The following is a 57,671-nucleotide window of genomic DNA, read 5'->3' on the forward strand; positions in this document are numbered from 1 at the left end:
GGTGGGGCGGGAGTTGTTCGCTGTGTGTTCGCTGTTACGCGGCTGTGGTGTGCGGGGGTTTTGTCCGGGTTCCGGGTTCACCTGGACGTCGGCCGCACGCTGCCCCGCATTGCCCTACGACGACGAAAGGCGCCCAGCGGTCGATCCGCGGGGCGCCCCTCATCGTCGTAGCGAAAACGACTACAGCTTCTCGATGACGTAGTCGATGCACTTCGTCAGCGCCTCGACGTCCGCCGGGTCGATCGCCGGGAACATCGCCACGCGGAGCTGGTTGCGGCCGAGCTTGCGGTAGGGCTCGGTGTCGACGATGCCGTTGGCGCGCAGGACCTTGGCCACGGCCGCCGCGTCGATCTCGTCGGCGAAGTCGATCGTGCCGATGACCTGCGAGCGCTTGGTGGGGTCGGACACGAACGGGGTCGCGTACTTCGACTCCTCCGCCCAGCTGTACAGGCGGCTCGACGAGTCCTTCGTGCGGGCCGTCGACCAGGCCAGGCCGCCCTGGCCGTTGATCCACTCAAGCTGCTCGTTGAGGAGGAACAGGGTGGACAGGGCAGGGGTGTTGTACGTCTGGTTCTTGCGGGAGTTGTCGATCGCCGTGGGGAGCGAGAAGAACTCCGGCACGTGGCGGCCGGACGCGTGGATACGCTCCGCGCGCTCGATCGCGGCCGGGGAGAAGACGCCGATCCACAGGCCGCCGTCGGAGGCGAAGGACTTCTGCGGGGCGAAGTAGTAGACGTCCGTCTCGGCGATGTCGACCGGGATGCCGCCCGCGCCCGACGTCGCGTCGACGAGGACCAGCGCGCCCTCGTCGGCGCCCGCCACGCGCTTGATGGGAGCGGCCACACCCGTCGACGTCTCGTTGTGCGTGTACGCGTACACGTCCACGCCCGCCTCGGCGGCCGGCTCCGGGTGCGTGCCGGGGTCGGAGGAGATGACCGTCGGCTCGGCCAGCCACGGCGCCAGCTTGGCGGCCTTCGCGAACTTCGAGCTGAACTCGCCGAAGGTCAGGTGCTGGGACTTGTTGTCGATCAGGCCGTGGGTCGCGACGTCCCAGAAGGCCGTCGAACCGCCGTTGCCGAGGACGACCTCGTAGCCCTCGGGCAGCGAGAACAGCGCGGAGACGCCCTCACGCACCTTGCCGACCAGGTTCTTGACCGGGGCCTGGCGGTGGGACGTACCGAGCAGAGACGTACCGGTGGCGGCCAGCGCGTCCAGCGCCTCCGTCCGCACCTTGGAGGGGCCAGCGCCGAAACGTCCGTCGGCGGGCTTGATGTCAGCGGGAATCTGGATATCAGCCACGAGCCGGAGCGTATCTCCTCGGTGAAACCGGACGGAAACGCGTCCGTTCGATGAGACGACCGCTCCGGCCTGTGGACAGACGGTGATCGACGGCGATCACAGACGGCGGTCTACGGCGTCAGCCGCACCGGCAGCTCGAAGATGTCGTTCTGCGTCACCACCGGCTTGTTGCGGAGCTCGCTCGCCGGGACCGCCAGGTCCAGGTGCGGGAAGCGCTCGTAGAGGGCTGGGAGCGCCACTCCCGCCTCCAGGCGGGACAGCGCCGCGCCGGGGCAGACGTGCGGGCCGTGGCCGAAGGAGATGTGGCGGTTCTCGCTGGTGCGGGTGATGTCGAACTCGCCCGCCGTCGGGCCGTGGGCCTGCTCGTCGCGGCCGAGCGCGGCGTACGACACGATCAGCGCGTCCCCGGCCGGGAGGACCTTGTCGCCGACCTGGACGTCCTCCGTGGCGAAGCGGATCAGGACGTGCGAGGTGGGCGTCGAGTGGCGCAGCGTCTCCTCGATCACCGAGGACCAGTCGGCCTCGCCGGCCAGGACCAGGGCGCGCTGGACGGGGTGCGTCGAGAGGTTGACGACCGCGTTGACGATCAGCGAGATGGTCGTCTCATGGCCGGCCGCGACCATCAGCTGGAGCGTGGAGACGATCTCCTCGTCCGTGAGGTGGTCGCCGTCCTCGGAGGCCAGGATCAGCGCCGAGGTCAGGTCGTCGCCGGGCTCCGCGCGCTTGGCCGCGACCGTCTCCGCCATGATCCCCGCGAGTTCCATGAGCGTCGCGATGACCTCCGCCGGCGGCGTCTGCGTCGAGAAGAACTTCTCGAACAGCTCCTTCAGGCGCGGGAGTTGGTCCTCCGCTATGCCCATGAGGTCGGCGATGACGTACATGGGGAGCGGGTACGCGAACGCCGCCTTCAGGTCTACGACTTCACCCCCGCCGGACTCGCCTGACGTGCCGGACTCAACTCCGTTGAGCAGGTCCTCCGTTCGCTTCGCGATCCGCTCCCGCATCTGCTCCACCCGGCGCGGGGTGAGCGCCTGCGCGACCAGCGTGCGCATCCGGCGGTGGTCCGCGCCGTCCACGGTCAGCATCGAACGGCCCGGGTTCGCCAGCCCGATCAGCGGCCAGTCCGCGAGGATCTCGCCGCGCTGCCAGGCGCCCCAGACGTTGATGTCCTTCACCAGCCGCGGGTCCGTGAGCAGCTGTTTCGCCTCGGCGTGATGCGTCACCGCCCACACGGGCACACCACCGGGCAGTTCTACGGCGGCCAGCGGACCGGCCGCGCGAAGCCTGGCGCTCTCGCCGTCCAGGTCGCCGACGAAGGGGTCGAGGACGATACGGGTCTCTTCGGTACCGGTGCTCATGCGGGAGTGCCTCCAAAGGCAGGGGCTGGGCTCAAAGGAAGGGCAGGGGCAGGGCTCAAGGGACGGAACTCGGATCTCGGAACTCAGAGCGCGGCGACGGGTGTGAACCGCACCGGCAGTTCGGTCAGGCCTCTGAGCCACGGCGAGGGCCGCCGTGTGAGGGACTCGGCCGGTACCGCCAGGTCGATGTCCGGGAGGCGGTCCAGCACGACCTCGATGCCCGTCCGCGCGATCACCTCAGCCACCTCCTGCGCCGGGAACGGACACCGGTGCTCCCCGTGCCCGAAGGAGAAGTGCGCGTTGTTGCCGCCGGTGAGGGCGGAGCCGTCGGTGCGGACCTGGGGGTCGGAGTTGGCGCCCTGGAGGCCGAGGAGGAGCAGGTCGCCGGCGCGGATGCGGCGCCCGCCGAGCTGGGTGTCGCGGGAGGCCCAGCGGCCGGCCACGTTCTGCGTCGGGGTGTCCTCCCAGAGGACCTCGTTCATCGCCTCGGCGACACTGTTGCGGCCGCCGAAGAGGGAGGCCGCGAAACGGTCGTCGGTCAGCATCAGGCGCAGCGAGTTGCCGATCCAGTCGGCGGTCGGCTGGTGGCCCGCCGCCATCATCACCATCAGGTCCTGGGCGATCTCCACGTCGTTGAAGCCGGAGGTGTGCGTGAGCATCCTCGACACGACGTCGTCGGCCGGCGCCGCCTTCCGGGCGGCCAGCAACTCCCCCATGGACGTGGCCAGATGGGTCTGCCCGGCGATCGCGCGGTCACGTCCGTCGATCATGTCGTTGAGCGCGGTCACCAGCCCCGGACCCTGCTCGTCCCGGAAGCCGTAGAGCCGGGCAAGGACCCGTACCGGCAGCAGCATCGCGTAGTCGCCGACGATGTCCGTCTCGCCCTTGGCGCAGATGCCGTCGATCAGCTCGTCGGCGAACTTCTCGGTGTACGACCGGAGTTCGGACGGGTCGACGGCCTCCAGCGCGTCGCTGATCATGCCGACGCGCTCGCGGTGCCGTTCGCCGACCGTGTAGAGGATCGACGGCTGCTTGCGGCCGATCATCGGCAGCAGCGGCCAGTCGTCGGGGATGCCGTCCCACTGGTTCCACAGGTCGGAGTCCCGGCTGAACAGCACGGGATCGCCGGTGACTTGGTGCAGCTCGCGGTAGCCGAGCACCAGCCAGGCCGGGATGTCGCCGTCGAGCACCACGGGGGTCACGGAGCCGTGCTCGCGCCGCATCTCCCGGTACAGCTGCGCCGGTTCGGTCTGGAACCTGGGTCCACTCAGCGGTACGGGCGCGGTCACAGGGCCAACTCCTGGTGGGTGGCGGGGACTTGGGGGCGGGCGGGGCCCTGGCCGTCGTAACGGCCCTTGCTGTGTTGGTCCTTGACGTGCTCGACCAGGGTGATCAGGACCTGTTTCGCGGACGCGCGGGATCGGGCGTCGCAGTCCAGGAGGGGGACGTGCGGGTCGAGGTCGAGGGCCTCGCGGATCTGCTGCGGGGCGTAGGTGGGGCCGCCGAAGTCGTTGCAGGCCACGATGAAGGGGGTGCCGTGGTGTTCGAGGCGGTCGATGGCGTACCAGGAGTCGCCGATCCGGCGGGTGTCGACGAGGACGACCGCGCCGAGCGTCCCGGAGAACAGGCGGTCCCAGAGGAACCAGAACCTCTCCTGGCCGGGGGCGCCGAACAGGTACAGCACGTTGCGGGCGTCGAGCGTGATGCGGCCGAAGTCGAAGGCGACGGTGGTCGCGGACTTGCCGCGCACCTCGCTGATGTCGTCGACGGCCTCGCCGGCCTTCGTCATCGTCTCCTCGGTGTTGAGGGGACGTATCTCGCTGACCGAGCGGACCAGCGTGGTCTTGCCGACGCCGAAGCCGCCGACGACCACGATCTTCAGGCCGTTGTCGGCGGAGGCACCCAAGGGGGTGCGCGCGTCAGAGGTTGCGGAGTCCAACGAGCACCTGTTCCAGGACGTCGGGATCGAGATCGGCCTTGCGCGGATGGCGGGCGCTGACCCGGCCGGCCGCGAGAAGGTCGGAGAGGAGGATCTTGGTGATGGACACCGGGAGTTTCAGTTCGGCCGCCAACTCGACGACGGCCGTGGGGTGTTCGGTGATCCGCAGGATCGCCGCGTGCTCCGACTGCATCCCGGTCACCGGATCGCACTCGGCGACCACGAGGGTCACCAGGTCGAACGGGCTGTCCGGTCCGGAACGGGCGCGGCCTCCGGTGAGCGTGTAGAGGCGGTCGGGTGAGTCGTCCCTGCCGGGGCGGCTCATCACGTACGCGGTTCCGCGCGCAGGTGCTCGCCGAGCTGTTCGACCAGCTCGCTCATGTTGTGCCCGATCAGACCCGCGTCCGCGTCCTCGGTGGTGACGAGGGCCAGGTGGGCGCCCTCGCCCGCCTCGACGATGAACAGCACCCCGCCGTAGAACTCCGTCATCGCGGAGCGCACACCCCCGGTGCCGTCCCCGAACTCCACCGACGCGCCGTGCGACAGCGACTGGATCCCGGCGGCGATCGCGGCGAGCTGGTCGGCCTGGTCGACGGAGAGTTCGGGCGTCCGGCACAGCTTCAGGCCGTCCCGGGACAGCACGAGCGCGTGCCGCGCGCCCGGGGTGCGCTCCAGAAGGCCCTCGATGAGCCAGGTGAGCTTCTCGTCGGCGGTCGTCGTGCCGGTCATGAGGTGGGGTTGCCTTCCGGGTGCGGGTGGGAGGGGGTGGCGATGAGGGGCTCCAGTGATACGGCCGATTCATCGGGTGACGCGGCCGGTTCAGGTGTCGCGGGGCGCTCCGTGTACGCGTACGGGTCCGTGTACGCGTCGATCCCGGTGTCCGTGTCGGGGTCCGGCACGGGCGTGCCCTGGGTGACGGGCTCCCGGTCGGTCGCCGCTTCGCGTACGGCCTGGCGGAAGCTGTTGAAGCGGACGGTCCGCGCGAGGGTGTCGTCGGCCGAGGGCGCGGGGCGCGGCTCGGGGGCGGGGGACTCCGCACGCGCGCGTGCGCGCTCGGCCTCCGCGAGGGCCTGCCCCCGGCGCCGCTTGGGCAGCCCTTCGGGCAGGGCGTTCGCTACGTCCGTCACCGCGTCGGCCAGGGCGCCGCGGTCCGGCGACTCGTGCGTGGGCACCGGGTCCGGGTCCAGGTCGGCGAGGGTGCGCCCGGCGGAGTAGGACACCCACGGCGGATCCACGACGACCGGTTCCGGCACGGTTTCCGGCTCGGGCTTCGGCAGCGCGGCCGGGGGCTCGGGCAGGGCGAGGGACTCCTGGGGCGCCGGCGCGTCCTGGGGCACCAGGATGTCCTGCGGTACGAGCATCAGGACGCCCGTGCCACCCCGCGCGGAGGGCCGGTACGACACCTTCAGGCCGTACTTGCGGGCCAGCCGGCCGACGACCGCGAGGCCGAGCCGGGTGCCGGTGAGGCCGCCCAGTTCGGTGGAGTCGCCGGAGACGGCGCGCTCGGCGCGGCGCAGTTGGATGTCGCCCATGACCAGGCCGCTGTCCTCCACCGAGAGGATGACCCCGGCGGGCACTTCTTCTACGTAGACGTGCACTTCGGCGCTCGGCGGCGAGAAGTTCGCGGCGTTGTCGAGGAGTTCGGCGAGCGCGTGCATCACGCCCTCGGCCGCGTGCCCGGCGACGGCGGTGTCGCTCGCGGAGTGCACGCGCACGCGTTGATAGCCGCTGATGCGGCCCATCGCGCCGCGCAGGATCGACTCCATGGCGATGGGACGGGCCCAGCGGCGGCCCGAGCGGGCGCCCGTGAGGACGGCGACGGAGTCGGCGAGACGGCCCGCCTGCGCGGTGCGGTGGTCGAGGTGGAGCAGGTCGGCGAGGACGTCCTCGTCCGAGTGCCGCTCCTCCATGGCGCGCAGGTCGGCGAGCATGCCGGTGGCCAACGCCTGCATACGGCCCGCCGCGTTGGCGGTCGCGGAGAGCGCGGCGGCCCGCTCGTGGGAGTCCCGGCGGGCCCGCTCGGACAGCTGCTTGTTCTCGGCGGTGAGGCGGGCGCGCTCCAGCTCGCTCTCCTGTGTGAGGCGGCCGCGCTCCTCCGCGAAGGAGGTGGTGAGCCGCATCCGCTCCTGGGAGAAGTCGGAGGTCAACCGGGCGCGTTCCTGCGAGAGTTCCGCGGTCAGCCGGGCCCGCTCGTGGGTCAGCTCCTCGGTCAGCTGCACGCGCTCCCGGTCGAAGTCCGTGCTCAGCCGGGCCCGTTCCTGCAGCAGCCGCCCCGCGTCCAGGGTGACGGCCTCCAGGCGGCGGCGGGTGATCCGGGCCGTCTGGTACGCGTGCGCGGCGAGCGCGACGGCCGCGCACAGCAGCAGCGCGGCGGCACCGGCACCGCAGGCGACCGCGAGGCGCTTCGCGTCGGGCGTCACATAGACCGCGCCGGCGACCGCGAGCCCGGCCAGCACGGCGGTGAACACAGGGGCGGGGGCGATGGTGCGGAAGGTGGGTCGTTCGCCGGGAAGTATGGGGGCGGTCATGAAGGGGGTCCTCGGTCGGGTCCTCGGGCGTCTTTGGTCGTGGTCCTCAGTCGTCCTCGGTCGTGTCCTCGGGGGGTGCTCGTCGGGTTCCTGGGCGAGAAGCGACTCCGGGTGCTCAACTGGCGGACACTATATGAGAGTTAGTGATCGAACTGGGGAGGTTCTGGATGCGTTTACGGAATCGGTGCTCTGTGGGCGCGAAGTTTCCCGGAACGTTTCGCCAGATGCCGGACGGTCACTGTCAGTGGTCGGGTGCATGCTGGGGGCATGGCGGATCTTGAGGCGGAGCTGCGCAGGACCGTCCGGGGCGAGGTGGGTTTCGACGTCACGTCCCGGGCGCTGATGACGATGGACGCGTCCAACTACCGACGCGTCCCCCTCGGTGTCGTCGCGCCCCGTGACGCCGACGACGTGGCGGCGACGCTGGCGGCCTGCCGGGCGCACGGGGTGCCGGTGGTGGCGCGCGGCGGCGGCACGTCGATCGCCGGCCAGGCGACGGGCACGGGCGTGGTCCTCGACTTCACCCGCCACATGACCGGCCTGGTGTCCCTGGACCCCGCCTCCCGTACGGCGGTCGTCCAGCCCGGCCTGGTCCTCGACCACCTCCAACAGGCCGCCGCCCCCCACGGGTTGCGCTTCGGCCCCGACCCCTCGACCCACAGCCGCTGCACCCTCGGCGGCATGATCGGCAACAACTCCTGCGGCTCCCACTCGGTCGCCTGGGGCACCACGGCGGACAGCGTGAGCGAGCTGACCGTGCTCACCGCGAGGGGGGATCTTCTGCGCCTCGGCCGCGACTGGGCGGGCGCCCCGGAGGGCCTGCGCCCGCTGGTGGAGGCCGAGTTGGCCCGCCTGCGCACCGGCTTCCCGGACCTCCCCCGCCGTATCTCGGGCTACGCCCTGGACGCCCTCCTCCCCGAGAAGGGCGCGGACGTCGCCCGCTCGTTCTGCGGCAGCGAGGGCACGCTGGGCATCCTCACGGAGGCCGTCGTACGACTCGTCGAGGCACCCCGCGCGCGTGCCCTCGCGGTGCTGGCCTACGCCGACGAGAGCGCGGCGGCGGAGGCGGCGGCGGGCCTGCTGGTCCACGGGCCGCTGACCGTCGAGGGCATGGCGGCCGACCTGGTCCGCTCCACGGCCGACCTCCCCCGGGGCGGCGCCTGGCTGTTCGTCGAGACCGGCGGCGACACGGAGGCGGAGGCACGCGCGCGTGCCGAGACCATCGTCCGCGCGGCCGACGTCCTCGACTCCCTGGTGGTGACCGACCCTTCGGGCCAACGAGCGCTGTGGCGCATCCGCGAGGACGCGAGCGGCACGGCGACGCGGATGCCGGACGGCTCGGAGGCATGGCCGGGCTGGGAGGACTGCGCGGTACCTCCGGCTCGACTGGGCCCATATCTGCGGGACTTCAGGAGCCTGCTCGGAACACACGACCTACGGGGCACGCCGTACGGCCACTTCGGGGACGGCTGCATCCACGTCCGCATCGACTTCGACCTGCTGACGGAGGCGGGGGTGGCCCGCTTCCGCCGATTCTCCGAGGAACTGGCCGAGTTGGTGACCGCGCACGGCGGCTCGCTCTCCGGCGAACACGGGGACGGCCAGGCCCGCGCGGAACTCCTCCCGAAGATGTACGGCGCCGAGATGGTGACGTTGTTCGAGCAGGTGAAGGGAGTCTGGGACCCGGACGACCTCCTCAACCCCGGGATGCTGGTGAGGCCCGCCCCGCTCGACTCGAACCTCCGCTTCTCGGTCCTGCCCCGCGAACCGGTGGACGTGGTGTTCGGCTACCCGTCAGACGGCGGCGACTTCTCGGCGGCGGTACGGCGGTGCGTGGGAGTGGCCAAGTGCCGTACGACGGAGGTGAACGGGCCTTCGGTGATGTGCCCGTCGTTCCGCGCGACGGGCGAGGAGGCGCACTCCACACGCGGGCGTGCCCGACTCCTCCACGAGATGCTCGCGGGCGAACTGGTCACCGACGGCTGGCAGTCGACCGAGGTTCGTGACGCGCTGGACCTGTGCCTTTCCTGCAAGGGCTGCCGCACGGACTGCCCGGTCGGGGTCGACATGGCCACGTACAAGGCGGAGTTCCTGCACCACCACTACAAGGGCCGACGCAGGCCCGCGGCCCACTACGCGATGGGCCGGCTGCCGCGCTGGCTACGGCTGGTGGAGCGCACCCGGACGGCGTGGCTGGTCAACTCCCTCGCTTCCGTACGGCCGTTGGCGGCGGTGGCGAAGCGGCTGGGCGGGATCGCGGGGGAGCGGGGGATTCCGCGGGTGGCGGGGGTGACGTTCACGAGGGCGTGGCGGCGGGAGGCGAGGGCGGCGACGCGGCGGAGCATGCGTGCGGGGGTCGCATACGAGGAGACGCCCACGCGGGGGCATGTCTTCCTGTGGCCGGACACCTTCACGGAACACCTCTCGCCGGCGGTCGGGCAGGCGGCGGTGCGGGTGTTGGAGGCGGCGGGGCTGGGAGTCGTTCCGGTGACCATGAGCAGGCCGGTCTGCTGCGGACTGACCTATGTGTCGACGGGGCAACTCGACCGAGCCCGCGAGGTGATGGGCCGCACGCTGGACGCGATGAGCACGCTGCTGGACCTGGGCTTCGGGCGCGGCGCGGGCACTCCGCACATCGTCGTCCTGGAACCGAGCTGCGCGGCGGCCCTCCGCACGGACCTCCCCGAGCTGCTGCCCGACGACCCCCGCGCGGCCCGCCTGGCCGCCTCGGTCCTCACCTTCGCCGAGGCACTGGAACGCCTCGCCCCCGACTGGACCCCGCCCCGCATCGACCGCCCGACGGTCGGCCAGACCCACTGCCACCAGCACGCGGTACTGGGCGACGCCTCCGACCGCCGCCTGCGCACGGCAGCGGGCCTGACCGGCGAACTGGCGGGCGGCTGCTGCGGGTTGGCGGGCAACTTCGGCTTCGAGAAGGGGCACTACGAGGTCTCGGCGGCCTGCGCGGAGGAACAACTGCTCCCGGCGGTACGACAGGCACCGGAGGGCACGGTGGTCCTGGCGGACGGCTTCTCGTGCCGTACGCAGCTGGAACAGTTGGCCGGGGTGAGGGGCCGGCACCTCGCGGAGGTGCTGGCGGACGCGCTGGAAGGAGAGGAGAAGTGACCGACGAACTGCGCCAAGTCGCCGTCCTCTCCGACATCCACGGAGTGCTCCCCGCCCTGGAAGCGGTCCTCGCCGAACCGGAGGTGGCCGCCGCCGACCGCATCGTCCTCACCGGCGACATCACGGCGGGCCCCCAACCCGCGGAAGTGGTGGACCTGTTGCGCGAACAGTCCGACCGGGTGCTGTGGATCGCGGGCAACGCGGACCGCGAACTGGTCGAGTACCGCAGAGGCGAACGCGACGAGATCCCCGACCCGATCGGCCCCTACGCGGCGACCGCCCTCCGCGCCGACCAGATCGACTTCCTGGCGGCCCTCCCCAAGACCCTGACACTCCCGGTCCGCGGCCTGGGCAAGGTCCTCTTCTGCCACGCGACTCCCCGGGACGACGAGGAGATCGTCCTGGTCGACTCCCGCCCCGCCCGCTGGACAGAGGTCCTCACCGGCCTCGACGACGACATCCGCACGATCGTCTGCGGCCACACCCACATGCCGTACATCCGCCTCGCCCACGGCCGCCTGATCGTCAACCCGGGCAGCATCGGCATGCCCTACGGCCGCCCCGGCGCCCACTGGTGCCTGCTCGGCCCGGGCACGGACCTGCGCGTGACGCCGTACGACATCCCGGCGGCGATCACCCGCCTCACCCGCGAATGCGACTACCCGGAGATCGCCGAGTGGGCGGACTACTTCCTCAACGCGCGGGCGTCGGACACGGAGGCACTGGAGACCTTCGGACCCCGGGACGGGCGCGGGTGACTGCCTAGGCTGGCCGTTCGACCACGGTCTCGATCAGCCAGGGAGCCCCGCGTATGACCGACCTCCTTCTCCGCCCCATCACCCCCGCCGAACACCTCGCGTTCATCGCCGCCCGCCCCTCCGCCAGCCATATGCAGGTGCCGTCCTGGGGTGCGGTGAAGCCCGACTGGCGGGCGGAGAGCCTCGGATGGTTCGAGGGAAGCGGGGAGTTGGTCGGGGTCGGACTCGTGCTGTACCGGCCCGTGCCCAAACTGAAGAAGTACCTCGCCTACCTGCCCGAGGGCCCGGTCATCGACTGGCACGCCGCCGATCTCGACCGCTGGCTCGACCCGATGCTCACGCACCTCAGGTCGCAGGGCGCGTTCACGGTGAAGATGGGGCCGCCCGTCGTCGTACGGCGCTGGAGCGCGGACGCGGTGAAGGCGGCGATCGCCGACCCCGACGCGCGGCGGCTGCGGGACGCGGAGCCCACGTCGTACGAACCGCGTGGCTACGAGGTCGCCGAACGCCTCCGCCGCGCGGGCTGGCAGCAGACCGAAGCCGGGGGAGAGGAGGGCTTCGCGGCCGGACAACCGCGATACGTCTTCCAAGTGCCGTTCGCCGGACGCTCGTTGGACGACATCCAGCGCGGCCTCAACCAGCAGTGGCGGCGCAACATCAAGAAGGCCGAGAAGGCCGGCGTGAAGGTGGTCCAGGGCGGCTACGACGAACTCCCCGCCTTCTACGAGCTGTACGCCGAGACCGCCGAGCGCGACCGCTTCATCCCGCGCCCCCTGCCCTACTTCCAGCGCATGTGGACCGCCCTCACCGCCGAACACCCCGACCGCATGCGCCTCTACCTCGCCCACCACGACGGCGAGATCCTCGCCGCCGCCACGATGCTGACGGTCGGCCAGCACGTCTGGTACTCCTACGGCGCCTCCACCAGCCGGCGGCGCGAGGTGCAGCCCAACAACGCCATGCAGTGGCGCATGATGACCGACGCCCACCAACTCGGCGCCGCCGTATACGACTTCAGGGGCATCACCGACACCCTGGAGGAGTCCAACCACCTGTTGGGGCTGCTGCGTTTCAAGGCCGGTGCGGGTGGAGAGGCCGTCGAGTACATCGGGGAGTGGGACTTCCCCCTCAACCGGCTGCTGCACAAGGCGCTGGACCTCTACATGGCGCGCCGCTGAGGGCCTCGCCTGAGGGCGGAAGCACAGGTTCATTAAGGCTGCTCTCAGCTTTATCAGAGAACTCTCAGGTTCACCGCCGTAACTCAGGATTCACAAAGGTATTCACAGCACCTGCTTGCCGTTCGCTTGCCTAATTTGCCGCTCCTTGGCGCCGGGCGCGTGTAAGTTCATCCGTGTCGGGAATTCCCCGGGCGGTAAAACGCCCGACTTTGACGCACAATCCACTGCACAACCCAAGGAGTACGGAATGAGCCTCAAGAAGCTCGCCCCGCTTTCGCCGAAGCCCCAGTCGAAGCAGCTCCCGCCGCCGCCCCCGAAGCCGCGCAAGAAGCACCAGCCCAAGCCGCTGCCGAAGCCGCTGCCCGGCCAGGACAGCTGATCCGGCAGTAGAAGAGGGCCGACCCACGCAGTCGGCCCTCTTTTCTTTCCCGAATTCGAAAATCCAAAGAATTCTAATGACGGAAAGCGAAGGGGATCGTGGACATGGATATGGACGAGGAAGGCCTCGAATATGACGAGGACTACGGAACTCCCACCATTCCCGCCCGCACCGCTTTCCGTCGCTTCTGGCCGCTGACCCGCGGTCTCAGACGCTGGCTGGTCCTCGTCTGGGGGTGCACGATCATCGGCGCGCTCGCCGAGACCGAGGCCATCCTCCTCTTCGCCGACCTCACCGACCGCGCCCTCGCGAAGGGCTCGCTGAGCGCGTTCTGGAGCCCGGCCGCGAAGTGGCTGGGCGTGGCGATCGTCGGCGCGCTCGTCTCGTACGCCGGCAACTCCCTTGCCGCCTGGGCCACCGAACGCTTCGTGATGAGACTGCGCGAGCATGTCTTCGACCACGTACAGCAGTTGCCCCCGCACTTCTTCCAACGGCACCGCCAGGGCGACCTGTTGTCCCGCCTCACCGGCGACGTCGAGGCGATCGAGACCCTGGTCGTCTCCGGTGTCATCGGCACCGCCTCCGCGCTCTTCTCGGCCCTCTTCTACGCCGCCGCCGCGTTCTGGCTGCGCTGGGACCTGGCCGCCGCCACCTTCGTCCTCGCCCCCCTCTTCTGGCTGGCGGCCCGCCGCTTCTCCGGCTCCATCAAGGACGTCTCCCGCGAGGGCCGGGTCGCCGACGGCGCGATCACCTCCGTCGTCGAGGAGTCCCTCGGCAACATCGTCCTCACCCAGGCCTACGGCCGCCGCGACGCCGAACGCCGGCGCCTGAACGAGGAGGCCGGCGCCTGGTTCCGGGCCTCCGTCCGCTCGACGCGGCTCAACGAGGCGTACGAGCAACTCGTCGCCGTCATCGAGACCGTGTGCGTGCTCGCCGTCATCGGCATCGGCGCCTGGGAGATCTCCACCGGCCGCATGACCCTCGGCCAACTCCTCGCGTTCTCCGCCTTCTTGGGCTACCTCTACCCGCCCGTCCGCGGCCTGGCCCAACTCGGCCTGACCATCACCGCCGCCACCGCGGGCGCGGAACGCCTCATCGAGATCCTCGACGTACGGCCGTCCGTCGCCGACCCCGCCCGCGACTCCGAGACCGGCCGCCCCGACGGCACGGTCGAACTCCGCGACGTCACCTTCAGCTACCCCGGCGCCGACCGAGTCGCCCTGGAAGGCCTCTCCTTCACCGTCAATCCCGGCGAGCTGGTGATCGTCACCGGCCCCAGCGGCGCCGGCAAGTCCACCGTCTCCAAAATGCTGCTCCGCTTCTACGACCCCGACGCGGGCGACGTCCTCCTCGACGGCGTCCCCCTGCGGGACCTCCCCCTCGCCCGCCTGCGCGAGTACGTGACCCTGCTCCCCCAGGAGACCCTGGTCCTGCACGACACCGTCCGCGCGAACATCGCCTGCGGCCGGCCCGGCGCGAGCGAGCAGGCGATCGTCGACGCGGCGGTCGCGGCCGACGCCCACGAGTTCATCCTCCGCCTCCCCGAGGGCTACGACACGAAGGTCGACCCCAACTCGGCCCGCCTGTCCGGCGGTCAGCTCCAGCGCCTGGCGATCGCCCGCGCCATCCTGCGCGACGCCCCGGTCCTGGTCCTCGACGAACCGACGACCGGGTTGGACTCGATGGCCGCCCGCCGGGTCGTGAAGCCCCTACGACGACTGATGGCGGGCCGTACGACCATCATGATCACGCATGACCTCAACCTCGCGCCCGACGCCGATCGCATCCTGGTCGTGGACCGGGGCCGGATCGTGGAGACGGGGCGGCATGCGGAGCTGATGGCGCTGGGTGGGGCGTACTCGCGGTTGCACCGGTCGCAGAACAACGCGGCGATGGATACAGGGGAGTTGAGGCTGCCGTCGTTCGCGGAGGCGGGGGTACCGGTCGGGGTTCCGGTGGCAGTGGCGGAGGGTGCGACGGCGGGCGTGGGTTACGGGTACTCCGCGGCGCCGGTCTTCGTCGAGAGCTGGGCGCCGCAGACGTACGCGCCGACGTACGAGCCGACGTATCAACCGACCTACCCGCAGACCGAGTACCCGGAGTACTCCGATCCCCTCTTCGGGCCCATGCCCACCACCCTCCCCGACGGGCGGCCCCTGTTCCGGGACTAGGTTCAGTGACAGTTGCATAAAGGGTTCACACACCTGTCGAAGTCCATTACCATGGACCGAGCAGTGCATCGTGATGGACGAATGCGCGCTGAACCGAGCCCTGGAAGCCCCCGTGAGCATCCCCAGCACGTCGACCACCGCCCCCGCGGGCAACCTGGCCGTCGCCCCGACCGCCGACCTGACCGTCACCCCAGGCCGCACGGGCTCGCTCGGACCGGTGGGGCTGGTGCTCGCCGGGGGGATCTCGGTGCAGTTCGGCGGTGCGCTGGCGGTGACGCTGATGCCCAGGGTGGGGGCGCTGGGCGTGGTGACGCTACGGCTGCTGGTGGCCGCGGTGGTTCTCCTCGTGATCTGTCGCCCGAGCCTGCGGGGTCACTCGCGGGCGGACTGGGGCACGGTCGTCGTCTTCGGCGTCACCATGGCCGCGATGAACGGCCTCTTCTATCAGTCGCTGGCCCGCATCCCCCTGGGACCGGCGGTGACGCTGGAAGTACTGGGCCCGCTCGCCCTCTCGGTCCTCACGTCCCGGCGTGCGCTGAACGCGGTCTGGGCGGGGCTCGCTCTGGCGGGCGTCTTCCTCCTCGGCGGCGGAGGCTTCAGCAGCCTGGACCCCGTAGGAGTGGCCTTTGCCCTGGGGGCCGGCGCCATGTGGGCCACGTACATCGTTTTCAGTGCTCGTACGGGGCGCCGGTTTCCGCAGGCCGATGGGTTGGCGCTGGCGATGGTCGTGGCGGCGGTGGTGTTCCTGCCGCTAGGTGTCGCGGAGTCGGGCACGAAGCTCCTGAACCCCACGACGATCGCCCTCGGCTCTGTGGTGGCGGTTCTCTCCTCGGTTCTCCCCTACACACTCGAACTCCTGGCCCTGCGCCGCCTCCCCTCCTCCACCTTCGCCATCCTCATGAGCCTGGAACCAGCCGTGGCCGCGACAGCGGGCTTCCTGATCCTTCACCAGGCACTGTCCGTCCCTGAAGCCATGGCTATCGCGCTGGTCATCGCGGCGAGTATGGGGGCGGTGCGGACGCAGGTGGGGCGGGGCAAGGCGAAACTGGACGCGGCTTGACGCGTGAACGTTGGGCCACTCGCTTCTCGGCCAGTGTCGTGCTTCCACGGCCCGAGTAAAGGGCGCTCCCTGCGGTCGCGTCGGCTACGCCGATTCCGCTGCGCTCCACCCTTGACTCGGTCCGCTCCAGCCCGTTCCAGAAGCGAGCGAGCGGCCCGGAGGAACGGGTGGCCGACCTGCGAACACCCTTGGGTGGGCTGTGTTCCGGGCCGGGGTGAGGGGGCGCGCTCACGTCTCGCCTGCACGCCGGGTCGGCTTAGCGGCCAACCCCGGGTGGGGGGTGCTAGAAGCTGGGGGTGATCCTAACCGCTCTCATGGGCTTTGACTGGTTAGGGAAGACTCTGGCTTTCAGAGGTCACAGGGCTTGGGTGGGCTCAGGCGGGCTCAGGCTCACAGCATCAGGCATAAATAATGCAAGCACGCTTGATTGTTTCTGGCGCCCCTGCCATGCTCCCCCCATGTCCGATCCGACGCGCGTGTTCGACGACCTGCGTGAGGAGAGCGAGGAACTCGACCGGCTCGTGGCCGAGTTGAGGCCGGAGGGCTGGGCCGTCGAGACCCCCGCTGCCCGCTGGACCGTCGCCCACCAGATCGCCCACCTGGCCTGGACCGACCACTCCGCCCTGCTCGCCGTGACGGACGAGGAAGCGTTCCGTGCGCTGGTCGAGAAGGCGCTCGCCACTCCCGAGACGTTCGTGGACGAGGGTGCGCAGGAGGGGGCCGCGAAGACGCCCGCCCGGCTCCTCGCCGACTGGCGGGCCGGGCGGACGGCCCTGTTGGCCGCCCTGTACGCCGCCCCCACAGGAGTCCGTTTCCCCTGGTACGGGCCACCTATGTCGGCCGCCTCCATGGCCACCGGTCGGCTTATGGAGACCTGGGCCCATGGGCAGGATGTCGCCGACGCGGTTGGTGTGGTGCGGCCACCTACGGATCGGCTCCGGCATGTGGTGCGCATTGGTGTGCGTGCGCGTGACTTCGCCTTTGGTGTGCATGGGCTCACCCCGCCGAGTGAGGAGTTCCGTGTTGAACTCCGCGCTCCCTCGGGTGAGTTGTTGGCCTACGGACCCGAAGACGCCCCGCAACGCGTCACCGGCCCCGCCCTCGACTTCTGCCTCCTCGTCACCCAGCGCGCCCACCGCACCGACCTCGCGGTGGAAGCGGTCGGCCCCGACGCCGGTCAGTGGCTCGACATCGCCCAGGCCTTCGCGGGACCCCCCGGCGCCGGGCGCCCGCCGAAGTCGAAGGGGGCCGGACAGTGACTTCCACCGTCCCCCTCCGCATAGGCAACGCCTCCGGCTTCTACGGCGACCGGTTCGACGCCCTGCGCGAGATGCTCACCGGCGGCCAACTGGACTTCCTCACCGGTGACTACCTCGCCGAGTTGACCATGCTCATCCTGGGACGGGACCGGCTCAAGGATCCCGGCACCGGGTATGCCCGTACCTTCCTCAAGCAGTTGGAGGAGTGTCTCGGGCTCGCCCAGGAGCGTGGGGTGCGGATCGTCACCAACGCCGGAGGGCTCAACCCCGCTGGACTCGCCGACGCCGTACGGAAGTTGGCCGATCGGCTCGGGATAGCCGTACGGGTAGCGCATGTCGAAGGGGACGATCTCGCCGGGCGGTATCCGGATGCCCTTGCCGCGCATGCCTATCTCGGTGGCTTCGGGATCGCCGCTTGCCTTGATGCGGGGGCCGAGGTCGTGGTCACCGGGCGGGTCACCGATGCCGCCCTGGTCACCGGGCCCGCCGTCGCTCACTTCGGGTGGGTGGCCGACGACTACGACCGGCTCGCGGGGGCTGTGGTCGCCGGACATGTGCTGGAGTGCGGGACCCAGGCGACCGGCGGCAACTACGCCTTCTTCACCGAGCACTCGCCGGAGAAGCTTCGCCGGCCCGGGTTTCCGCTCGCCGAGATTCATGAGGACGGCTCCTGCGTCATCACCAAGCACCCCGGCACGGGGGGAGTCGTGGACCTCGGTACCGTCACCGCGCAGCTCCTCTACGAGACGCACGGCGCGCGGTACGCCGGTCCCGATGTCACCGCCCGCCTCGACACCGTCCGGCTCAGTGAAGACGGGACCGGGGGTGGGGACGGGACCGAGGACGGGGGCGATCGGGTGCGGATCGAGGGCGTTCGGGGGGAGGCTCCGCCGCCGACTCTCAAGGTCGGGCTCAATCGCCTGGGGGGCTTCCGCAACGAGGTCACCTTCGTGCTCACCGGGCTCGACATCGAGCGCAAGGCCACTCTTGTCCGGGAGCAGATGGAGGCCGCGTTCGGCGAGGGGAACGCCAAGTCCCGGCCCGGTGAACTCCGTTGGGATCTCGCCCGTACCGACCACGCGGACGCCTCGACCGAGGAGACCGCCAGCGCACTGCTGCGGCTCGTCGTGCGGGATGCCGATCCGGAGGTCGTCGGGCGGGCGCTGAGCGCCGCCGCCGTCGAACTCGCATTGGCCAGTTACCCCGGCTTCCATGTGCTGACCCCACCTGGAAAGGGAGCGCCCTATGGCGTCTTCGATGATGTGTATGTCCCCCATGGTGACGTCGACCATGTGGCCGTCCTCCACAACGGGCGCCGGATTGCTGTGGCCCCGGCCCACGACACCCGCGTACTGGAGGACCTTCCGCAGCCGGCCCTCCCCGAACCTCCGCCGGACGGGCCCACGGCGTGGGCGCCCCTTGGTCTGGTCGCCGGGGCCCGTAGCGGTGACAAGGGAGGGAACGCCAACGTGGGGGTGTGGGCGCGTACGGATGAGGCGTGGCGCTGGCTCGCCCATGCGCTGACCGCCGAACGGTTCCGTGAACTTCTGCCGGAGACCGCCGAGTTGGGTGTGACGCGGCACGTGCTGCCCAACCTCCGTGCCCTCAACTTCGTCGTCGAGGGGATTCTCGGCGAGGGCGTCGCCGCCCAGCATCGTTTCGATCCGCAGGCCAAGGCCCTGGGCGAATGGCTGCGTTCCCGTCGTCTGGACATACCGGAGGTCCTCCTGTGACCGTCCTCCCGACCGCCCTGGACACCAACGGTCCCGACTACGTGGCCAACCGCGAGGCCATGCTCGCCAAACTCGGCGAACTGGACACCGAGCATGCGAAGGCTCTCGCCGGTGGCGGGCCGAAATACGTCGAACGGCACCGCAAACGCGGCAAGTTGCTCGCCCGCGAGCGCATCGAACTGCTCCTCGACCCCGACACGCCCTTCCTCGAACTGTCCCCCCTCGCCGCCTGGGGCAGCGACTACGCGGTCGGCGCCTCCCTCGTCACCGGCATCGGGGTGGTGGAAGGCGTGGAGTGTCTGATCACCGCCAACGACCCGACCGTGCGCGGCGGTGCGAGCAACCCCTGGTCGCTGAAGAAGGCCCTAAGGGCGAACGACATCGCCCTCGCCAACCGGCTGCCCTGCATCAGCCTCGTCGAGTCCGGTGGTGCAGATCTCCCGTCCCAGAAAGAGATCTTCATCCCCGGCGGCGCCATCTTCCGTGATCTGACCCGGCTTTCGGCCGCCGGCATCCCGACGATCGCCGTCGTCTTCGGCAACTCGACCGCCGGCGGCGCGTACATCCCCGGCATGTCCGACCACGTGATCATGGTCAAGGAGCGCGCGAAGGTGTTCCTCGGCGGGCCGCCGCTCGTGAAGATGGCGACCGGCGAGGAGAGCGACGACGAGTCGCTCGGCGGCGCCGAGATGCACGCGCGCGTGTCGGGCCTCGCGGACCACTTCGCCGTCGACGAGCAGGACGCGCTGCGGCAGGCGCGCCGCGTCGTCGCCCGCCTCAACCACCGCAAGGCGTACGGCGATCCGGGCCCGGCCGCACTCCCCAAGTACGACGAGGACGAACTCCTCGGCATCGTCCCCGGGGATCTCAAAACCCCCTTCGACCCGCGCGAGGTCGTCGCCCGGCTCGTCGACGCCTCCGACTTCGACGAGTTCAAGCCGCTCTACGGCACGAGCCTGGTGACGGGCTGGGCCGCCTTGCACGGCTATCCCGTCGGCATCCTGGCGAACGCCCAAGGGGTCCTCTTCGGCCAGGAGTCCCAAAAGGCCGCCCAGTTCATCCAGTTGGCCAACCAGCGCGACATCCCGCTCCTCTTCCTGCACAACACCACCGGCTACATGGTCGGCAAGGAGTACGAACAGGGCGGCATCATCAAACACGGCGCGATGATGATCAACGCCGTCAGCAACAGCCGCGTACCGCATCTCTCCGTGCTCATGGGCGCCTCGTACGGCGCCGGCCACTACGGCATGTGCGGGCGCGCCTACGACCCCCGCTTCCTGTTCGCCTGGCCCAGCGCCAAGTCCGCCGTCATGGGCCCCCAACAGCTCGCCGGCGTCCTGTCGATCGTCGCCCGCCAGTCGGCCGTAGCGAAGGGGCAGCCCTACGACGAGGACGCGGACGCGGCGCTGCGCGCCATGGTGGAGCAGCAGATCGAGTCCGAGTCCCTGCCGATGTTCCTGTCGGGGCGGCTGTACGACGACGGTGTCATCGACCCGCGCGACACCCGCACCGTCCTCGGCCTGTGCCTGTCCGCCATCCACACGGCGCCCTTCGAGGGCGCGCGCGGTGGCTTCGGCGTCTTCCGGATGTGAGGGCCATGACCGATGTGAGGGACCACTTGATTTCGACCGTCCTCGTCGCCAACCGGGGCGAGATCGCCTGCCGGGTCTTCCGTACGTGCCGCGAGTTGGGCATCCGGACGGTCGCCGTGCACTCGGACGCCGACGAGTACGCGCTCCACGCACGCGTGGCCGACGCGACGGTACGGCTCCCGGGGGCGACACCCCAGGAGACCTATCTGCGCGGGGAGTTGATCGTGAAGGCGGCCGTCGCGGCGGGCGCGGACGCGGTGCACCCCGGCTACGGCTTCCTCTCCGAGAACGCCGACTTCGCCCGCGCCGTCCTGGCCGCCGGCCTGGTCTGGATCGGCCCCCCGCCCGAGGCGATCGAGGCCATGGCCTCCAAGACCCGCGCCAAGCAACTGATGGGCATCGCCCCCCTGGAGCACGTCACCGAGACCGACCTCCCGGTCCTGGTGAAGGCCGCGGCGGGCGGTGGCGGACGCGGTATGCGGGTCGTACGACAACTTGCCGACCTCGACGCCGAGTTGACCGCCGCCCGAGCCGAGGCGACCAGCGCCTTCGGCGACGGCGAGGTCTTCGTCGAGCCCTACGTGGAGGGCGGCCGACACGTCGAGGTCCAGATCCTCGCCGACACCCACGGCACGGTCTGGGCCCTCGGCACCCGCGACTGCTCCCTCCAACGCCGCCACCAGAAGGTGATCGAGGAGTCCCCGGCCCCGGGCCTGTCAGATCAACTGGCTCAGGAACTGAGCGAGTTGGCCGTACGCGCCGCCCGCGCGGTCAACTACGAGGGCGCCGGCACCGTCGAGTTCCTCGTCTCCGCCGACAACAAGGCCCACTTCCTGGAGATGAACACCCGCCTCCAGGTCGAACACCCGGTGACAGAGGCCGTGTTCGGCATCGACCTGGTGGCCCTGCAACTGCGCGTCGCGGAGGGCGAGCCCCTCGATAGCGACCCCCCGAGCGCGCGAGGCCACGCGATAGAGGCCCGCCTCTACGCAGAGGACCCGTCCCGCGACTGGACCCCCCAGACCGGCACCCTGCACCGCCTGGCCGTACCGGAAGGCGTCCGCCTCGACACCGGTTACACCGACGGCGACGACATCGGCGTCCACTACGACCCGATGCTCGCCAAGGTCGTCGCCCACGCCCCCACCCGCGCCGAAGCCCTCCGCAAACTCGCCGGCGCCCTGGAACGGGCGACCATCCACGGCCCGATCACCAACCGCGCCCTCCTCGTCAACTCCCTTCGCCACAAGGAGTTCACGACGGCCCACATGGACACGGGTTTCTACGACCGCCACCTCCCGGACCTCACACAGCAGGCCCCCGACCCGCACGCCCCCCTCGCCGCCGCCCTGGCGGACGCCCACGGCCGCTCCCGGTTCGGAGGAGGCGGCTGGCGCAACGTCCCGTCCCAGCCCCAGACCAAGCGTTACGCGATGGCGAGCGAGGAGCATGAGGTCCAGTACCGGCACACGAGGGCGGGCCTGACGGCGGACGGGGTGCGCGTCATCCACACGGACGCCGGTCGAGTCGTACTCGAAGTGGACGGCGTGCGGCGGAAGTTCGAGGTTGCGAGCTACGGCGACGACCAGGTGTACGTGAACGCGACGACCCTGACCGCCCTCCCTCGCTTCCCCGACCCAGCCGCCCAACTGGCCCCCGGCTCACTCCTCGCCCCCATGCCGGGCACGGTGGTGAGGGTGGCGGAAGGCTTGACCGTAGGAACTCAAGTAACGGCCGGTGACCCCCTGTTGTGGCTAGAGGCAATGAAGATGGAACACAAGATCACAGCCCCGGTCACGGGAAAGCTAACGGCCCTGAACGCAGTACCTGGCCAACAGATCCAGCTCGCCGCCCTATTGGCGGTAGTGAAGCCCACCTAGAGGGGCGCGGGACTGTATCCGTATGCGGCTACCGCCGCGCGAGCGCGACCAGCCACGACGAGGGAGCCACATGCCCACCACCGAAACCGAAGAACACAGGGCCCTACGTTCAGCCGTATCCGCCCTGGGCAAACGCCACGGCCGCACCTACGACCGAGAACAACTCTGGTCCGAGGCAGCCAAACTCGGCTACCTGGGCGTCAACCTCCCCGAGGAACACGGAGGCGGAGGCGGTGGCATCTCCGAACTCTCCATCGTCCTGGAGGAGTTGGGAGCGGCAGGCTGCCCCCTCCTCATGATGGTCGTGTCACCCGCGATCTGCGGAACGGTGATCGCCCGCTTCGGCACAGAAGACCAGAAACAAGCCTGGCTGCCCGCGCTGGCGGATGGCACCCGAACCATGGCCTTCGGCATCACAGAACCCGACGCCGGTTCCAACAGCCACCGCATCACCACCACCGCCCGAAAAGACGGCACGGACTGGCTCCTCACCGGCCGCAAGGTGTTCATCTCCGGCGTGGACCTGGCCGACGCGACCCTCATAGTCGGCCGCACGGAAGACTCCCGAACGGGCCGCCTCAAGCCCTGCCTGTTCATCGTCCCGCGCGACGCACCCGGCTTCACCCGCCGCCAGATAGACATGGAACTCCAGGCGGTGGAGAAGCAGTTCGAGCTGACCCTGGACGACGTACGGCTCCCCGCCGACGCACTCGTCGGAGACGAGGACGCGGGCCTGCTCCAGCTCTTCGCCGGTCTCAACCCCGAACGCATCATGACGGCCGCCTTCGCGATCGGCATGGGCCGCTACGCGCTGGCCCGAGCGATCGAGTACGCGCGCGACCGCACCGTGTGGGACGCCCCCATCGGCGCCCACCAGGCCATCGCGCACCCCCTCGCCCAGGCGCACATCGACCTCGAACTCGCCCGCCTGATGATGCAGAAGGCGGCGTATCTGTACGACGCCGGTGACGACGTAGGCGCGGGCGAGGCCGCCAACATGGCCAAGTACGCGGCGGGTGAGGCCTGCGTGCGGGCGGTGGACCAGTCCGTGCACACCCTCGGCGGCAACGGCCTCACGCGGGAGTTCGGGCTCGCTTCGTTGATAACTGCCTCGCGCGTGGCTCGTATTGCTCCGGTGAGCCGGGAGATGATTCTCAACTACGTCTCCCACCAGACCCTGGGCCTGCCCAAGTCGTACTAGCCCGAGGCCTGGAGCCCACCCGAAGCTCCGCGCCAGTCCGTGCCAGGAGGAACCATGTTCCGCAGCGAGTACGCAGACGTACCGGCCGTCGAACTCGCCATCCACGACGCGGTGTTGGCCCGGGCCGCCGAGTTCGGCGACGAACCCGCCCTGGTCGACGGCACGGACGGCACCACCCTCACGTACACCCAACTCGACGCGTTCCACCGGCGGATCGCGGCCGGCCTCGCGGACGCGGGCGTACGCAAGGGGGACGTCCTCGCCCTGCACAGCCCCAACACGGTCGCGTTCCCCCTGGCGTTCTACGCCGCCACGCGCGCGGGTGCCTCCGTCACGACGGTGCACCCGCTCGCCACCCCGGAGGAGTTCGCCAAGCAGCTGCGCGACTCGGCGGCCCGCTGGATCGTCACCCTGTCACCCCTCCTGAACGCGGCACGCCGTGCCGCCGAACTCGCGGGCGGCGTCGAGGAGATATTCGTCTGCGACAGCGCGCCCGGACACCGCTCACTCGCCGACATGCTCGGCTCCACGGCCCCCGAGCCGGTGGTCGACATCGACCCCGTGACGGACGTGGCGGCCCTCCCGTACTCCTCGGGCACGACGGGCAGCCCCAAGGGCGTGATGCTCACCCACCGCCAAATAGCCACGAACCTGGCCCAGTTGGAGCCCGCGGTCCCCACCGGCCCCGGCGACCGCATCCTCGCCGTCCTGCCCTTCTTCCACATCTACGGTCTTACGGCCCTGATGAACGCGCCCCTGAGGAAGGGCGCCGCAGTCGTGGTCCTCCCGCGCTTCGAGCTGGAGACCTTTCTGGCGGCCATCGAGAACCACCGCATCACCGGCCTGTACGTGGCCCCGCCGATAGTCCTGGCCCTGGCCAAACACCCGGCGGTCGCCCAGTACGACCTCTCGTCCCTCAAATACATCATCAGCGCCGCCGCCCCCCTCGACGCGAACCTCGCCGCCGCCTGCTCGCACCGCCTGGGCCTGCCACCCGTAGGCCAGGCGTACGGCATGACGGAACTCTCCCCGGGCACCCATGTGGTCCCCGTACGGGACATGCCCACCGCACCCCCGGGAACCGTCGGCAAACTCATCGCCGGCACCGAGATGCGGATCGTCTCCCTCGACGACCCCGACAAGGACCTCGGCATCGGCGAGGCGGGCGAACTCCTCATCCGCGGCCCCCAGGTGATGAAGGGCTACCTCGGCCGCCCCGACGACACCGCCGCGATGATCGACCAGGACGGCTGGCTGCGCACCGGGGACGTCGGCTATGTGGACGACGGCGGCTGGACGTTCGTCGTCGACCGGGTCAAGGAACTCATCAAGTACAAGGGCTTCCAGGTCGCCCCCGCCGAACTGGAGGCCCTCCTGCTCACCCACCCCGACATCGCCGACGCGGCGGTCGTGGGCGAGTACAACGACGACAACAACGAGGTCCCGCACGCCTATGTGGTCCGCCAGCAGACCGCCCCTGATCTCTCCCAGAGCGAGGTCCTGATGTACGTCGCCGAACGCGTCGCCCCCTACAAACGCGTCCGCGTGGTCACCTTCATCGACGCCGTCCCGCGAGCCGCCTCCGGCAAGATCCTGCGCCGGGAACTGCGAGGCCGCTCATGACGCTGGTCGGTCGTGCACGCGCGCGTGGCATCGAGACCCTGAGCCTCGACTCACCGGAGACCAGGAACGCGCTGTCGGCGTCCCTGGTGGGCGAGTTGGCGGACGCGCTGACGGAGTGCGCGAAGGACGCCGACGTACGGGCGGTCGTCCTCACCCACACCGGCAACACGTTCTGCGCGGGCGCGGACCTGCGGGACCCGCCACCCCCGGACGCCCTGGTGGCCGTACTCCGCCAGATCGTCGAACTCCCCAAGCCGGTGGTGGCGAGAGTGACGGGCCACGTACGGGCGGGCGGCCTCGGCCTCCTCTCGGCCTGCGACATCGCGGCAGCGTCGACCGAGTCCGCGACCTTCGCCTTCACTGAGGTACGGATCGGGGTGGCCCCGGCGGTGATCTCCCTCCCGCTGCTGCCCCGCACCGACCCGCGAGCACTGGCCCGCTACTACCTCACCGGCGAACGCTTCGACGCGACGGAGGCGGCCCGCGCGGGCCTGCTGACGGTGGCGGGAGAGGACGTGGACGAGGCACTGGCACCGATCCTCGACGGCCTGCGCCGAGCCGCTCCCGAGGCCCTGGCCGAGACGAAACGGCTGCTCACGGCTAGGGTGCTGGAAACCTTCGACCGGGACGCGGCCGACCTGACCGCGCTCTCGGCACGGCTGTTCGCCTCCGCGCAGGCCCGCGAGGGGATGACAGCATTCCTCGAACGACGGGATCCCGCATGGGTGGTGTGAGCGCGACGACGGCGCCGGGCGCGGTCGACCGCAGACCCAAGCAGGACCGCAGCCGGGCCACCCGGCAACGCCTCCTGGAAGCCGCCGTGTCCTGCCTCGCCGAACACGGCTGGGCAGGCTCCACGGTCTCCGTCGTGGCCGAGCGCGCCGGCGTCTCCCGAGGCGCCGCCCAACACCACTTCCCGACCCGCGAGGACCTCTTCACGGCGGCGGTCGAGTACGTCGCCGAGGAACGCTCGACCGCCCTCCGGGCCCTGTTCCCCGAGGGCGCGGAAGACCGCCGAGCCGTCATCGAGGCCCTGGTCGACCTCTACACGGGCCCGTTGTTCCGCGCGGCCCTCCACCTCTGGGTAGCGGCCTCCAACGAGGACCAACTCCGCCCCCGGGTAACCGAGTTGGAGGCGAAGGTGGGCCGCGAGACCCACCGGATCGCGGTGGAGCTGCTGAACGCGGACGAGTCGAGACCGGGCGTACGCGAAACAGTCCAGGGCCTCCTGGACATGGCGAGGGGCCTGGGCCTGGCCAACCTGCTCACGGACGACAGGGGCAGGCGGGAGAGGGTTGTGGCGCAGTGGGCCTCGCTCTTGGAAGACGCCCTGGGGGAAGCTGCTTAGGGGCGCGGGGCTGTGTCGATTCGCGGCTCCGCCGCGTGGGCGCGACCAGCCCCCACGCACCCGCACCCGCCTACGCTCCCAAGGCTCCTCTTCAGTGGGCGATATCCGAGTACCCCTCGATCGACTGAGGCCCGCGAGACTCCGGTCCCACATATCGAGCAGAAGGCCGCACAAGCCGCCCCGTCCGCTTCTGTTCAAGAATGTGCGCCGACCACCCCGCCGTACGCGCACACGTGAACATCGACGTGAACATGTGCGCCGGTACCTCGGCGAAGTCCAGCACGATAGCGGCCCAGAACTCGACGTTGGTCGCGAGCACCCGATCAGGACGACGGGAGTGCAACTCCGCCAGCGCCGCCTTCTCCAACGCCTCCGCGATCTCGAACCGCGGCGCCCCCAACTCCCGCGCCGTGCGCCGCAGTACACGAGCCCGAGGATCCTCGGCCCGGTACACCCGGTGCCCGAACCCCATCAACCGTTCACCCTTGTCGAGCGCCTGCCGGACGTACGCCTCCGCGTCCCCCGTCCGCTCGATCTCCTCGATCATCCCGAGCACACGGGACGGCGCGCCCCCGTGCAACGGCCCGGACATCGCCCCCACGGCCCCGGACAGCGCGGCGGCGACATCCGCACCGGTCGACGCGATGACCCGAGCCGTGAAGGTCGACGCGTTCATGCCGTGCTCGGCAGCGGACGTCCAGTACGCGTCCACGGCCGCGACATGCTTGGGATCAGGCTCACCCCGCCACCGGATCATGAACCGCTCGACGACCGAGTGCGCCTTGTCGATCTCGCTCTGCGGCACCATCGCGTTCCCCTGCCCGCGCGCGGACTGGGCGACGTACGACAGGGCCATCACGGCGGCGCGGGCGAGGTCGTCGCGGGCCTGCCGCTCGTCGATGTCGAGGAGCGGCTTGAGGCCCCACACGGGCGCGAGCATGGCCAGCGCGGACTGTACGTCGACGCGGATGTCCCCGGAGTGCACCGGGATCGGGAACGGCTCGGCGGGCGGCAGCCCGGGGTTGAAGGCGCCGTCGACGAGCAGCCCCCAGACGTTGCCGAACGAGACGTGACCGACCAGATCCTCGATGTCGACGCCCCTGTACCGCAGGGCACCGCCCTCCTTGTCCGGTTCGGCGATCTCCGTCTCGAACGCGACGATTCCTTCGAGTCCAGGTACGAAGGAGGGGTCGAAGTCGGACATCAGGCGGCTCCTCATGCTGTGGCTCCACGGTCGCGGGGGACTCGCGGGCCGAAGGTAGAGACATCAGCACCATAACGCCGAGTGCCACACAAGGGGAGGGCTCGCGGCACTGAGTGCCACCCGAACGCGAGACCGTACGTGGCCGTAGGCGACACCACGCGGCCGTAGGCGACCGTACGCAACCACACCCGCCCACCCGGCGCGGTACGGCAGGATGATCGTGTGACCGACCGCGATCCCACCGAGCGTGATCCCCGCCTCGACCCCGCCGCGATGCGCAAGCAGTACCGCGTGGAGGGCCTCGACGAGAACGACCTGGCAGCCGACCCCATGGCACAGTTCGGCAGCTGGTTCGAGGAGGCAGCGCTCCAGGGGCTCGTCTACGAGCCGAACGCGATGGTCGTCTCCACCGCCGACGCCGAGGGCCGCCCCAGCTCCCGCACGGTCCTCATGAAGCACTACGACGACCAGGGCTTCGTCTTCTACACGAACTACGACTCCCGCAAGGCCCGCGAACTCGGCGTGAACCCGTACGTCTCGCTGCTCTTCCCCTGGCACCCGATGGCCCGCCAGGTCCTGGTCACCGGCACCGCGCGCCGCACCGGCCGCGACGAGACCGCCGCGTACTTCCGCACCCGCCCGCACGGCTCCCAACTCGGCGCCTGGGCCAGCACCCAGTCCACGGTGATCCACTCCCGGACCGAACTGGAGTCCTCGTACGCCGACTTGCTCGCCCGCTACCCCGAGGGCGAACAGGTCCCGGTCCCACCCCACTGGGGCGGCTTCCGCATCGCCCCCCAGACGGTCGAGTTCTGGCAGGGCCGGGAGAACCGCCTGCACGACCGCCTCCGCTACACCGCGCAACCCTCCGGCACCTGGCACCTGGACCGCCTGAGCCCCTGACCCACAGCCCCCGGAAACGCAGACGACCCGCGAGCTCAGGTCCCTCCGCCTCACAGCGGGGGAGCCGGCCGGACGTACCGGCGAGCTCGCGGGTCGGGTGACTGCGTTGGGTTAGGCCGGTTGCGTGCAACTCACACACGCTGGTCCGGCGCCGAACCGAGTACGACGGCGGGCCACTAGCCCGCAGTCACCTCTTCCGTCCGGTTTCCATACATCTGCCGAACCACCTCCTTTCCGAAGTACTCGCCACACTAAGAACCCCTCGCCGACGGATCAACCGCTTTTAACGAGCCATGAACTCACTGGACGCGAATGCGCTGGTCACCTAGGTTCCGCCTCATGACCGACCTGCGTGTAGAACCGGTGGAACCGGACGCGGAGAACGCGCTCCAGGACTGGCGGCACGTCCACAACCTGATCGTGCCGCCCGCCGCGATGGCTCTCGACGAGGTGCGGGAGCGGAGTGGGCGGAACCGGCTGGAGAACGCGTACCTGGGGGACGTGCTCGTGGGGTGCTCCACCGTGCGGCCCCCGCAGGGCGAGGACGCGGTGGCGACCGTCATCGCGCGCGTGCTGCCTGATTTCCGGCGGCGCGGCTACGGAGTCGCCCTCTACGAAAACGGCCTCACGCGCGCGCGTGCGCTCGGCGCCGACGCGATCGAGACCGTCGTTCTGGCCGCCAACACGGACGGGGTGCGGTTCGCCGAGGCTCGGGGGTTCGTCGAGACCGAGCGCTATGTGCTCGACGGCGAGACCGACTTGTGGATCACTCTGCGGCTGCGGTCCCGGTTTCGGTCGGCGTCGTTCGCAGCGCGGTGAGCTGTTCGCCGAGAGGGAGGCAAGCCGGCGTCGTACAACGATTCTCTCAATCTTGCGGGAACTCGGTGTGTGCTGCGTCACGTTCGAGTTGAATGAGGGGGAGTGAGTGAACCGACGCGTCGTGTCCGCGGACGCAGCCTGCAGGGGGTCCAGGTGAGTGCTTCCCGGCGTAGTGGGACCACCGACGAGTTGGGTCCCGACGAGCCCGAGCGGGACGGCGGGCCCGAAGGTGTCGGTGGGTCGGATCTGTTGGCCGCGTTGCTGGACGGGATGGACGCGGCGCTGTGTGCCTTCGACGCGGACGGGGTGCTGACGCACTGGAACCGCGAGGCGGAGCGCATCCTGGGCTGGACCGCCGCCGAGGCCGTGGGGCGGCAGGGACTCGCCGGGTGGGCCGTACGGAGTGCGGACGCCGAGGAGGTCGAGGGGCGGCTCATGTCCGCCATGCAGGCCCCTGGGCGGCAGGTCAATGAGTTCGCCCTTCTTACGAAGGATGGTGGGCGGGTGCTGGTGCGGACTCAGTCCGCCGCCGTGCGCGGGCCCGACGGGAAGCCCGCCGGGGTCTACTGCGCCTTCAGCGAAGTGCATGCCCAGATCGACCTTGAGCGGTCAATTGCCCTGAGTGAGGCCCTCTTTGAGGATGCCTCGTGGGGTGTCGTGCTTGTGGATGCGGACCTGCGGCCCGCCGTCGTCAACTCGCATGCCGCTCGCGCGCTCGGTACCGGGCGCACCTCCGTGCTCGGGCGGCCCCTCGGGGAGCTGCTCGCCCAAGGGGTCGAGGAGCTGGAGGCCGCGCTCACGCACGTGCTCGCTGAAGGCGCGCCGCCGGCGCCCGCGGAGATCTGGGTGAGCGTGCGGACGCCTGAGGGCAACCTGCGGCGCTGCTGGCGCAGCGGCTTCCTGCGGCTGGCCTCGCCGCTCACCGAGGAACCGGTGCCGCTCGGCGTCGGCTGGCTCTTCCAGGACGTCACCGAGGCCAAGCAGCTCGAACAGGAGGCCTCGCTGCTGCGCTTCCGCGCCCAGCAGCTGCACCGTGCCGCCCGCGCCGCCGCCGAGTGCGAGGACCCGCGCGACGCGGCGACCGTCCACCTCGACTTCGCCCTCGCCGGCTTCGCCGACCACGCCCTCATCGACCGGGTCGCGGGCGGATCGTTGAACGACAACGACGGGGTGCGTGCCACGGCCGTACGACTCATCCGGGTCGCCGCCACGCCCACGGGGGCACCCGGCCCCAGCCTCCTCACCGGCGCGGCCGGGCTGCCCGTGCGCTACGGAGAGGGGCATCCGGCCCTCCAGTGCGTCGAACGCGTCGGCTCCGTACGGGCCGGTATCGGCTCCGCCCCGCCCGAACAGGCCCGGGAGTGGGCCCGGATCCGGCAGTGGCCCACGGACGCCGTGCACGCCCTGTGCGCGGTGCTGCGCAGCCGGGGGCGGACCCTGGGTGTCGTGACGTTCCTACGGGGCGCGGGGCGCAGCCAGTTCGAGCGGTCCGACTCGATCTACGCCGAGGACGTGGCCGTACGGATCGCGGCGGCGCTGGACCTGGCGGAGGCGGCGGGCGAGAAGTGAGCAGGCTGCTGGGCGGTCGCCCGGCTCAGCAGCCGTAGAAGAGCTCGCTCGGTACTCGTGGAGAAGAGCTTGCTCAGTACTGGTAGAAGATCCGGTCGCGGTACTCCTCGAACACCCGGCCGTTCCACTCGTGGCCGCCGTCCACGTTCCCGGAGCGCAGCAGCGGAGGCTCGATGCCGCGCTCGGCCAGGGTCGCGGCCGCCGTCGCCATGACCGCCTGGAGGAGGGCCGCGGTGACGACCGTGGAGGCGGGGGCGAAGGGGGCCGGGATGGTGTCGAGGGTGAGTTCCGCGTCGCCGATCGCGATCTTCGAGTCGAGGACGACGTCGCAGTGGTCCTTCAGGTACGTCCCGGAGGCATGCCGTGACGTCGTCTCCGAGGCGTACGCCACCGACGTCACGCCGATGACCCGGACGCCTAGGGAGCGGGCCTTCATGGCCATCTCCACGGGGAGCGCGTTGCGCCCGGACAGCGAGATGATCACCAGGGCGTCGCCGGAGCGCAGCGGTGACGTCTCCAGGACGACGCTCGCGAGGCCGTCGACGCGCTCCAGGGCGGAGCCCAGCGTGGCCGGCATGACGTCGACGCCGACGACTCCGGGGACGGTGAGCAGGTTCATCAGGGCGAGGCCGCCCGCGCGGTAGACGACGTCCTGCGCCGCGAGGGAGGAGTGCCCGGCGCCGAAGGCGAAGAGCCGCCCGCCGTCGGCGACGGTGTCCGCGAGGAGCGTGCCGGCCGCCCGGACGGAGTCGGCCTCTTCGTCGCGGACCCGCTGGAGCAGGGTGATCGCGGCGTCGAAGAACTGGCCGGCCGGCGTACGGTCGCTCATGCGGAAGCCTCCTCGGTGAGTTTGTGTCGCGGATCACCGTGCGGTCTGGACCAAGGGGATGTCAATACGGCGACAGCACGTTGGACAGGACGTTGGACAGCGGGTTGGGAGAGGCGCCGAGGGCGGTCGTAACCGGCTGGTTTCGGCGGCGCGGCACGGTTGTCAGTGGTATGCGTCAGAATTGAGTCCAGGGCCAGCGCACGCGCCGCGGAGCCGTCGAGCTTCGGGCAGAGGTAATCGAGGGGCACGTATGTCCGGACTGATCGACACCACGGAGATGTATCTCCGCACCATCCTCGAGCTGGAGGAGGAAGGTGTGGTCCCCATGCGCGCCCGCATCGCCGAGCGGCTCGACCAGAGCGGGCCGACGGTGAGCCAGACGGTGGCACGCATGGAGCGCGACGGCCTGGTGGCCGTGGCCAGCGACCGCCACCTGGAGCTGACCGACGAGGGCCGTCGGCTCGCCACGCGCGTGATGCGCAAGCACCGGCTCGCCGAGTGTCTGCTCGTCGACGTGATCGGCCTGGAGTGGGAGCAGGTGCACGCCGAGGCCTGCCGCTGGGAGCACGTGATGAGCGAGGCCGTGGAGCGCCGCGTCCTCGAACTGCTGCGTCACCCCACCGAGTCGCCGTACGGCAATCCGATCCCCGGTCTCGAGGAGCTGGGCGAGAAGGACGGCGCCGACCCGTTCCTGGACGAGGGCATGGTCTCGCTGGCCGACCTCGACCCGGGTGTCGACGGCAAGACCGTCGTCGTACGGCGGATCGGCGAGCCCATCCAGACGGACGCGCAGTTGATGTACACGCTGCGCCGGGCGGGCGTGCAGCCCGGCTCGGTGGTGAGCGTGACGGAGTCGGCGGGCGGGGTGCTGGTGGGCAGCGGCGGTGAGGCGGCCGAGCTGGAGTCGGAGATCGCCTCGCACGTGTTCGTGGCCAAGCGCTGAGCCCCTCCTTTCCCTGGTGGGGCCCTGGTGGGGTCCTGATGGGGCCTCGGCGGGACCCTGCGGGATCCTGGTGGGCCGTCAACTCGTGGGGCGCACGGGGCAGTTGTGGCGTTCCGGCGGGCCGTCGGCGATCTCGGCTAATCCGAGATTCTGTGCGCTGAATCGCAGCGCTCGGGCGCTGCGCGTGCCAGGCTGTCGCGTGAGGCATATGACCGTGAGGGGGCGGGAGGATGTGCCGCAGACGTGGAGAGGGCCCCGGCGCCATGCGGCGCCGGGGCCTGTCCTCCCCTGTGCTGACCCGGAGCCCCGAGCTCTCAAGGTCATCCCCTTCGGACCGGTTTCCCCGAGCGGTCCGTTCCCCGCTGAAGATCTCCCCTCGGCAGCGGCGATCATTCCTTGAGTCGTGTCACTCGAACGAGGGGTGTTGCGGCCGGAGACAGCATTTTCGAATCTGTATTCGATAACCTGTGGGTGATGAAACCCGCGGGGCGTGAGCTGTAGGAAGAGACGAGCAGGAAAAGAGACAGAAGCAAGAAGAAACGGCACGAGCGGCAGAGCGTGGTTCACAGGACCGGTGGGCTCGAAGCGGGAGCGAGCGGTCCGTGCGGAGCTAGGGGGGTGCCAGGACCAATGGCGCGGCGCATCGACGTGACCGGAGTAGGCGGCGTACGCCTGGCCGCATGGGAGTTCGCGGACCCGCCCAAGTCGGGGGAGATCGAGCGGGCACCGGGAGTTCTCTTACTGCACGGCCTGATGGGCCGTGCCTCGCACTGGGCGTCCACCGCCCGCTGGCTCTCCGAACGGCACCGCGCCGTCGCACTGGACCAGCGCGGCCACGGCCAGAGCGACAAGCCGCCACAGGCGGCCTTCACCCGCGAGGCCTACGTCGAGGACGCGGAGGCCGCGCTGGAGCAGCTGGGGCTCGCTCCGGTCGTCCTCATAGGTCACGCGATGGGCGCGCTCACCGCGTGGCAGCTCGCGGCGAAACGGCCCGATCTGGTGCGGGGGTTGATCATCTGCGACATGCGGGCGTCCGCGCTGGGCGCGGCCTCGCAGCGGGAGTGGTCCGACTGGTTCAAGTCGTGGCCTGTCCCCTTCGCCACGCTCGCGGACGTCCGCAAGTGGTTCGGCGAGGACGACCCCTGGGTCGAGCGGCCCAACCCTTCGCGGGGCGAGTTCTACGCCGAGGTCATGCACGAGTCCGCCGATGGGTGGCGGCCGGTGTTCGAGCCCGAGCAGATGCTGAAGTCCCGCGAGACGTGGGTGTACGACGCGCACTGGGAGGAACTGGCCCAGGTGCAGTGTCCGGCGCTGGTCGTCCGTGGGCTCGATGGGGAACTGGGGCGGGCCGAGGCGCAGGAGATGGTGCGGGTGCTTCCGCGCGGGGAGTACGCGGAGGTGGCCGACGCCGGGCATCTTGTGCACTACGACCAGCCGGAGGCATGGCGGGCGGCTATCGAGCCGTTTCTTGATGGGGTGCTGGTGTGAGATCGCCTAGTGGGGTGGGGGGTTCGGTTGTGTTGCGAGTGCGGGTGCGTTGTGGCTGGTCGCGCAGTTCCCCGCGCCCCTAAAAGCCGTAGGTCCCGCGCCCACGGAAGTTGCCGCTGCCGCGCCCCTGAAAAGCGCCGCTCCCGTGCTCTGAAAAGTCACCCCTTGCTCACCGCCGCCAAGATCTCCGGCAGCCGCCTCGCCGTCCCCGGTGCCGCCAGTCGTAGTCCCGCATAGGTCAGCGCCGCCCCGTACCCCGCCCCCGCCGGCAGCAGGACCCAGCTCCACTGGTCGCCGTTCGCGCTGACGTTGGACCAGATGGTGAGGGCGATGACGGGGGAGCAGAGGAGGGCGGCGGAGATCATGCCGCCGAAGATGGAGATCCAGGCGAGGCCGGCCTGGCCGGGGGCGACGTTCTTGTGGGTGCCCTGGGGGATGGAGTAGGGGAAGCGGGCCGAGGTCCAGGCGCCGGTCGCGAGCATCGCGCCGAGGAGGGCGAAGGAGAGGCCGAGGACCTCCGGGAGCCGGGACCAGTCGCCGAGCAGCGCTGTCGTCAGGACGGTCACCAGGGCCGCGTACGGCAGGGTGATCACCAGCAACGCCAGGGCGCGGGCCCGGAGTTCGGCGTAGGCGTCCCGTGTCGAGGAGATCGTCATCGCGACCATCCAGAACGCGGACGTGTCCTGGCCGAACTGGTTGTACATCTGGATGCCGAGCATCCCGGCCGCGAAGCACGCGAAGTACACCGAGCCGGTGCCCTGCAAGGCGTTGAACACCGGCACGATCAGACCGATCGCCAGCGAAGTCACCCACGCCGCCTTGGTCTTGGGGTCGCGCCAGATGTAGCGCAGGCTGCGTTCCATGACCGTGCCGGTGCGGCCGGACGGGAGGAGGCGGGCCAGGCCGCCGGTGGATGCCTTGTCCTTCGCCGCCGGTTCCGCGGACTGGAGCGTCGAGCCGTCCGGCGCGGTCATCAGCTTGGTCAGGCTGCGTGACCAGAGGGTCAGCAGGGCCGCCAAAGCGGCTGCGGACAGCGCGAGTTGAGTGACCGCCAGGCCGTACGAACCCTTGCTCACCGAGTCCACCGCGCCGACCGCCGACGCCGGTGGCACCCAGCGCAACACCTCCGCCGCCGGGTCGAGTTGGGCCAGCCCGGACGAACCCAGGCGCTGCACACCGAAGTTGACCAACTGTGCCCCGACCGCGATCACCAGCCCGCTCAGCACCGCCAGGTCCCGGCCCTTGCGGCTGGTCAGCAGGCGGATGTTGGCCGTGGCGACCGCCCGCGCGAGGGCCACGCAGATCAGCAGCCCGAGGGCGAGGGCGAGGACGGCCGTGACGTACGCGGCGGGCCCGTGCGCCACCGCGATCACCGACCCCAGCAGCAGCACCAGCGTGAACAGCGGCCCGATGCCGACCAACGAGGCCGCCAGCAGCGCCCGTACCAGCGGCTGGGGCCGAAGTGGCAGCATCACCAGGCGAGTTGGATCGAGGGTCTCGTCGCCGGACGGGAAGAACAGCGGCATCACCGACCAGCCCAACGCCAGGATCGCGACCAGGAGTACGACCACGGAGACCGCGTGGCCGTCCCCGCGCAACGTGATCAGCCCGAGCAACTGGAGCGCCGCGAAGAGGAGCGCCACGACCGCCGACGCGATGTACGCGGCCCGTCGGCCACCGGACTGCCGTAGACCGTTGCGGAGCAGGGACAGCTTCAGGCGTACGACTACGGGAGTGATCGAGGCCGCCGCGGTGCTCTCGCTCATCGGGTGCCGCCGCCCAGCCAGTCGAGGTCGGAACTGTGGTCGCGGGCGCCCGCGCCGACGAGTTCGAGGAACGCTTGCTGGAGGGTGGGGGATTCGCCGCGGACCTCGGCGAGCGTGCCCTGGGCGCGGATGCGGCCGGCGGCCATCACGGCCACCCAGTCGCAGAGCGACTCGACGAGCTCCATGACGTGGGAGGAGAAGACGACGGTGGCGCCGGAGGCGGTGTAGCGCTCCAGGACACCCCGGATGGTCTGCGCGGAGACCGGGTCGACGCCCTCGAACGGCTCGTCCAGGAACAGGACTTCGGGGTTGTGGAGGAGAGCGGCGGCGAGCCCGATCTTCTTGCGCATACCGGTCGAGTAGTCGACGACGAGCTTGTGCTGGGCACCGGCCAGGTCCAGCACGTCGAGAAGCTGCGTGGCCCGCTTGTCGACCTCACCACCGGGCAGCCCCCGCAACCGCCCGCTGTAGCCGAGGAGTTCACGCCCCGAGAGCCGCTCGAAGAGTCGCAGCCCTTCCGGCAACACCCCGATCCGCGCTTTGACGGCCACCGGATCCGCCCACACGTCATGCCCGACGACCGAGACGCTGCCCTGGTCGGGGCGCAGCAACCCGGTCACCATGGAGAGGGTCGTAGTCTTCCCGGCTCCATTGGGCCCGACCAGCCCGATGAACTTCCCAGCGGGCAACTCCAGATCAATCCCGGCAACAGCAACCTGCTGCCCAAACCGCTTCCAGAGCCCACGCACACTCACGGCAGCAGACGTCATACCGTGCAGCCTACGGTCAGGGGTCCTACCTAAGGGGCGCGAGGAACTGCGCGACCAGCCCCCACCGGACCCGCACCCGCCGAACTACCGGTCCCTCCCGCACGCATAGGCGAGCGGCGAGATCAACTCCTCCGCGTCCGGCAGCCAACGGTTGGCCGCGGTAGGCCGGCAGGCCCACTGCACAGCCCCCCGAGACCCGAACCGAGTGGGCGGCGCAGCCACATACCCACCCTCACCCAGCACCACGAGATCCAACGACGCCGGAGACCACCCGATCTTCCGTACGAGATCCGGCACCTTCACCGAAGCCCCCGGCAGCACGAAGAACTCCATCCGCCGGGACGGAGTCAACGTCACAGGACCGAGCGTCAACTCCATGCGCTCCATCCGGGCCAGCGCCAGGAACCCCGCGGTCTCCGGGACGGAAATCGCGTCGAACGTACGCCCCGTGGGCAGCAGAATCGACGCGGCAGGCTGCTTCTGCCACATCCGCCGCGCGACCGTCGCACTGCCCGTCGCCTGCGTCGCCCAGTCCTCACGCGCCGGGTGTGCGCCGGGTGCGGCGCACGCGGGGTCGCCGCAGGAGCAGTGCTGCACCCCGTCGACGGCTTCCAGCCAGGTGCCGGGGAAGACGTCCCAGTGGCGCTCCTCGGCGTAGCGTACGGCTGTCTCCAGCAGCGATTCCCCGCGCTGCTTCGGAATCTGAGCGGCTTCGGTGCCCGCGATCGTCTCTTCCACGCCCAACACAACTCCCGCACCCACCTGGAGTTACGGGCGTAGCGCGCGCGGGGGAGGGGCATCGATTCCGCAACTGGGGCGCATGGAGGCATGTGCGGGGGCGCGCGGGAGGAACGACGGCGGGAGTTGGGTAGCCAGGTGTGGGGCGAGCACCAGCTTTTACCCCGGCATTCCTCGCATGCTTCGCATTTTCGCCATGTTCGCTGGGCATTGATCTTCACGGCCGGATCTTTTCGCTTCAGGGGTTGTTCCCAGGGGGTACGCCATGGCCGCAAGGCCACTTGTCGCGCGGCAGCCGAACGAACGGCTGCAGGCGCTCATCCAGGAGGCGGGGTGCTCGAACGCCGGGCTGGCCCGCCGGGTCAACATGTGCGGCGCCGAGCACGGTCTCGACCTGCGCTACGACAAGACGTCCGTGGCCCGTTGGCTGCGGGGACAGCAGCCGCGCGGGCGGGCTCCGGCGATCATCGCCGAGGCGCTGGGCCGCAAGCTGGGCCGTACGGTCACGATCGACGAGATCGGCATGGCCAACGGCAAGAACCTCGCGTCGGGCGTGGGCCTGCAGTTCTCGCCGACCGTCCTCGGGGCCATCGAGCAGGTGTGTGAGCTGTGGCGCAGTGACGTGGGGCGCCGGGACTTCCTGTCGGGTTCGTCGGTCGCCGCGTCCGCGCTGGTCGAGCCGAGCCGTGACTGGCTGATCTCCTCGCCGGACTCGCAGGTCGCGCGCGCGGCGGGGCCGCGCGTGGGCCAGTCCGACGTGGCGGCCGTGCGCGCGATGACCCAGGCGCTGAGCGAGCTGGACCATCAATACGGCAGCGGGCATGTGCGCCCGGTCGTCGTGCACTACCTCAACAGCGTCGTCTCCGGGCTGCTGGCGGGGTCGTACCGCGAGGCCGTGGGGCGTGAACTCTTCGCCGCCGTCGCCCGGTTGACGGAACTCGCCGGCTACATGGCCGTCGACACCGGTCAACCCGGCCTGGCGCAGCGGTACTACATCCAGGCGCTGCGCCTCGCCCAGGCCGCGGGGGACCGCGGATACGGCGGGTACGTGCTCGCCGCGTCCATGAGTCACCTCGCCGCGCAGCTCGGAAACCCGCGTGAGATCGCCCAGTTGGCGCGGGCGGCGCAGGAGGGGGCGCGTGGGCGCGTGACCCCGCGGGCCGAGGCGATGTTCTACGCGGCGGAGGCGCGCGGGCACGCCCTGATGGGGGACGCGCGGTCGGCGCAGCTCGCGTCGGGGCGCGCGGTGAGCGCGCTGGACGCGGCGGATCCGTCGACCGGGGACGACCCGGCGTGGATCGCGCACTTCGACGAGGCGTATCTCGCCGACGAGTTGGCGCACTGCCACCGCGACCTGGGCCAGGCCGAGGCGGCGGCCCGGTCCGCGCAGGAGTCCCTGGACGGGCACCCGGAGTCGCGGGCGCGCCGCCGGGCCATCGGATACGTCCTCCTCGCGAGCGCGCAGGTGCAGCAGCGCGAGATCGAGCAGGCCTGCAACACGGGCCTGAAAGCAGTGGAGTTGCTCGGTTCGCTGCGGTCCAACCGGGGCGCCGAGTATCTGGACGACTTCCAGCAGCGCCTGGAGCCGTACCGGGACGAGCCGGTGGTAAGGGAGTTCGGGGCGCGGATGGAGTTGCAGGCCGCCGCGTGAACGAGGGGTGAACCAGGGCTCCCCTCTTCGGATAACGGAGGCTCCACTCACGAAAGGAGTGCGTACAGCGGCACTTGGGGCGGATGAGGGCCCGGAACTGTTACCGGGGTCACAAGTGGACAGGTCCAGTCCAGTGCTGCGTGGCACCGGGCTCGGGGTACCCGGTAGCGTGAGCCGACGATCCCGAAGGTCCCCCATTCGTAGGAGTCCCGGTGACGCAGAGTGGACAGGGCGAGGAGCCCTCGGCGCGGCCCGCGCGCGAAGGCATCGTGCTGCCCTCCGACGGAGGCGCACCCCTCCTGCCGGGTATGACGGGCGGACGCGGTGACCACCAGTCGGGCGGGCAGCCCGCGATAGCGCCCCCGGCGGGCGGCCAGTCGTGGGGCGGGTCGTGGGGCCCGGACCAGCAGCAGGACCCACAGCACCACCATCAGCACCAGACCCCGGCCCCGCCGCCGGGCCAGGGCTGGGGAGAACCGCAACAGCAGCCGCAGCAGCCGGCGCAGCAGTGGGGCGCCGCCCCCGAGCAGCCCGCTCCGTCCCCGTGGGGCGCCCAGGACGGCATCCCCGGCCAGCCGGGTGCCCTGCCCCAGGAGAGCGCCCAGCACGCGGCCTACGGCGTGCAGCAGCAGTCGTACGCACAGGAGTACCCGTCGGGATACGCCCCGGAGCACTCCGCCGGGTACGTCGGCGCGGGCTACGCGTCCGACCAGGCGCCCGCGACACCCCAGGCCGCCGGCCAGGGCTACGGCTACGGCTACGGCGCGGACCAGCAGTCCGGCGCCCACCAGTCGTCCGCCGCGGCCCTGCCGGCCGCGGCCCCCGTGTTCCCGAGCGCCCCGCTGCCGCCCGCCGACGAGGGTGCGACGCAGTACATCCCGCCCGTGGTCAACATGCCCGGCGACGAAGGCGCCACCCAGTTCCTGCCGCCGGTCACCGCCGCCGGACTGGCCGCGATGGACGAGGGCGCGACCCAGTACATCCCGCCCGTCGGGCCCGGCGCGCTGCCGCCCGAGATGCCCGCGGGCCCGATGCCGCAGGCCGCGCACCCCGACGCGCAGCCCACGCAGTTCCTCCCGCCGGTGCCCGCGCAGGGCGCCGCTCCCGGGTACGGGGCGCGGGCGGGCGGGCCGGACGACCGGCAGCCGCCCGCCGAGTTCGACAACCTCTTCCGCAGCGACGCCGGGAGCGAGCAGCCCGCCGGGTCCACGCAGCAGATGCCCCGCTTCCAGCAGCCGCCGCGCGCCGAGCAGCCGGGCCAGCAGGGCTACGGGCAGGCCCAGCCGCCGTACGCGCAGCAGGGTTACGCGCAGCCCTCGTACGCCCCGCCAGGGGACGGCGGCGGCCGGCGCGGGGCGCAGGGCGACGACGGCGGCCGGGGCGGGCGCCGTTCGCGGGTGCCGCTGATCGCCGGGGTCGGGGTCGGTATCGCGATCCTCGGGGTCGGTGCCGGGGCGCTGCTCAGCGGGGGCGGCGGCAAGAGCGACGACACCAACAAGACGGTCGCCGCCACCTCGGCCGCGACGGACGGTTCCTCGTCGGCGGGCACCGATGCCGCGAAGGAACAGGCCGTCGCCCTGGACAAGTTGCTCGCCGACAGCGGCAGCAGCCGTGCCTCGGTGATCAACGCCGTAGGCAATGTGAAGGCCTGCAACAAGCTCGGCGACTCGGCCTCCGATCTGCGGGACGCCGCGAAGCAGCGTGCCGAACTGGTCACCAAGCTCTCGCAGTTGACGGTGGACAAGCTGCCGGAGAACGCGGCCCTGACCACCGCCCTCACCAACGCGTGGAAGGCGTCGGCGGCGGCCGACAACCACTACGCGACCTGGGCCGACCAGGCCGCCGGCAAGCACGGCTGCAAGAAGGGCCAGGCCCGCACCACCGGCCAGACCGCGGCCGGCAACGCGGCGAGCGGCACCGCCAGCAACCAGAAGGTCAAGGCCTCCGCCCTCTGGAACACCATCGCGAAGACCTACGGCCTGACCCAGCGCCAGCCGACCCAGCTCTGACCACTCCCGACGGCGCGGATCTCAGTCGAGGTCCGCGCCGTCCAAGGTCTTCGTCATGTCGAAGAAGCCCTTCTTCGCGGACACCAGAACGCCCTTCCGTACGACCTGAAGGGTCACGTCCGCGTTGACCAGCCGGGCCAGGCCGACCGAGGCGAGGTTGTCGTCGCGGGGGCTCCACTGGAGCGTCGGCGTGAGCCCGCCCGTGTTGACCTTCACACCGTCGTCGAGGGCGCGCCGCACGGTGTCGGCGGTGATGTCGCCGCTGCCGAGCGAGTTCACGACGGTCTTGAACGCGGTGTACGCGATCCAGGTGGTCTGCACCCCCGCGTCCGCGGGATCGATGCGGTTGTCGCCGAAGGCCACCTCGTTGACGGCCTTCTTCATCGGATCCCAGCGCGCGTCGCTCGCGACCGGGTACCAGCCCGTGATGTACGACCCCTCGTACGGCCCGGACTGCCCGCCCGTCGAGTTGATCTCGGTCTGGTCGACGCTGCCGAGCACGGTCGCGGCGTGCACCGCGGGATAGTCCTCGCGGTCGCGCCGGAAGGAGTCCATGAAGGTGTCGGTACGGTCCCCGAGCGAGGGCACCACACAGCCCTCCTTGTCCGCGTCGCCGCTCGCGCTCTCCAGGGCGCGCGTCGACTGGCTGGAGTACTCGGTGGAGTCGTCGGCCGCGAGCTGGTCGGTCGCCGGCGCGTGGCCGCCCGCGGCGAGCCCGGCGTTCAGCAGCGGGGGCAGGTCGTCGCCGGCGATGGAGTCGGGCCGTACGAGGGTGACCGGGCCGCAGGTCGGGGCGAGTTCCTTGCCGAGGCCCGCCAGGAGCGCGGGCTGGCCGCCGTTGACGGGGTAGGACAGGGCGCGGGTGAACTCCTCGGTCGTCACGCCGTAGCCGCCTATGTACGGGATGCCGGCGCCCTCCAGCGGGGCGAAGTACGAGTCGCTGAACTCGCTGTAGGAGCCGACGACCGCGACGACGTCCTCCTGCACGGCCTGCCGGGCGCACTTCGCGGCGGACACGCTGGTGTTGTGGTCGTTGCAGGTCAGGACCTTGAGTTTGCGGCCGTTGATACCGCCGTGCTTGTTGATCCACTTCGCGTACGCCGTCGCCATGGCGGGCATGCCGGGCTTGTTGGTCGCGTCGGTGTCCCACGGCGCCCAGGTCATGACGGTGATCGACCCGTCCCCGGAGCCCGCCGCGGTACCGGGGATGACCCCGCAGCCGGCCACGAGCGAGGCGCACGCCCCCAGAGCGGCCGCCGACAAGACGGTCGCTCTGACGGGCCGGGTGAAGGTGAGGAGGAAGGTGCTGCGGTTGCGTCGCCTGCCTGTCATGGACAGACACGCTTCCGCCACACCACTAACCCGGGAGTGACTCGTGGTCAACAAGTGGTGACGCGGAGGTGAATTACGGGGGGCGTTCCTGTGTGTGTGACGAGGAACGTACGATCGATGACCGTGCAAGGTTCGGAGAACTCTTCCCGTCGCCCCCGTCGCTCCTCCACCATGGGCGGCATGCCACTGAACGACATGCCCTGGTGGCGCTGGCGCAGCAACGTGCGTTCCGCGCTGCACATGCTCTCCGATCCGGCGTTCCAGCAGAACGTCTGGCTGGCCGGTGTCGACGGGTACGGGGACGTCACCGACGCCGTCTACCGCCTCGTCGAGGACACCTGGCTCGACAACTGGTCCGCCGAGAAGTACGTCGGCACGATCTTCCGCGACTCCCAGGAGGCGGCCCTCGTGGACACCGCCGTCCTGCGCGTCCTGCGGATCATGCACCAAGTCGGCCCCGACGCCCATGTCTCCGTGTACGTCGACCACGAGGCGTGGCCGGAGGCGGTGCGGGCGGCGCGCGACGCGCACGTCCGGATGGCGGTGAGCGACGGGGACGACCCGGATACGCCGCCGCGGACGCTTGAGGTGCTGCAGATCATCACGCGGTCCGCGTAGACCGGCGGGGGTGGGACGGCCGGTCCGGGTGATGGACGGCCGGTCCGGGTGGCGGACGGCGGTGCCTCCGTTCAGGGGGATATGGGACCCTGTCCTGCATGAACGCCCAGTCCACCGCCGCCGCGGCAGCCGCCGACCAGTACGTCCTCACCCTGTCGTGCCCCGACAAGCAGGGCATCGTGCACGCCGTGTCGAGCTACCTCTTCATGACCGGCTGCAACATCGAGGACAGCCAGCAGTTCGGCGACCACGACACGGGACTGTTCTTCATGCGCGTCCACTTCTCGGCGGAGTCGCCGGTGACGGTGGAGAAGCTGCGGGCGAGCTTCGCGGCGATCGGTGACGCTTTCCACATGGACTGGCAGGTCAACCGGGCCGCGGACCGGATGCGGGTCGTGCTCATGGTCAGCAAGTTCGGGCACTGTCTGAACGACCTGCTGTTCCGGGCCCGGATCGGGGCGCTGCCGGTGGAGATCGCGGCGGTGGTGTCCAACCACACGGACTTCGCCGAGCTGGTGGAGTCGTACCACATCCCCTTCCACCACATCCCGGTGACGAAGGACAACAAGGCCGAGGCCGAGGCGCGGATCCTCGACGTGGTCCGCGAGGAGAACGTCGAACTCGTCGTCCTGGCCCGGTACATGCAGGTCCTCTCCGACGACCTCTGCAAGGCGCTCAGCGGGCGGATCATCAACATCCACCACTCGTTCCTGCCGAGCTTCAAGGGCGCGAAGCCGTATCACCAGGCTCACCTGCGGGGCGTGAAGCTGATCGGTGCGACGGCGCACTATGTGACCGCCGACCTCGACGAGGGGCCGATCATCGAGCAGGAGGTCGAGCGGGTGGGGCATGACGTGACGCCGGACCAGTTGGTGGCGATCGGGCGGGACGTGGAGTGCCAGGCGCTGGCGCGGGCCGTCAAGTGGCACGCCGAGCGCCGAATCCTCTTGAACGGGCGCCGGACTGTCGTGTTCGCCTAGGAGCGCGGGGGTTGCTGGTTCGGGGGCGGCTGCGGGTGCGTGGGGGTTGGTCGCGCAGTTCCTCGCGCCCCTGAGGGGGGCGGTTTCGGGTGGCTGCGGGTGCGTCGTGGCTGGTCGCGCAGTTCCTCGCGCCCCTAAAAAACTGGGCGCGGGTTTCGGGTTCGACTGAGGGTGCGTGGGGGCTGAGCGCGCAGTTCCCCGCGCCCCTGAGGGGGGTTCGGGTTCGTCGACGGGTGCGGGTAGTTCGTGGTTGCTCGCGCAGTTCCCCGCGCCCCTTCGAAACGGGCGGCTCGTTTAAGGGGCGCGGGGAACTGCGCGACCAGCCCCCACTCACCCGCACTCCCCGACGACTCCGCAACCCACCCCTACATCCGGCTCAACGACGCCGTGGCGAACAGCACATCCCGGATCGCCTCCCGGTCACCGAGTTGACCCGCGGCCGCCTCCTCCGGCGACACATGCCCCGCGGCCAGGTGGCAGAACTCGACGCCGTCCAGGGCGATATGGGCAACCTCACGCTCGGCCGACCCCACCGCCCCGGGTGAGTCGAGGGCGATCAACCACTCACCGCCACCATGCCCTTCGATCTCCAGCCGCAGGCTACGACCGGGCTCGCCGGCCGCGACAAGATGCCGCCCGCTCAGCGGCGAAGCCAATCCATGCCGCCGCCGCTCGGCCAGCACCACCGGCAACATGCGCGCGGCGAGGTCGATCATCCGGTTCAGGTAGCGCGGGGACGGCGGATCGTACGGATAGTCCACCGCCTCCGCGATGTCCCCCGCGTGCACCCAGCACTCGAAGGCCCGGTCGAGCATCGCATCGTGCAACGGAAGCTCGAAGTCGCCGTAGGAGACGGCCAGTTTGCCGGTGCTGCCGCCGGTGAACGACACCGTGCGGACGATGTTGTGGCTCTGCTCGCGCCACGGCGAGCGGATGGACCGGGTCGGCGGGAAGTGCGACGACTGCCAGTACGCCTCGGTGCGCGAGGCCGGCGTCATGGGCTTCGCGGTCTCCCCGGTCAGCGGGTCGTCGAGCCCCAGCGCCGCCGCGACCAGGCCGTCGACGGTCAGCAGATGCGCGATGACCCCGGCGACAGTCGTACGACGGCTCGTCGGCCCGTCGCCCTCGAACCAGCGCAGCCGCACGGGCGCGTGCCACTCGGCGTCACCTATGTCCTGCAACAGGGCGTCCAGGCGGGCGGTCTCGGCGTCGTACGGCGTCGCCCACTCCGGCACCGGGATACGCGGCGGCCGGCGTTCGAAGGAGCTGGTCAGGACGCGGGTGCGCAGGCCGGGGTCGAGGTCCAGGGGTTCGACGGGGTGCAGCAGCCCGACCGCGCCGCGCAGCCGCAGCGCCTCGTCCGCGCAGGCACCGCACTCGCCGAGGTGCTCCTCCACCGCCGCCGTCTCCGCCGCCGAACACGCGGCCAGCGCCCACGCGCCGAGCAGCGCCTTCAGCACCCGGTGCTCCAGCACCAGCGGCACGGCCCGCGACTCGGCCGCGTCCAGCTCGGGCAGCGGGCGGCCGGTGTCCTCCACGGAGGCACGCGGCATCGGAATCCGCGGTGGCTCACCCTCACCGCTCACGGAACCACTGTCCACGGAACCGTCACCGGGACCGCCCGGCCCACCCTGCATGCCGTCGTCGTCGCCGTCGTCGTTCACCGAACCGCCGTTCCCGGAGCCGTCGTTCACAGGGCGGCCCTCCTCGGGGTCGCCAGGCCTGCCAGGCCCACCCGGACCACCGGACCCACCCTGCGCCGGCACGACCTCCTCACGCTCCCCGGCCCCTTCGCCGTACCTCTCGTACCTCTCGAAGCCCTCCCGCCACGCGTCGCTCACGCCCCACCTCCCGCTCCCGGCGGTGCGCCGGCGTCGTGGGCGGTGGACAGGAGCTGGAGGCCGAGGCGGAGGCGGCGGCGGGCCTCGTCCTCGGTGACGCCGAGGTCGACGGCGGTCTGGCGGTAGTCACGGCGCTGGAAGTAGGCCAGCTCCAGGGCGGCCCGCAGCGGGGCGGGCATGGACGTGACGATGTAGTCGGCGCGGGCGGCGACGGAGGCGCGGCGGACCTTGCGCTCCAGCTCCTCCGTGGAGCCCTCGCCGCTGTGGGCGAGGGCGACGGTCTCGGTGGCGCGCAGGCGCTGCACGGCGAGGCGGTGGGTCAGCGCGGCCACCCAGGAGCGCAGGGGGCCCTGCCGGGGGTCGTAGGCGTCGGGGTGTTCCCACACGTGGGCGAAGACCTCGCGGGTGATGCCGTCGGCGGCGCGCTCGTCGCCCAGCACGCGGTGGGCGAGGGAGTGCACGAGGGAGGCGAAGCGGTCGTACAGCTCACCGAGGGCCGCCGCCTCGCCGCGGGCGAGCCGCTGCTGCATCTTGCGGTCCCAGCGGGGCGGTGCGTCCTTCGTCGCCATGCGGCCCCCTCACCGTGTCCGTGCCCGAGTCAAGCGTGCGCTCACCGTCTCTTCGAATGTAGTGGGCACGTCTGACAGCGCACCCCCCATTCTGCAATTGCACGCCCCCGAAGCGGCGCGGGTGGTAACGGATCTGCGCCTACCCCACCCACATCTGATCGAACAGGATCGAAGGCGACTAAAACAAGCCTCTTCGGGCCGGTTTCCGTTTCTGTGGCCGTGTTTCAGGGAACGGCCGCTGGGCAGCCGCGCTGCAAGGAAGCGTAGGTACGGCTTCCGTTTCCGGACGGTCTCCGGGAGTTCCGGCTAGCGAAAGGCTCGATGGTGGCCTTCAAAGTGAACGACGGCGAGCGCGGCGGCTGGTCCGTACTCCTCGTGTCCGGCGAACTGGACCTGGTGACCTCGCCGGTGCTGCGCCAGCGGGTGCACGACGTGGTGGCCGAGGGGCAGCACAGCCTGGTCCTGGACCTCTCCGAGGTGCTGTTCTGCGACTCCAGCGGCGTCGGCGTGCTCATCGCCTCCCGCCGCCTGATCCGCTCCTGCCAGGGCCACCTGCGCGTGGTGCTGCCGGCACAGGGCGCGGTCGACGGCTCGCACGTCAACCGGGTGCTCGGCGCCCTCGGGGTGCGCCGCCTCTTCGACGTCTATTCCGATGTGATGACGGCCACAGAAGAGGAGCCCGAGGACGAGGCGGACCCCCTCTCGGCGTGACACCGGGGGTCCGTGGCGTGACGTCGTTGTTTCGGAATTTCCCCGGTCTTGGTACAAGCGTCGTTTTCCGCTCCCGGACCCGCCCCGGCGTCGTACGCTCCCTGCCAAGTGCACCCCACATGAGTAAGGCGGCCCGAAAGACATGGTCAGCACCGAGTACGAGCGACGGATCGCCGCCCGGTTCGCCACCTTCGACCAGGACGGCAACGGCTTCATCGACCGGGAGGACTTCAGCTCGGCGGCCAAGGCGCTGCTCGCGGAGTTCGGTACGGCGGCCCGCTCCGACAAGGGCCAGGCCCTGTACATCGGCGCGGAGGCGTTCTGGCAGGGCATGGCCGGCATCGCCGACCGGGACGGCGATCAGCGCGTCAGCCGCGAGGAGTTCGTGAACGGCGCGGTCAAGCGCCTGCGCGACAACCCGGAGCGCTTCGCCGAGATCGGCCGCCCCTTCCTGCACGCGGCCCTCGACGTCGCGGACCCGGACGGCGACGGCTCGGCCACCATCGCGGACACCGTGCGCGTCCTCAAGGCCCTCGGCGTGCCCGACGACATCGCCGCCATGGCGGCCGACGCCCTCGACACGGACAGCGACGGCAAGGTCGGCGAGGCGGAGATCATCTCCTCCTTCGCCCGCTACTTCACCGTCCCCGAATAGCGTTCCCGCAGCTTGTACTTGAGCACCTTGCGCAAGGCGTCGTTGCGCGGAAGGGCGTCCACGATCTCCAGCTGTTCCGGCAGCTTGTGGACGGACAGCCCTTCCGCGCGCAGATAGTCCGTGACGGCGGCAAGGGTCAACTCGTCGGCCCCCGGCGGCTGTTCGACCACCGCGCAGACCCGCTCCCCACGCTCCGCGTCCGGCAGCCCCACGACGGCCACGTCCCCGACGCCCGGATGCGCGGCCAGCAGGTCCTCGATCTCCTTCGCCGAGATGTTCTCCCCCTTGCGGATGATCACGTCCTTGAGCCGCCCGGTGAGAATCAGATGCCCGCTCGCGGTCACCTCCCCGAGGTCCCCGGTCCGCAGAAACCCCTCCGCGTCGAACGCCTCCGCCGTCTGCGCCGGGTCCAAGTACCCCTGACACACGGCCTCCCCGCGCAGCCGAACCTCCCCGCCCGCCGCGATCCGTATCTCCATCCCGTCCGGCGGCCGCCCCTCGGTCGTCGCCAGATTCTCCACGGTGTCGTCGGGCGCCCCCATCGTGATCATCGGCACCTCGGTCATGCCGTATCCGTGGGTGAGCTGGACCCCCATCTCCCGTACGACGGAGTGGTAGACCTCCGGCGGCTTGGGGGCGCCGCCGCCCGCGAGCAGCCGGAGCGAGGGAATCACCTTCTCGCCCGGCTGCTTGCGCTGCTCGGCAAGGAACATGGAATAGAAGGCGGTTGAGCCGCCGGCGACCGTCACGCCGTGCTTGCGGTACCCCTCCAGCGCGTCCGGCAGCGCGAACTGCTCGAACATCACCGCCGGGAAGCCGTAGAGCAGCAGCATCACCGTGTAGTCGGGTCCGGCTATGTGCGCGTACGGGAAGGCCATCGAGCCCACGTCGTCCGCCGTGAGGCGGAGCGCGTGCGCGAGGCACGAGCCGCCCGCGATCAGTGAACGGTCCGTGTGCAGCACACCCTTGGGGTCGGAGGTGGTGCCGGAGGTCCAGTAGATCCAGCGGACCGAGGTGCCGTCGGCGGGCGGCGCGGGCAGCGACGCCGGGTCACCGTCCGGGAGTTGAGCGCCGTCGTACGCCTCGAAGATCCCCTTCGCGCCGAGCCGTCGCGCCATCTCCGCGTAGTCGAAGCCGCGCCAGGTGCCCGGCACCGCGAAGTACTCCGCCTTCGACTCCCGTAGCGCGAAGCCGACTTCGCGGTCGCGGTAGAAGGGGATCACCGGTGTCTGTACGGCGCCCAGGCGGGCCAGCGCGAAGGAGAGCAGGGCCGTCTCGATGCGGGTGGGCAACTGCCAGGCGACGACCGTGCCGGGGCGGACACCCATGCCGTACAGACCGGCCGCGACCCGCTCCGACCGGTCGCGCAACTCGCCGAAGCTCAGGGCCCGGTCGTCCTGGAGGAGGACCGGGCGGTCGGGGGTCAAGTCGGCGCGGCGGACGACCAGTTCCCACAGGGTGCGGGAGGAACTCAGGGAGTGCGGCGTCTCGTTCATGGTCCCCCTCCTTGGCTGACGACTCGTCAGGTGACATGCTATCTGACGGGTCATCAGATAAGTACCGTCCCGGCGGAGGGGAACCCATGACCACCGAACTGCCCCGCATCATCAGCGTCGACGATCACGTGATCGAACCCGCGCACCTCTTCGAGACCTGGCTGCCGAAGAAGTACCGGGACCGCGGCCCCCAGCCGCTCACCGCCGGAATCGGCGAACTCGCCTACGTGGCGGGCAAGTACCAGATCACGATGGACCCGGACGGCCCGCCCACCGACTGGTGGATCTACGAGGACCTCAAGTTCCCGTACAAGCGCAACATCGCCGCCGTCGGCTTCGACCGCGACGAGATGACCCTGGAGGGCATCACCCGCGAACAGATGCGCCCCGGCTGCTGGGACCCGGCCGAGCGGCTCAAGGACATGGACCTCAACCACGTCGAGGGCTCGCTCTGCTTCCCGACCTTCCCGCGCTTCTGCGGCCAGACCTTCGCCGAGGCGCACGACAAGGAGGTCGCGCTCGCCTGCGTCCGCGCCTACAACGACTGGATGGTCGAGGAGTGGTGCGGCGACAGCGGCGGCCGGCTCATCCCGCTGTGTCTGATCCCCTTGTGGGACGTCGAGTTGGCCGTGGCGGAGATCCGCCGCAACGCGGCACGCGGCGTACGCGCGATGACCTTCTCCGAGATCCCCACCTACCTCGGGCTGCCGTCCATCCACTCCGGCTACTGGGACCCGTTCTTCGCGGTCTGCCAGGAGACGGGCACGGTCGTCAACATGCACATCGGCAGCAGCTCCCAGATGCCCGCCGCCTCCCCGGACGCGCCCCCCGCCGTACAGGCCTCGCTCTCCTTCAACAACGCGATGGCCTCGATGATGGACTTCCTCTTCAGCGGGGTCCTGGTGAAGTTCCCGACCCTCAAACTCGCCTACTCCGAAGGGCAGATGGGCTGGATCCCGTATGCCCTGGAACGCGCCGACGACGTGTGGGAGGAGCACCGCGCGTGGGGCGGTGTGCGCGACCTGATCCCCGAGCCGCCGTCCACGTACTACTACCGCCAGATGTTCTGCTGCTTCTTCCGCGACAAGCACGGGGTCGCCTCGCTGGACGTGGTGGGCCGGGACAACGCGACCTTCGAGACCGACTACCCGCACGTCGACTCGACCTTCCCGCACACCAAGGAGGTCGCCCTCGACCATGTGAAGGGCCTCGACGACGAGACGGTCTACAAGCTGATGCGGGGCAACGCGATCCGCATGCTGGGCCTGGACCTCGACAAGTAATGGACCTCTCCTACACGGCCGAGGAGGACGAGTTCCGGGCGCGGCTGCGGGACTGGCTGACGAAGGTGCTGCCCACCTTGCCCTCGAAGCCGTCCCCGGACGACTGGCCCGCCCGCCGCGCCTACGACCTCGGCTGGCAGCGGATGTTGTACGACGCCGGGTACGCCGACGTGCACTGGGGCGCGTCCCCGACGACCCGGCTGATCTTCCTGGAGGAGACGGAGAAGGCGGGCGCGCCCTACGTAGGGGCCAATTTCGTGGGGCTGTTGCACGCCGGGCCGACGATCGCCGCCGAGGGAACGCCCGAGCAGCGGGAGCGCTGGCTGCCGCCCGTGCTGCGCGGCGACGAGGTGTGGTGCCAGGGCTTCAGCGAACCCGACGCCGGTTCCGACCTCGCGGCGTTGCGCACGCGTGCGTGGCGCGACGGCGACGACTACGTGGTGACCGGTTCCAAGATCTGGACCTCGCATGCCGAAGTCGCCGACTGGTGCGAACTGTTGGTCCGGACTGACCCGTCGGCGCCCAAGCATCGGGGGATCAGCTGGCTCGCCATGCCCATGGACGCGGCGGGCATCACCGTACGGCCGCTGCGGACGCTCGCCGGGTCCGCCGAGTTCGCCGAGGTGTTCCTCGACGAGGTGCGGGTGCCGGTCGGCAACCGGGTCGGGGACGAGAACGACGGGTGGCGCGTGACGATGGTGACGCTGTCGTTCGAGCGCGGTACGGCCTTTGTGGGTGAAGTCGTCGCCTGTCGGCGGGTGTTGGGTGAGCTGGCGGTGGAGGCTCGGCGGAACGGACGGTGGGACGACCCTGTGCTCAGGCGTCAACTGGGGCGGTTGAACGCCGAGTTCCGGGCGTTGTGGCGGCTTACTCAGTGGAATGTGAGTGAGGCGGAAGCCTCCGGCGGCGTCCCGGGTGTGGGCGGCTCGGTCTTCAAACTGCGGTATTCGCATGCGCGGCAGGAGTTGTACGACGCGGCGGCGGATGTTCTTGGGGCGAACTCCCTTGATCTGGAGCGGCCTTGGGTGCTGGACCGGTTGTCGTCGCTGTCCTACACGATCGCTGCGGGTACGTCTCAGATTCAGCAGAACATCGTGGCTGAGCGGATTTTGGGGTTGCCGAAGGGGCGCTGACATGCGGTTTCAACTCACCGATGATCAAAAGGCGTTGCGGGCTGTTGTGCGGGATGTGGTCGGTCGTTCGTCGGGTGCGGGTGTGTGGGGGCTGGGCGCGCAGTTCCCCGCGCCCCTACGGGGCGCTCCTCAGCTGGACCGGGGCTTTTGGCGGGCCCTTGGAGAGCTTGGGGTGTTCTCCCTGCGGTTGCCCGAAGCGGATGGCGGAGCTGGACTCGGGTTGCCCGAGGCCGTGTTGGTGTTTGAGGAGCTTGGGTGGGCGTTGGTGCCGGGGCCCTTGGTGGCTACGCATCTCGCGGCCGGGGTGGTGCCCGGGGCGGCCACCGGGGAGACGGTTGTCGCCGCTGCCGACGGGAGTCTCGTGGAGTGGCTGGACGAGGCCGATGTCGTGTTGCCGGGGGCCGAGGGGGCCGTAGCGCTGCGGTCGGTGGATCCGTTGACGCCGGTGCATCGGGTGCCGGCTCCGGCGCGGGTCGACCCTGTCGCTGTTCTTCTCACCGCCGCCGAGCAGCTCGGTACCGCCGGGCGTGTGTGTGGGCTGGCGGTGCAACACGCCCGGACGCGGGAGCAGTTCGGGCAGCCGATCGGGGCGTTCCAGGCCGTCAAGCATCTGTGCGCGCAGTCGTTGGTGCGGGTGGAGGTGGCGCGGGCCGCCGTGTACGCCGCGGCCGTGACCGGGGACGCGGTGGAGATCGCGGCGGCGCGGTTGTTGGCCGACGAGGCGGCGGTGCGGGGGGCCCGGGACTGTTTGCAGGTGCATGGCGGGATGGGCTTCACCTGGGAGTCCGAGGTCCATCTGCACCTGAAACGGGCGTGGGTGCGTGCTCGGCGTGGTGGTGGGGGCACGGAGAGTGAGGAGTTGCTCGCGGCTGATCTGCTGGCCCGCGCGGCCTAGCGGGGCGCCTGCCTGCGGCGACGGGAACGGGCCCGACAACGGTGTCGCGGATCGTGGCACGGCGGAATCACGGAGCGTTGATATCGGGTTGTGTCCTACGCGTGACTTGTCACGGCCTGGAGTCGTCTGTGGGCTCCGGTACCTTGTGTGGGATGCGAGTGGTTCAAGGTACGAGCCATGCCGGAGTTGCCTGTGAGGCGGCCCCGGAACGGGCGGTGCGCGCCGCCGCTCGCACGGCAGAACGGGCTTTCACCCCTGCCTGTTCGACTTCCCGCAGTGAGCGTCGCACAGTATCCCGCACACGTACTCCTTCGCGCTGGAATATGCCCGAAGCGCTTGTTGGGGTGACTGAACGTCAACCATGCTGTCTCGCAAGGGATTCACGTTCCGTGACCCTTGTTCTGGCCGTTGTTCTGGTCATGCAGGAAATGGCTACGATCGTGGCCCTCGTGAGGCGCGAGGCCAAGTGTCCGCCGGTTCGGATGGTGTGAGCGGTGCAGGTGCTTCAAGTGCAGCTGGAGATCCGGCCCGACCCCGCTGAGGTGGGGCGAGCCCGGCGGTGGGCGCGCTCACGGCTCGCCGGGTCCGGGATAGAGGCCGACGAACCACTCGCGGAGACGCTGATCCTGCTCGTCTCCGAGCTGGTCACCAACGCCGTGGTGCACACGGGGTGTCCGGCCGTGCTGCGGCTCTCCCTGCCGGGTGTGGCGACCGAGTCGGCCACCGTACGGCTGGAGGTCGCCGACACCAGCTGCAAGGCCCCCGTGCCGCGCTGCGCGGACGGCGACGAGACCGGCGGCCGCGGCCTGGCCCTGGTGGACGGCCTCGCCGACCGCTGGGGCTGGAGCGCCGAGGGAACCGGCAAGCGCATCTGGTGCGAGATCGACCGGAACAGCGAACCCCGGGAGGCCGCGTTCGGGGGCGGCGTCACGGCGTACGAGGGCTTCGAGTTCGAGGGCTTCGCGTACGAGGCGGTGTAGCCGCCGAGGTGTCCCGGGTGCCCGGAGTGGATGTCCGGCGTGGTGTCCCGTGCGGCGGTGTAGGTGCTGCCTGCAAGTGCCGGGCGGAGATGCGCCGGGCTGTGCTTCCGTGCGCGCCCTGTGATAAATGGGGCTTAGCGAACAAATCCCCGGATGGGCGTTGACGCGACGTGACCATGTGGTCACGCTTGTGGGCAGCGATTCGCCGCGAGGGGACGACGAGGGCTTCGGTGACGGGGGCCCTCGGCGAGTGTGGGTCGCGTTCGGCGTGGGTCCCCTCGGGGCCGGGGGCCAGGACGGGGCGCCGGAGTCGGATGGCGGCACGCGGTGCCGTGCTCGGGGCGGGCAGCAGCGCGCCGCCATCCGACCGTAAGTCCGGCCCTCGTCAAAACCGGACTGTCCTAGAGGATGGCGATCGGGGCCACCGGGGTTCCCGTCGCGCCCACGAAAGGTTCGGGCATCGCCGACAGGAAGAACGCGTAGCGGTTTTCTTGTCCACAGGCTGTGGACAACTCTTCGAGATTCCAGTTCTGGCCCTGCAACATGCCCATCTCGACCAGATCGAGAGCGTGCACCGGCAGCCACAAGTCGTCTATTTCCGGCGGAAATATCTCAAAGGTCAGGGTGTCGTTGGCGACCGCCGCGACATCCCGCGCGTGGAACCATTCCGGCGTACGGACCGACAGCCCGGGCGACGGATAGCCGTACCCGTGCTTGTCGCCGGCCAGATACACCTGCACCTGCCCGGTCCGTACGAGCACGATGTCGCCCGCGCGGACCTGTGTGCCGGCGAACTCCTCGGCCGCTTCGAGGTCTTCCGGGGTGACGGCGTGGCCGCCTTCGAGGCGATCGACGCCACGCGCGCGTGCCACGTCGAGCAGGACCCCGCGCGAGACGATGTGCCGGGCCTTGTCGATCCCGCTGAACTCGGCGCCGCCGTGCGGGGTCACGGTGCCGGCCGGGCGGCCGTTGTAGAGCTTCCCGGAGTGCGAGACGTGGGTCAGCGCGTCCCAGTGCGTGCCCGCCTGTAGCCCCATCGTCACGGCGTCGTCGCTGCACGCGACCGTTCCCGGGCCGAAGAGCTCCTGGTTGATCTGCACCATCGCGTGCAGCGGGTTGATCCGGCCGGGGATCAACCCCGTCTGCACACCGTCCTGTTGGAGGGGGAGGGCGAGGGGGATGCGGCGGCCGGTGCGGATCTCGCCGGCGGCGGCCCGGATCACGTCATCGGTGATCAGGTTCAGCGTGCCGATCTCGTCGTCCGACCCCCAACGGCCCCAGTTGTTCACGCGCTTGGCGATGTCGTGGAACTCCGGACCAAGTGACGGCGGTGACGTCTGCGGTGACATCGGGGCCTCCCCGGGGCTTGTCCTCAGGTATCTGACGGGTCGTAGAATCTGAGTCGAATCTAACGGACCGTCAGAAACCGCGGGAGGGGCCGGACATGGGGAACTTCTTGGCTGGCAAGGTCATCGCCGTGACGGGCGCGGGGCGGGGGATCGGGCGGGCGGTCGCGCTGGCGGCTGCCGCCGAGGGGGCGCGGGTTGTCGTCAACGACTACGGCGTCTCGATGGACGGGGTGTCGCCGACGAGTGAGATCGCCGAGGGCGTGGTCAAGGAGATCTTGGCTGCGGGCGGGGAGGCCGTTGCCGTTGCCGATGACATCTCGACGATGGCTGGGGGGCAGCGGGTTGTCGATGTCGCGGTGTCGTCGTTCGGGCGGATCGATGGGGTGGTGTGCGTTGCCGGGATTTTGCGGGAGCGGATGCTTTTCAACATGTCCGAGGAGGAGTGGGATCCGGTTCTCGCCACCCACTTGAAGGGGACGTTCACTGTATTTCGGGCGGCTTCTGCGGTTATGCGGAAGCAGCGGGCCGGGACCTTGATCGGGTTCACCAGCGGGAATCATCAGGGGTCGGTTTCGCAGGCTAATTACAGTGCGGCGAAGGGGGGGATTATTTCGCTCGTGCGAAGCGCTGCCCTGGGGTTGAACAAGTATGGGGTTACCGCCAACGCGGTCGCGCCTGTCGCTCGTACGCGGATGTCTGCGAACGTTCCTATGGAGTTGGCGGAGATCGGGTCGGCGGAGGATGTTGCGGCGCTGGTTGTTTATCTGTTGTCGGACTCGGCTCGGGAGCAGGAGATTACCGGGCAGGTTTACACCGTTGCCGGGCCGAAGATCGCGGTGTGGGCTCAGCCTCGGGAGTTGCGGGCCGCGTATGCCTCCGGTGGGTGGACGGTTGACAAGATCGCGGAGTTTTTGCCGGGGTCGGTGGGGGTGGATCCGATGCCGATGCTTTCTCGGTTGCAGGAGATGGAGAGGGCTGCGCGGGGTGGGGAGCGGCCTAACGCCTAGTGGGGTAGGGGTGCGGTTGTGTGGCGGGTACGGGTTCGTTGTGGCTGGTCGCGCCCACGCGGCGGAGCCGCAAATCGATACAGCCTCGCGCCCCTGGGCGGAGCTGGTCTGAGCGGTGTTCTTAAGGAGCCCCCTGTGGAATTTGGATTTGCTGCCGAGGATGAAGTGTTCCGGGCGGAGGTTCGGGCTTGGCTCTCTGAGCATGTTGATTCGGATCAGGATCGGCGTGCGTGGGAGCGGACGCTTGGTAAAAGTGGGTGGATCGGGCTGGGTTGGCCGGAGGCCGGGTATGGGAATCGGACCGGGACTCTTACCCAACAGGTCGCCTGGGCCGAGGAGTACGCGCGGTCGGACGCGCCGCCCCGGTCCGGGCACATTGGGGAGAACCTTCTCGCCCCCACCCTCATCGCGCACGGCACCGACGAGCAGAAGTCCCGTTTCCTGCCCGCCATAGCCGCGGGGGACGAGCTCTGGTGTCAGGGGTACAGCGAGCCGGGGGCCGGGTCGGATCTGGCGGGCGTGCGGACCAGTGCCGTGCGGGATGGCGGTGACGGGAGCTATCGGGTCACCGGGCAGAAGATATGGACCTCGCTCGCTCATGAGGCCGACTGGTGTTTTGTGCTGGCTCGGACCGAGGTGGGGTCGCGGCGGCACCGGGGGTTGAGTTTTCTGCTGGTGCCGATGGATCAGCCGGGGTGTGTCGAGGTGCGGCCCATACGGCAGTTGACCGGGACCAGTGAGTTCAACGAGGTGTTTTTCGATGGGGCGCGCGTGCGTGCCGAGCATGTGGTCGGGGGTGAGGGGGAGGGGTGGAAGGTCGCCATGAGTCTGCTCGGGTTCGAGCGGGGCGTGTCGACCCTGGCCCAACAGATCGGGTTCGCGAGTGAGTTGGGGCGGGTGGTCGAGGCCGCCGTTGCCTCGGGGGCTGTGGGTGATCCCGTTCTGCGCGATCGACTCGTGCGGCAGTGGGCCGAGTTGAAGGCCATGCGGTGGAATGCCCTGCGGACCCTCGGGCGGGCCGGGGACGCGGGGGCTCCCAGTGTGGCCAAGCTGCTGTGGGGCGGGTGGCATCAGCGGCTCGGGGAGCTGGCGATGCAGGTGCGGGGGGCCGCGGCGACGGTCGGGCCGGTGGACTGGACGCCGTCCCTGTCGTACGAACTCGACGTGTTCCAGCACCTGTTCCTCTTTTCGCGGGCCGACACGATCTACGGCGGCTCGGACCAGGTTCAGCGCACGATCATCGCCGAGCGGGTGCTCGGTCTGCCCAGGGAACCCAAGGGGGTCGTCTGATGCGCGGTGTGGTCTTCGACGGCAAGCAGATCCAGGTCGTGGACGATCTGGAGGTCCGGGAGCCGGGGCCCGGGGAAGTGCTGGTCGCGATCTCGGCGGCCGGGTTGTGCCACAGCGACCTGTCTGTAGTGGACGGGACCATACCTTTCCCCGTTCCTGTGGTGCTGGGGCATGAGGGTGCCGGGGTGGTGGAGGCCGTAGGTATGGGCGTCACCCATGTCGGGCCCGGGGACCATGTGGCCCTTTCGACGCTCGCCAACTGTGGGACCTGCGCCGAGTGCGACCGGGGGCGGCCGACCATGTGCCGGCAGGCCATCGGGCGGCCGGGGAAGCCGTTCTCGCGGGGCGGGCGGTCCGTGTACCAGTTCGCCTCCAACTCCGCCTTCGCCGAGCGGACCGTGGTGAAGG

At 70.3% G+C, this 57,671-nt stretch carries 49 protein-coding genes (1 of these 49 cut by a window edge); 32 read left to right on the forward strand and 17 right to left on the reverse strand.

Features of this window, described 5'->3' with window-relative positions; genetic code table 11:
• Nucleotides 1-180: 180 nt before the first annotated feature.
• From serC to OG714_RS28695, 7 genes are all read right to left on the reverse strand, one after another.
• A complete protein-coding gene (gene serC / locus OG714_RS28665; protein WP_406125220.1) occupies nt 181-1,299 on the reverse strand; it encodes a phosphoserine transaminase in 1,119 nt (372 codons plus the stop codon).
• 110 nt (nt 1,300-1,409) lie between these two features.
• Nucleotides 1,410-2,657: a cytochrome P450 gene (locus OG714_RS28670; RefSeq protein WP_406125222.1), complete on the reverse strand. Its 1,248-nt coding sequence runs from the start codon at nt 2,655-2,657 to the stop codon at nt 1,410-1,412.
• Nucleotides 2,658-2,740: 83 nt separating this feature from the next.
• Nucleotides 2,741-3,946, reverse strand: coding sequence for a cytochrome P450 (locus OG714_RS28675; protein WP_406125224.1), 1,206 nt, complete (start codon nt 3,944-3,946; stop codon nt 2,741-2,743).
• Nucleotides 3,943-4,596: a GTP-binding protein gene (locus OG714_RS28680; RefSeq protein ID WP_406125226.1), complete on the reverse strand. Its 654-nt coding sequence runs from the start codon at nt 4,594-4,596 to the stop codon at nt 3,943-3,945. The genes OG714_RS28675 and OG714_RS28680 overlap by 4 nt, the downstream gene beginning before the upstream one ends.
• On the reverse strand, nt 4,577-4,921 hold the full coding sequence (locus tag OG714_RS28685; protein WP_406125227.1) for a DUF742 domain-containing protein: 345 nt from the start codon (nt 4,919-4,921) through the stop codon (nt 4,577-4,579). Before OG714_RS28685 ends, OG714_RS28680 begins: the two co-directional genes overlap by 20 nt.
• The gene (locus tag OG714_RS28690) at nt 4,921-5,325 is read right to left on the reverse strand and encodes a roadblock/LC7 domain-containing protein (RefSeq protein WP_406125229.1); all 405 of its coding nucleotides are present in this window, start codon (nt 5,323-5,325) and stop codon (nt 4,921-4,923) included. The genes OG714_RS28685 and OG714_RS28690 overlap by 1 nt, the downstream gene beginning before the upstream one ends.
• Nucleotides 5,322-7,124 (reverse strand): ATP-binding protein, encoded by a 1,803-nt coding sequence (locus tag OG714_RS28695; protein ID WP_406125230.1) that lies wholly within the window; start codon nt 7,122-7,124, stop codon nt 5,322-5,324. The genes OG714_RS28690 and OG714_RS28695 overlap by 4 nt, the downstream gene beginning before the upstream one ends.
• Before the next feature lie 267 nt (nt 7,125-7,391).
• Here OG714_RS28695 and OG714_RS28700 point away from each other — a divergent pair, with 267 nt between their 5' ends.
• The 14 genes from OG714_RS28700 (at nt 7,392) to OG714_RS28765 (ending at nt 26,435) form a co-directional block, all read left to right on the forward strand.
• Complete coding sequence (locus OG714_RS28700) at nt 7,392-10,250, forward strand: FAD-binding and (Fe-S)-binding domain-containing protein (RefSeq protein ID WP_406125232.1); 2,859 nt, start codon at nt 7,392-7,394, stop codon at nt 10,248-10,250.
• A complete protein-coding gene (locus tag OG714_RS28705; protein WP_406125233.1) occupies nt 10,247-11,008 on the forward strand; it encodes a metallophosphoesterase family protein in 762 nt (253 codons plus the stop codon). The genes OG714_RS28700 and OG714_RS28705 overlap by 4 nt, the downstream gene beginning before the upstream one ends.
• A 53-nt stretch (nt 11,009-11,061) precedes the next feature.
• On the forward strand, nt 11,062-12,186 hold the full coding sequence (locus OG714_RS28710; RefSeq protein ID WP_406125234.1) for a lipid II:glycine glycyltransferase FemX: 1,125 nt from the start codon (nt 11,062-11,064) through the stop codon (nt 12,184-12,186).
• Between the two features lie 247 nt (nt 12,187-12,433).
• The gene (locus OG714_RS28715; RefSeq protein WP_267953885.1) at nt 12,434-12,565 is read left to right on the forward strand and encodes a hypothetical protein; all 132 of its coding nucleotides are present in this window, start codon (nt 12,434-12,436) and stop codon (nt 12,563-12,565) included.
• Between the two features lie 110 nt (nt 12,566-12,675).
• Nucleotides 12,676-14,736, forward strand: a complete 2,061-nt coding sequence (locus OG714_RS28720; RefSeq protein WP_406131990.1) for an ABC transporter ATP-binding protein — start codon at nt 12,676-12,678, stop codon at nt 14,734-14,736.
• Between the two features lie 112 nt (nt 14,737-14,848).
• On the forward strand, nt 14,849-15,796 hold the full coding sequence (locus tag OG714_RS28725) for an EamA family transporter (RefSeq protein ID WP_406125236.1): 948 nt from the start codon (nt 14,849-14,851) through the stop codon (nt 15,794-15,796).
• Between the two features lie 458 nt (nt 15,797-16,254).
• Nucleotides 16,255-17,055 (forward strand): TIGR03084 family metal-binding protein, encoded by an 801-nt coding sequence (locus OG714_RS28730; RefSeq protein WP_406125238.1) that lies wholly within the window; start codon nt 16,255-16,257, stop codon nt 17,053-17,055.
• On the forward strand, nt 17,052-18,788 hold the full coding sequence (locus tag OG714_RS28735; protein ID WP_406125240.1) for an acyclic terpene utilization AtuA family protein: 1,737 nt from the start codon (nt 17,052-17,054) through the stop codon (nt 18,786-18,788). Before OG714_RS28730 ends, OG714_RS28735 begins: the two co-directional genes overlap by 4 nt.
• Complete coding sequence (locus tag OG714_RS28740; protein ID WP_406125242.1) at nt 18,785-20,383, forward strand: acyl-CoA carboxylase subunit beta; 1,599 nt, start codon at nt 18,785-18,787, stop codon at nt 20,381-20,383. Before OG714_RS28735 ends, OG714_RS28740 begins: the two co-directional genes overlap by 4 nt.
• 5 nt (nt 20,384-20,388) lie before the next feature.
• Nucleotides 20,389-22,263 (forward strand): acetyl/propionyl/methylcrotonyl-CoA carboxylase subunit alpha, encoded by a 1,875-nt coding sequence (locus OG714_RS28745; RefSeq protein ID WP_406125244.1) that lies wholly within the window; start codon nt 20,389-20,391, stop codon nt 22,261-22,263.
• Nucleotides 22,264-22,333: 70 nt separating this feature from the next.
• Nucleotides 22,334-23,464 (forward strand): acyl-CoA dehydrogenase family protein, encoded by a 1,131-nt coding sequence (locus OG714_RS28750; RefSeq protein ID WP_406125246.1) that lies wholly within the window; start codon nt 22,334-22,336, stop codon nt 23,462-23,464.
• Nucleotides 23,465-23,518: 54 nt separating this feature from the next.
• Complete coding sequence (locus tag OG714_RS28755) at nt 23,519-25,087, forward strand: 4-coumarate--CoA ligase family protein (RefSeq protein WP_406125248.1); 1,569 nt, start codon at nt 23,519-23,521, stop codon at nt 25,085-25,087.
• Nucleotides 25,084-25,821, forward strand: coding sequence for an enoyl-CoA hydratase family protein (locus OG714_RS28760; protein WP_406125250.1), 738 nt, complete (start codon nt 25,084-25,086; stop codon nt 25,819-25,821). The genes OG714_RS28755 and OG714_RS28760 overlap by 4 nt, the downstream gene beginning before the upstream one ends.
• Entirely contained in the window at nt 25,809-26,435 is a 627-nt protein-coding gene (locus OG714_RS28765) for a TetR/AcrR family transcriptional regulator (protein ID WP_406125252.1), read from the forward strand. Before OG714_RS28760 ends, OG714_RS28765 begins: the two co-directional genes overlap by 13 nt.
• 91 nt (nt 26,436-26,526) lie before the next feature.
• Here the strand turns inward: OG714_RS28765 and OG714_RS28770 are convergent, their stop codons facing one another.
• Nucleotides 26,527-27,639, reverse strand: a complete 1,113-nt coding sequence (locus OG714_RS28770; RefSeq protein ID WP_406125253.1) for a citrate synthase 2 — start codon at nt 27,637-27,639, stop codon at nt 26,527-26,529.
• A gap of 222 nt (nt 27,640-27,861) precedes the next feature.
• On the opposite strand from OG714_RS28770, the gene pdxH reads away from it, so the two are divergent.
• The 3 genes from pdxH (at nt 27,862) to OG714_RS28785 (ending at nt 30,930) form a co-directional block, all read left to right on the forward strand.
• Entirely contained in the window at nt 27,862-28,542 is a 681-nt protein-coding gene (gene pdxH, locus OG714_RS28775; protein WP_406125255.1) for a pyridoxamine 5'-phosphate oxidase, read from the forward strand.
• 339 nt (nt 28,543-28,881) lie between these two features.
• Nucleotides 28,882-29,361 (forward strand): GNAT family N-acetyltransferase, encoded by a 480-nt coding sequence (locus OG714_RS28780; RefSeq protein WP_406125257.1) that lies wholly within the window; start codon nt 28,882-28,884, stop codon nt 29,359-29,361.
• Nucleotides 29,362-29,514: 153 nt separating this feature from the next.
• The gene (locus tag OG714_RS28785; RefSeq protein WP_406125258.1) at nt 29,515-30,930 is read left to right on the forward strand and encodes a PAS domain-containing protein; all 1,416 of its coding nucleotides are present in this window, start codon (nt 29,515-29,517) and stop codon (nt 30,928-30,930) included.
• Nucleotides 30,931-31,003: 73 nt separating this feature from the next.
• On the opposite strand, the gene OG714_RS28790 is transcribed toward OG714_RS28785, so the two are convergent.
• Nucleotides 31,004-31,759 carry an SIS domain-containing protein gene (locus OG714_RS28790; protein ID WP_406125260.1) on the reverse strand — a complete coding sequence of 252 codons (756 nt, stop codon included), beginning with the start codon at nt 31,757-31,759 and terminating at the stop codon, nt 31,004-31,006.
• A 250-nt stretch (nt 31,760-32,009) separates the two neighbouring features.
• On the opposite strand from OG714_RS28790, the gene OG714_RS28795 reads away from it, so the two are divergent.
• Together OG714_RS28795 and OG714_RS28800 are read left to right on the forward strand one after the other, a co-directional pair.
• The gene (locus OG714_RS28795) at nt 32,010-32,702 is read left to right on the forward strand and encodes a metal-dependent transcriptional regulator (RefSeq protein ID WP_019057324.1); all 693 of its coding nucleotides are present in this window, start codon (nt 32,010-32,012) and stop codon (nt 32,700-32,702) included.
• 630 nt (nt 32,703-33,332) lie between these two features.
• The gene (locus tag OG714_RS28800; RefSeq protein ID WP_406125262.1) at nt 33,333-34,190 is read left to right on the forward strand and encodes an alpha/beta fold hydrolase; all 858 of its coding nucleotides are present in this window, start codon (nt 33,333-33,335) and stop codon (nt 34,188-34,190) included.
• Between the two features lie 158 nt (nt 34,191-34,348).
• Here the strand turns inward: OG714_RS28800 and OG714_RS28805 are convergent, their stop codons facing one another.
• From OG714_RS28805 to OG714_RS28815, 3 genes are all read right to left on the reverse strand, one after another.
• Nucleotides 34,349-35,956 carry a transporter gene (locus OG714_RS28805; protein ID WP_406125264.1) on the reverse strand — a complete coding sequence of 536 codons (1,608 nt, stop codon included), beginning with the start codon at nt 35,954-35,956 and terminating at the stop codon, nt 34,349-34,351.
• The gene (locus OG714_RS28810; protein ID WP_406125266.1) at nt 35,953-36,726 is read right to left on the reverse strand and encodes an ABC transporter ATP-binding protein; all 774 of its coding nucleotides are present in this window, start codon (nt 36,724-36,726) and stop codon (nt 35,953-35,955) included. The genes OG714_RS28805 and OG714_RS28810 overlap by 4 nt, the downstream gene beginning before the upstream one ends.
• A gap of 84 nt (nt 36,727-36,810) precedes the next feature.
• Nucleotides 36,811-37,473 carry a bifunctional DNA primase/polymerase gene (locus OG714_RS28815; RefSeq protein WP_406125268.1) on the reverse strand — a complete coding sequence of 221 codons (663 nt, stop codon included), beginning with the start codon at nt 37,471-37,473 and terminating at the stop codon, nt 36,811-36,813.
• Between the two features lie 256 nt (nt 37,474-37,729).
• Between OG714_RS28815 and OG714_RS28820 the strand changes: the two genes are divergently transcribed.
• Nucleotides 37,730-39,115 carry a transcriptional regulator gene (locus tag OG714_RS28820; protein ID WP_366498890.1) on the forward strand — a complete coding sequence of 462 codons (1,386 nt, stop codon included), beginning with the start codon at nt 37,730-37,732 and terminating at the stop codon, nt 39,113-39,115.
• Between the two features lie 212 nt (nt 39,116-39,327).
• Nucleotides 39,328-41,124, forward strand: coding sequence for a hypothetical protein (locus OG714_RS28825; RefSeq protein ID WP_406125270.1), 1,797 nt, complete (start codon nt 39,328-39,330; stop codon nt 41,122-41,124).
• 21 nt (nt 41,125-41,145) lie between these two features.
• Here the strand turns inward: OG714_RS28825 and OG714_RS28830 are convergent, their stop codons facing one another.
• Nucleotides 41,146-42,456 carry an ABC transporter substrate-binding protein gene (locus OG714_RS28830; RefSeq protein ID WP_406125271.1) on the reverse strand — a complete coding sequence of 437 codons (1,311 nt, stop codon included), beginning with the start codon at nt 42,454-42,456 and terminating at the stop codon, nt 41,146-41,148.
• Between the two features lie 117 nt (nt 42,457-42,573).
• Between OG714_RS28830 and OG714_RS28835 the strand changes: the two genes are divergently transcribed.
• Both OG714_RS28835 and purU read left to right on the forward strand, forming a co-directional pair.
• Entirely contained in the window at nt 42,574-43,074 is a 501-nt protein-coding gene (locus OG714_RS28835) for a hypothetical protein (protein WP_406125273.1), read from the forward strand.
• A gap of 98 nt (nt 43,075-43,172) precedes the next feature.
• Nucleotides 43,173-44,054, forward strand: coding sequence for a formyltetrahydrofolate deformylase (gene purU, locus OG714_RS28840; RefSeq protein WP_406125275.1), 882 nt, complete (start codon nt 43,173-43,175; stop codon nt 44,052-44,054).
• 365 nt (nt 44,055-44,419) lie between these two features.
• Here purU and OG714_RS28845 read toward each other — a convergent pair whose 3' ends face one another.
• The gene (locus tag OG714_RS28845) at nt 44,420-45,691 is read right to left on the reverse strand and encodes a zf-HC2 domain-containing protein (protein ID WP_406131991.1); all 1,272 of its coding nucleotides are present in this window, start codon (nt 45,689-45,691) and stop codon (nt 44,420-44,422) included.
• A 200-nt stretch (nt 45,692-45,891) separates the two neighbouring features.
• The gene (locus OG714_RS28850; RefSeq protein WP_406125277.1) at nt 45,892-46,464 is read right to left on the reverse strand and encodes a sigma-70 family RNA polymerase sigma factor; all 573 of its coding nucleotides are present in this window, start codon (nt 46,462-46,464) and stop codon (nt 45,892-45,894) included.
• A gap of 321 nt (nt 46,465-46,785) precedes the next feature.
• Here OG714_RS28850 and OG714_RS28855 point away from each other — a divergent pair, with 321 nt between their 5' ends.
• A complete protein-coding gene (locus tag OG714_RS28855; RefSeq protein ID WP_406125278.1) occupies nt 46,786-47,175 on the forward strand; it encodes an STAS domain-containing protein in 390 nt (129 codons plus the stop codon).
• Between the two features lie 142 nt (nt 47,176-47,317).
• Entirely contained in the window at nt 47,318-47,830 is a 513-nt protein-coding gene (locus OG714_RS28860) for an EF-hand domain-containing protein (protein WP_365305779.1), read from the forward strand.
• Here the strand turns inward: OG714_RS28860 and OG714_RS28865 are convergent.
• A complete protein-coding gene (locus OG714_RS28865; RefSeq protein ID WP_406125280.1) occupies nt 47,809-49,326 on the reverse strand; it encodes a class I adenylate-forming enzyme family protein in 1,518 nt (505 codons plus the stop codon). The genes OG714_RS28860 and OG714_RS28865 overlap by 22 nt on opposite strands.
• 86 nt (nt 49,327-49,412) lie before the next feature.
• On the opposite strand from OG714_RS28865, the gene OG714_RS28870 reads away from it, so the two are divergent.
• From OG714_RS28870 to OG714_RS28885, 4 genes are all read left to right on the forward strand, one after another.
• Nucleotides 49,413-50,609 (forward strand): amidohydrolase family protein, encoded by a 1,197-nt coding sequence (locus tag OG714_RS28870; RefSeq protein WP_327403266.1) that lies wholly within the window; start codon nt 49,413-49,415, stop codon nt 50,607-50,609.
• On the forward strand, nt 50,609-51,742 hold the full coding sequence (locus OG714_RS28875) for an acyl-CoA dehydrogenase family protein (protein WP_406125283.1): 1,134 nt from the start codon (nt 50,609-50,611) through the stop codon (nt 51,740-51,742). The genes OG714_RS28870 and OG714_RS28875 overlap by 1 nt, the downstream gene beginning before the upstream one ends.
• Before the next feature lies 1 nt (nt 51,743).
• Nucleotides 51,744-52,637 carry an acyl-CoA dehydrogenase family protein gene (locus tag OG714_RS28880; RefSeq protein WP_406125285.1) on the forward strand — a complete coding sequence of 298 codons (894 nt, stop codon included), beginning with the start codon at nt 51,744-51,746 and terminating at the stop codon, nt 52,635-52,637.
• Nucleotides 52,638-53,146: 509 nt separating this feature from the next.
• On the forward strand, nt 53,147-53,617 hold the full coding sequence (locus OG714_RS28885) for an ATP-binding protein (protein ID WP_406131992.1): 471 nt from the start codon (nt 53,147-53,149) through the stop codon (nt 53,615-53,617).
• A 401-nt stretch (nt 53,618-54,018) separates the two neighbouring features.
• Here OG714_RS28885 and OG714_RS28890 read toward each other — a convergent pair whose 3' ends face one another.
• A complete protein-coding gene (locus OG714_RS28890; RefSeq protein ID WP_406125287.1) occupies nt 54,019-54,966 on the reverse strand; it encodes a cyclase family protein in 948 nt (315 codons plus the stop codon).
• A 95-nt stretch (nt 54,967-55,061) separates the two neighbouring features.
• Here OG714_RS28890 and OG714_RS28895 point away from each other — a divergent pair, with 95 nt between their 5' ends.
• From OG714_RS28895 to OG714_RS28905, 3 genes are all read left to right on the forward strand, one after another.
• Nucleotides 55,062-55,973 carry an SDR family NAD(P)-dependent oxidoreductase gene (locus OG714_RS28895; RefSeq protein WP_406125289.1) on the forward strand — a complete coding sequence of 304 codons (912 nt, stop codon included), beginning with the start codon at nt 55,062-55,064 and terminating at the stop codon, nt 55,971-55,973.
• A 135-nt stretch (nt 55,974-56,108) separates the two neighbouring features.
• A complete protein-coding gene (locus OG714_RS28900; RefSeq protein WP_406125291.1) occupies nt 56,109-57,263 on the forward strand; it encodes an acyl-CoA dehydrogenase family protein in 1,155 nt (384 codons plus the stop codon).
• Nucleotides 57,263-57,671 carry the 5' portion of a Zn-dependent alcohol dehydrogenase gene (locus OG714_RS28905; RefSeq protein WP_406125293.1) on the forward strand. The gene runs 641 nt beyond the window's last position, so only the first 409 of its 1,050 coding nucleotides appear in the window; its start codon is at nt 57,263-57,265; its stop codon lies beyond the right edge, outside the window. Before OG714_RS28900 ends, OG714_RS28905 begins: the two co-directional genes overlap by 1 nt.

This window comes from Streptomyces sp. NBC_00989 (genome assembly GCF_045162655.1).
Lineage (GTDB): Bacteria > Actinomycetota > Actinomycetes > Streptomycetales > Streptomycetaceae > Streptomyces.

Bases quoted from the DNA above. Each gene is read 5' to 3' on its own strand.
- OG714_RS28670 (WP_406125222.1), bottom strand. From the start codon at position 2,657: ATGAGCACCGGTACCGAAGAGACCCGTATCGTCCTCGACCCCTTCGTC.
- OG714_RS28685 (WP_406125227.1), bottom strand. From the start codon at position 4,921: ATGAGCCGCCCCGGCAGGGACGACTCACCCGACCGCCTCTACACGCTC.
- OG714_RS28690 (WP_406125229.1), bottom strand. From the start codon at position 5,325: ATGACCGGCACGACGACCGCCGACGAGAAGCTCACCTGGCTCATCGAG.
- OG714_RS28695 (WP_406125230.1), bottom strand. From the start codon at position 7,124: ATGACCGCCCCCATACTTCCCGGCGAACGACCCACCTTCCGCACCATC.
- OG714_RS28700 (WP_406125232.1), top strand. From the start codon at position 7,392: ATGGCGGATCTTGAGGCGGAGCTGCGCAGGACCGTCCGGGGCGAGGTG.
- OG714_RS28710 (WP_406125234.1), top strand. From the start codon at position 11,062: ATGACCGACCTCCTTCTCCGCCCCATCACCCCCGCCGAACACCTCGCG.
- OG714_RS28715 (WP_267953885.1), top strand. From the start codon at position 12,434: ATGAGCCTCAAGAAGCTCGCCCCGCTTTCGCCGAAGCCCCAGTCGAAG.
- OG714_RS28720 (WP_406131990.1), top strand. From the start codon at position 12,676: ATGGACGAGGAAGGCCTCGAATATGACGAGGACTACGGAACTCCCACC.
- OG714_RS28730 (WP_406125238.1), top strand. From the start codon at position 16,255: ATGTCCGATCCGACGCGCGTGTTCGACGACCTGCGTGAGGAGAGCGAG.
- OG714_RS28745 (WP_406125244.1), top strand. From the start codon at position 20,389: ATGACCGATGTGAGGGACCACTTGATTTCGACCGTCCTCGTCGCCAAC.
- OG714_RS28750 (WP_406125246.1), top strand. From the start codon at position 22,334: ATGCCCACCACCGAAACCGAAGAACACAGGGCCCTACGTTCAGCCGTA.
- OG714_RS28755 (WP_406125248.1), top strand. From the start codon at position 23,519: ATGTTCCGCAGCGAGTACGCAGACGTACCGGCCGTCGAACTCGCCATC.
- OG714_RS28760 (WP_406125250.1), top strand. From the start codon at position 25,084: ATGACGCTGGTCGGTCGTGCACGCGCGCGTGGCATCGAGACCCTGAGC.
- OG714_RS28765 (WP_406125252.1), top strand. From the start codon at position 25,809: ATGGGTGGTGTGAGCGCGACGACGGCGCCGGGCGCGGTCGACCGCAGA.
- OG714_RS28770 (WP_406125253.1), bottom strand. From the start codon at position 27,639: ATGTCCGACTTCGACCCCTCCTTCGTACCTGGACTCGAAGGAATCGTC.
- OG714_RS28780 (WP_406125257.1), top strand. From the start codon at position 28,882: ATGACCGACCTGCGTGTAGAACCGGTGGAACCGGACGCGGAGAACGCG.
- OG714_RS28790 (WP_406125260.1), bottom strand. From the start codon at position 31,759: ATGAGCGACCGTACGCCGGCCGGCCAGTTCTTCGACGCCGCGATCACC.
- OG714_RS28795 (WP_019057324.1), top strand. From the start codon at position 32,010: ATGTCCGGACTGATCGACACCACGGAGATGTATCTCCGCACCATCCTC.
- OG714_RS28800 (WP_406125262.1), top strand. From the start codon at position 33,333: ATGGCGCGGCGCATCGACGTGACCGGAGTAGGCGGCGTACGCCTGGCC.
- OG714_RS28805 (WP_406125264.1), bottom strand. From the start codon at position 35,956: ATGAGCGAGAGCACCGCGGCGGCCTCGATCACTCCCGTAGTCGTACGC.
- OG714_RS28810 (WP_406125266.1), bottom strand. From the start codon at position 36,726: ATGACGTCTGCTGCCGTGAGTGTGCGTGGGCTCTGGAAGCGGTTTGGG.
- OG714_RS28820 (WP_366498890.1), top strand. From the start codon at position 37,730: ATGGCCGCAAGGCCACTTGTCGCGCGGCAGCCGAACGAACGGCTGCAG.
- OG714_RS28830 (WP_406125271.1), bottom strand. From the start codon at position 42,456: ATGACAGGCAGGCGACGCAACCGCAGCACCTTCCTCCTCACCTTCACC.
- OG714_RS28835 (WP_406125273.1), top strand. From the start codon at position 42,574: ATGACCGTGCAAGGTTCGGAGAACTCTTCCCGTCGCCCCCGTCGCTCC.
- purU (WP_406125275.1), top strand. From the start codon at position 43,173: ATGAACGCCCAGTCCACCGCCGCCGCGGCAGCCGCCGACCAGTACGTC.
- OG714_RS28845 (WP_406131991.1), bottom strand. From the start codon at position 45,691: ATGCAGGGTGGGCCGGGCGGTCCCGGTGACGGTTCCGTGGACAGTGGT.
- OG714_RS28850 (WP_406125277.1), bottom strand. From the start codon at position 46,464: ATGGCGACGAAGGACGCACCGCCCCGCTGGGACCGCAAGATGCAGCAG.
- OG714_RS28855 (WP_406125278.1), top strand. From the start codon at position 46,786: ATGGTGGCCTTCAAAGTGAACGACGGCGAGCGCGGCGGCTGGTCCGTA.
- OG714_RS28860 (WP_365305779.1), top strand. From the start codon at position 47,318: ATGGTCAGCACCGAGTACGAGCGACGGATCGCCGCCCGGTTCGCCACC.
- OG714_RS28865 (WP_406125280.1), bottom strand. From the start codon at position 49,326: ATGAACGAGACGCCGCACTCCCTGAGTTCCTCCCGCACCCTGTGGGAA.
- OG714_RS28870 (WP_327403266.1), top strand. From the start codon at position 49,413: ATGACCACCGAACTGCCCCGCATCATCAGCGTCGACGATCACGTGATC.
- OG714_RS28875 (WP_406125283.1), top strand. From the start codon at position 50,609: ATGGACCTCTCCTACACGGCCGAGGAGGACGAGTTCCGGGCGCGGCTG.
- OG714_RS28880 (WP_406125285.1), top strand. From the start codon at position 51,744: ATGCGGTTTCAACTCACCGATGATCAAAAGGCGTTGCGGGCTGTTGTG.
- OG714_RS28890 (WP_406125287.1), bottom strand. From the start codon at position 54,966: ATGTCACCGCAGACGTCACCGCCGTCACTTGGTCCGGAGTTCCACGAC.
- OG714_RS28895 (WP_406125289.1), top strand. From the start codon at position 55,062: ATGGGGAACTTCTTGGCTGGCAAGGTCATCGCCGTGACGGGCGCGGGG.